The sequence below is a fragment of the Aquaspirillum sp. genome, from assembly GCF_055136605.1.
Genome location: NZ_JBSQVP010000009.1, coordinates 1 through 51,107 on the forward strand (window position 1 = coordinate 1; position 51,107 = coordinate 51,107).

42 protein-coding genes and 1 tRNA gene are annotated in these 51,107 nt (G+C 51.2%); 23 read left to right on the plus strand and 20 right to left on the minus strand.

Features of this window, described 5'->3' with window-relative positions:
- The 6 genes from ACTBZS_RS02830 to recG all read left to right on the plus strand — a co-directional run.
- The coding region (locus tag ACTBZS_RS02830) for an SPOR domain-containing protein (protein WP_463043206.1) at nt 1-371 on the plus strand (371 nt) is incomplete at its 5' end.
- A 23-nt stretch (nt 372-394) separates the two neighbouring features.
- Nucleotides 395-1,351, plus strand: a complete 957-nt coding sequence (locus ACTBZS_RS02835) for a molybdopterin-binding protein (protein WP_022653500.1) — start codon at nt 395-397, stop codon at nt 1,349-1,351.
- Nucleotides 1,352-1,355: 4 nt separating this feature from the next.
- Entirely contained in the window at nt 1,356-1,718 is a 363-nt protein-coding gene (locus ACTBZS_RS02840) for a 2Fe-2S iron-sulfur cluster-binding protein (protein WP_022653499.1), read from the plus strand.
- 13 nt (nt 1,719-1,731) lie between these two features.
- The gene (locus tag ACTBZS_RS02845) at nt 1,732-2,400 is read left to right on the plus strand and encodes a cytochrome b/b6 domain-containing protein (protein WP_245556756.1); all 669 of its coding nucleotides are present in this window, start codon (nt 1,732-1,734) and stop codon (nt 2,398-2,400) included.
- Between the two features lie 17 nt (nt 2,401-2,417).
- Nucleotides 2,418-3,275: a DMT family transporter gene (locus ACTBZS_RS02850; RefSeq protein ID WP_463043207.1), complete on the plus strand. Its 858-nt coding sequence runs from the start codon at nt 2,418-2,420 to the stop codon at nt 3,273-3,275.
- A gap of 15 nt (nt 3,276-3,290) precedes the next feature.
- Nucleotides 3,291-5,312, plus strand: a complete 2,022-nt coding sequence (gene recG / locus ACTBZS_RS02855) for an ATP-dependent DNA helicase RecG (RefSeq protein ID WP_463043208.1) — start codon at nt 3,291-3,293, stop codon at nt 5,310-5,312.
- On the opposite strand, the gene ACTBZS_RS02860 is transcribed toward recG, so the two are convergent.
- The 3 genes from ACTBZS_RS02860 to ACTBZS_RS02870 all read right to left on the minus strand — a co-directional run bounded on the left by ACTBZS_RS02860 (nt 5,309) and on the right by ACTBZS_RS02870 (nt 10,305).
- Nucleotides 5,309-7,984, minus strand: coding sequence for a hybrid sensor histidine kinase/response regulator (locus tag ACTBZS_RS02860; RefSeq protein WP_463043209.1), 2,676 nt, complete (start codon nt 7,982-7,984; stop codon nt 5,309-5,311). The two genes, recG and ACTBZS_RS02860, sit on opposite strands and share 4 nt — an antisense overlap.
- Complete coding sequence (locus ACTBZS_RS02865; protein WP_463043210.1) at nt 7,985-8,776, minus strand: response regulator transcription factor; 792 nt, start codon at nt 8,774-8,776, stop codon at nt 7,985-7,987.
- Nucleotides 8,777-9,201: 425 nt separating this feature from the next.
- Nucleotides 9,202-10,305: an alkene reductase gene (locus tag ACTBZS_RS02870; protein ID WP_460430499.1), complete on the minus strand. Its 1,104-nt coding sequence runs from the start codon at nt 10,303-10,305 to the stop codon at nt 9,202-9,204.
- Between the two features lie 137 nt (nt 10,306-10,442).
- Between ACTBZS_RS02870 and pgeF the strand changes: the two genes are divergently transcribed.
- From pgeF to ACTBZS_RS02885, 3 genes are all read left to right on the plus strand, one after another.
- Nucleotides 10,443-11,228, plus strand: a complete 786-nt coding sequence (pgeF, locus tag ACTBZS_RS02875) for a peptidoglycan editing factor PgeF (protein ID WP_460430500.1) — start codon at nt 10,443-10,445, stop codon at nt 11,226-11,228.
- Nucleotides 11,206-13,371 (plus strand): SulP family inorganic anion transporter, encoded by a 2,166-nt coding sequence (locus ACTBZS_RS02880; protein ID WP_463043211.1) that lies wholly within the window; start codon nt 11,206-11,208, stop codon nt 13,369-13,371. The genes pgeF and ACTBZS_RS02880 overlap by 23 nt, the downstream gene beginning before the upstream one ends.
- A gap of 108 nt (nt 13,372-13,479) precedes the next feature.
- Nucleotides 13,480-13,899, plus strand: a complete 420-nt coding sequence (locus ACTBZS_RS02885; protein WP_463043212.1) for a hypothetical protein — start codon at nt 13,480-13,482, stop codon at nt 13,897-13,899.
- Between the two features lie 246 nt (nt 13,900-14,145).
- Here the strand turns inward: ACTBZS_RS02885 and ACTBZS_RS02890 are convergent, their stop codons facing one another.
- Nucleotides 14,146-14,793 carry a LysE family translocator gene (locus ACTBZS_RS02890; RefSeq protein WP_463043213.1) on the minus strand — a complete coding sequence of 216 codons (648 nt, stop codon included), beginning with the start codon at nt 14,791-14,793 and terminating at the stop codon, nt 14,146-14,148.
- A 174-nt stretch (nt 14,794-14,967) separates the two neighbouring features.
- Between ACTBZS_RS02890 and aroC the strand changes: the two genes are divergently transcribed.
- Genes aroC through ACTBZS_RS02910 form a run of 4 tightly spaced genes read left to right on the plus strand, consistent with a single transcriptional unit; the run spans nt 14,968 to nt 19,735 of the window.
- Nucleotides 14,968-16,056, plus strand: a complete 1,089-nt coding sequence (aroC, locus tag ACTBZS_RS02895; RefSeq protein WP_460430504.1) for a chorismate synthase — start codon at nt 14,968-14,970, stop codon at nt 16,054-16,056.
- 12 nt (nt 16,057-16,068) lie between these two features.
- On the plus strand, nt 16,069-17,124 hold the full coding sequence (locus tag ACTBZS_RS02900; protein ID WP_463043231.1) for a microcin C ABC transporter permease YejB: 1,056 nt from the start codon (nt 16,069-16,071) through the stop codon (nt 17,122-17,124).
- Nucleotides 17,121-18,161, plus strand: coding sequence for an ABC transporter permease (locus ACTBZS_RS02905; protein ID WP_463043214.1), 1,041 nt, complete (start codon nt 17,121-17,123; stop codon nt 18,159-18,161). Before ACTBZS_RS02900 ends, ACTBZS_RS02905 begins: the two co-directional genes overlap by 4 nt.
- Nucleotides 18,158-19,735: an ABC transporter ATP-binding protein gene (locus ACTBZS_RS02910; RefSeq protein ID WP_460430506.1), complete on the plus strand. Its 1,578-nt coding sequence runs from the start codon at nt 18,158-18,160 to the stop codon at nt 19,733-19,735. Before ACTBZS_RS02905 ends, ACTBZS_RS02910 begins: the two co-directional genes overlap by 4 nt.
- Here ACTBZS_RS02910 and ACTBZS_RS02915 read toward each other — a convergent pair.
- On the minus strand, nt 19,712-20,962 hold the full coding sequence (locus ACTBZS_RS02915) for a YihY family inner membrane protein (protein ID WP_460430507.1): 1,251 nt from the start codon (nt 20,960-20,962) through the stop codon (nt 19,712-19,714). The genes ACTBZS_RS02910 and ACTBZS_RS02915 overlap by 24 nt on opposite strands.
- Nucleotides 20,963-20,991: 29 nt before the next feature.
- On the opposite strand from ACTBZS_RS02915, the gene wrbA reads away from it, so the two are divergent.
- Entirely contained in the window at nt 20,992-21,588 is a 597-nt protein-coding gene (wrbA, locus tag ACTBZS_RS02920; RefSeq protein WP_463043215.1) for an NAD(P)H:quinone oxidoreductase, read from the plus strand.
- 104 nt (nt 21,589-21,692) lie between these two features.
- Nucleotides 21,693-22,124 carry a DUF2147 domain-containing protein gene (locus tag ACTBZS_RS02925; protein WP_460430509.1) on the plus strand — a complete coding sequence of 144 codons (432 nt, stop codon included), beginning with the start codon at nt 21,693-21,695 and terminating at the stop codon, nt 22,122-22,124.
- 44 nt (nt 22,125-22,168) lie between these two features.
- Here the strand turns inward: ACTBZS_RS02925 and ACTBZS_RS02930 are convergent, their stop codons facing one another.
- The gene (locus ACTBZS_RS02930) at nt 22,169-22,477 is read right to left on the minus strand and encodes a PepSY domain-containing protein (protein WP_463043216.1); all 309 of its coding nucleotides are present in this window, start codon (nt 22,475-22,477) and stop codon (nt 22,169-22,171) included.
- A gap of 77 nt (nt 22,478-22,554) precedes the next feature.
- Between ACTBZS_RS02930 and ACTBZS_RS02935 the strand changes: the two genes are divergently transcribed.
- Nucleotides 22,555-22,890 carry a YkvA family protein gene (locus ACTBZS_RS02935; RefSeq protein WP_460430513.1) on the plus strand — a complete coding sequence of 112 codons (336 nt, stop codon included), beginning with the start codon at nt 22,555-22,557 and terminating at the stop codon, nt 22,888-22,890.
- Between the two features lie 253 nt (nt 22,891-23,143).
- On the opposite strand, the gene ACTBZS_RS02940 is transcribed toward ACTBZS_RS02935, so the two are convergent.
- The 12 genes from ACTBZS_RS02940 to ACTBZS_RS02995 all read right to left on the minus strand — a co-directional run bounded on the left by ACTBZS_RS02940 (nt 23,144) and on the right by ACTBZS_RS02995 (nt 40,607).
- On the minus strand, nt 23,144-27,277 hold the full coding sequence (locus ACTBZS_RS02940) for a P-loop NTPase (protein ID WP_463043217.1): 4,134 nt from the start codon (nt 27,275-27,277) through the stop codon (nt 23,144-23,146).
- Between the two features lie 312 nt (nt 27,278-27,589).
- Nucleotides 27,590-28,165 carry a dCTP deaminase gene (gene dcd / locus ACTBZS_RS02945; RefSeq protein WP_460430514.1) on the minus strand — a complete coding sequence of 192 codons (576 nt, stop codon included), beginning with the start codon at nt 28,163-28,165 and terminating at the stop codon, nt 27,590-27,592.
- A gap of 71 nt (nt 28,166-28,236) precedes the next feature.
- Complete coding sequence (locus tag ACTBZS_RS02950) at nt 28,237-29,763, minus strand: fumarate hydratase (protein ID WP_460430515.1); 1,527 nt, start codon at nt 29,761-29,763, stop codon at nt 28,237-28,239.
- Between the two features lie 114 nt (nt 29,764-29,877).
- Nucleotides 29,878-30,684 carry a bifunctional hydroxymethylpyrimidine kinase/phosphomethylpyrimidine kinase gene (thiD, locus tag ACTBZS_RS02955; protein ID WP_463043218.1) on the minus strand — a complete coding sequence of 269 codons (807 nt, stop codon included), beginning with the start codon at nt 30,682-30,684 and terminating at the stop codon, nt 29,878-29,880.
- Between the two features lie 13 nt (nt 30,685-30,697).
- Nucleotides 30,698-31,342: a thiamine phosphate synthase gene (gene thiE / locus ACTBZS_RS02960; RefSeq protein WP_460430517.1), complete on the minus strand. Its 645-nt coding sequence runs from the start codon at nt 31,340-31,342 to the stop codon at nt 30,698-30,700.
- 151 nt (nt 31,343-31,493) lie between these two features.
- Nucleotides 31,494-32,096: a hypothetical protein gene (locus ACTBZS_RS02965; protein ID WP_463043219.1), complete on the minus strand. Its 603-nt coding sequence runs from the start codon at nt 32,094-32,096 to the stop codon at nt 31,494-31,496.
- Nucleotides 32,097-32,161: 65 nt separating this feature from the next.
- Complete coding sequence (locus ACTBZS_RS02970) at nt 32,162-32,641, minus strand: Mov34/MPN/PAD-1 family protein (RefSeq protein ID WP_463043220.1); 480 nt, start codon at nt 32,639-32,641, stop codon at nt 32,162-32,164.
- Nucleotides 32,620-34,290 carry a ThiF family adenylyltransferase gene (locus ACTBZS_RS02975; RefSeq protein WP_463043221.1) on the minus strand — a complete coding sequence of 557 codons (1,671 nt, stop codon included), beginning with the start codon at nt 34,288-34,290 and terminating at the stop codon, nt 32,620-32,622. The genes ACTBZS_RS02970 and ACTBZS_RS02975 overlap by 22 nt, the downstream gene beginning before the upstream one ends.
- On the minus strand, nt 34,280-35,449 hold the full coding sequence (locus ACTBZS_RS02980; protein ID WP_463043222.1) for a CBASS cGAMP synthase: 1,170 nt from the start codon (nt 35,447-35,449) through the stop codon (nt 34,280-34,282). Before ACTBZS_RS02980 ends, ACTBZS_RS02975 begins: the two co-directional genes overlap by 11 nt.
- Before the next feature lie 9 nt (nt 35,450-35,458).
- Nucleotides 35,459-36,493, minus strand: a complete 1,035-nt coding sequence (locus ACTBZS_RS02985) for a CBASS cGAMP-activated phospholipase (protein WP_463043223.1) — start codon at nt 36,491-36,493, stop codon at nt 35,459-35,461.
- A 142-nt stretch (nt 36,494-36,635) separates the two neighbouring features.
- Nucleotides 36,636-37,700: a ribonucleotide-diphosphate reductase subunit beta gene (locus ACTBZS_RS02990; protein ID WP_460430521.1), complete on the minus strand. Its 1,065-nt coding sequence runs from the start codon at nt 37,698-37,700 to the stop codon at nt 36,636-36,638.
- A gap of 75 nt (nt 37,701-37,775) precedes the next feature.
- A complete protein-coding gene (locus tag ACTBZS_RS02995; protein ID WP_463043224.1) occupies nt 37,776-40,607 on the minus strand; it encodes a ribonucleoside-diphosphate reductase subunit alpha in 2,832 nt (943 codons plus the stop codon).
- A gap of 396 nt (nt 40,608-41,003) precedes the next feature.
- Between ACTBZS_RS02995 and ACTBZS_RS03000 the strand changes: the two genes are divergently transcribed.
- The 5 genes from ACTBZS_RS03000 to ACTBZS_RS03020 are packed head-to-tail and all read left to right on the plus strand — an operon-like array spanning nt 41,004 to nt 47,380.
- Nucleotides 41,004-44,189, plus strand: coding sequence for a response regulator (locus ACTBZS_RS03000; RefSeq protein WP_463043225.1), 3,186 nt, complete (start codon nt 41,004-41,006; stop codon nt 44,187-44,189).
- Nucleotides 44,190-44,232: 43 nt separating this feature from the next.
- Nucleotides 44,233-45,156, plus strand: a complete 924-nt coding sequence (locus ACTBZS_RS03005; protein WP_460430524.1) for a diguanylate cyclase — start codon at nt 44,233-44,235, stop codon at nt 45,154-45,156.
- A 50-nt stretch (nt 45,157-45,206) separates the two neighbouring features.
- Nucleotides 45,207-45,767: a DUF1415 domain-containing protein gene (locus ACTBZS_RS03010; protein ID WP_463043226.1), complete on the plus strand. Its 561-nt coding sequence runs from the start codon at nt 45,207-45,209 to the stop codon at nt 45,765-45,767.
- Nucleotides 45,764-46,663, plus strand: coding sequence for a class I SAM-dependent methyltransferase (locus tag ACTBZS_RS03015; protein WP_463043227.1), 900 nt, complete (start codon nt 45,764-45,766; stop codon nt 46,661-46,663). The genes ACTBZS_RS03010 and ACTBZS_RS03015 overlap by 4 nt, the downstream gene beginning before the upstream one ends.
- A gap of 9 nt (nt 46,664-46,672) precedes the next feature.
- Nucleotides 46,673-47,380, plus strand: coding sequence for a peptidoglycan DD-metalloendopeptidase family protein (locus ACTBZS_RS03020; protein ID WP_463043228.1), 708 nt, complete (start codon nt 46,673-46,675; stop codon nt 47,378-47,380).
- Here ACTBZS_RS03020 and ACTBZS_RS03025 read toward each other — a convergent pair.
- Both ACTBZS_RS03025 and ACTBZS_RS03030 read right to left on the minus strand, forming a co-directional pair.
- Nucleotides 47,361-48,569 carry a YbdK family carboxylate-amine ligase gene (locus tag ACTBZS_RS03025; protein WP_463043229.1) on the minus strand — a complete coding sequence of 403 codons (1,209 nt, stop codon included), beginning with the start codon at nt 48,567-48,569 and terminating at the stop codon, nt 47,361-47,363. The genes ACTBZS_RS03020 and ACTBZS_RS03025 overlap by 20 nt on opposite strands.
- A complete protein-coding gene (locus tag ACTBZS_RS03030; RefSeq protein ID WP_460430529.1) occupies nt 48,562-49,767 on the minus strand; it encodes a cation:proton antiporter in 1,206 nt (401 codons plus the stop codon). The genes ACTBZS_RS03025 and ACTBZS_RS03030 overlap by 8 nt, the downstream gene beginning before the upstream one ends.
- A 185-nt stretch (nt 49,768-49,952) precedes the next feature.
- Here ACTBZS_RS03030 and ACTBZS_RS03035 point away from each other — a divergent pair.
- Together ACTBZS_RS03035 and ACTBZS_RS03040 are read left to right on the plus strand one after the other, a co-directional pair.
- Nucleotides 49,953-50,028, plus strand: a tRNA-Asn gene (locus tag ACTBZS_RS03035).
- A gap of 132 nt (nt 50,029-50,160) precedes the next feature.
- Nucleotides 50,161-51,021: a tyrosine-type recombinase/integrase gene (locus ACTBZS_RS03040; RefSeq protein ID WP_463043230.1), complete on the plus strand. Its 861-nt coding sequence runs from the start codon at nt 50,161-50,163 to the stop codon at nt 51,019-51,021.
- Nucleotides 51,022-51,107 lie beyond the last annotated feature (86 nt).

A 51,107-nucleotide genomic window follows, 5' to 3' on the forward strand; every position in this document is an offset into this window, starting at 1 on the left:
CTAAAGCACCGCCACCTGCGCCGCCGCCTCAACCTGCATCCATCGTCCCCCCAATGGCGCCGCCTCCCGCAGCACAGAAACCAGCGGTTGCTGCACCTCCACCGCCGGTCTTTGCGCCGCCACCGCCTATTGCACCGGCCCCACCCCCCTCCCATGCTTCGGTGGGGTATCAGGTGCAACTGGGTTTATTTAGCAATCTGGATAATGCCGCCCGTTTGGTAGAAAAATTACAACGTCAAGGCATTACAGTAAAAACAGAAACGCGGGTACACGTTGGACCATTTCAAAGTCGTGCCGAGGCAGAAGAGGCCATGACAAAATTAAAAGAGTTGGGTTTATCGCCGTTATTAGCGCCGGCTGGCGCCCGTTAATGTTGTTATAACAAGGAGAAATGATGAGTGCGATTGCCGTAGAGACGTTAGCACATGCCCTAGAAAAATTATTGTCTGGTCTGACTGTTTTGACCGCACAAGAAGATGGGATTGAAGAACGGCCACTTAAAAATTGCCGTGGTAGCGTGTTGGCACAATCAGTGGCAATTGAGGCCGAATTGTTGTCCCAACTCGGTTTTTCGGCAGAACATCAGCTACCCGCTGGTTTGTGGCTAACGCCGGTGCATACTGGCTTGGCCGCCGCCCTCGGTTTACCGACTTTACCCGTGTGGCGGCCCTTAAAAGTCTCGGTTTTTTTCAGTGGTGAGGATTTAACCGAGCCCGGTGAAGTGTTACATGCTGATCGTCGCTATAACAGCCATCGCTATTGGTTGCGTGGCGCTTTGGTGGCGATGGGGTGCGAAGTGCGCGATTTGGGTGTGGTGCCCGAGAGCGTTGCCGCGACTCGTTTAGCGTTGTCGAATGCCGCAGAGAACAGTGATTTAATCATCACTTGTGGTGGCGTAGAAGAAGACTATGTGCAACAGGCGATCACCCGTGAAGGGGTATTGCAACAAGCGCAGATTGCCATGAGTGGTTTACCGGTGTTGAGCTGGGGTAAGGTTGCCAGTGCCGACTTTATTGGTCTACCGAATGCCATGTTGCCGGCGTATCTGTTGTTCTTGTTGGCGGTGGCGCCAGCACTACAGCGGATGCGTGGTTTGGATTGTGCCCGTTATGCCAGCCCATGTTACCGTTTACCCTTGACCACCGAATTGGCGGCACAGGAATATGAGCAGGTGTTACCAGTGCAGGTCATTAAAAATGAACAACAACAGGCTATCGCTGTCCAACTAAGCCCTGCGGCACCGCACCTGTGGTCGTGCTTACAGTCACACGGGCTGATTCGTGTACCGGCTGGGCAGGCTGTGGCTGCAGGTGAAACCGTCGCGTTTTATACTTTTGAGCGTCTGTTGTGATGGTATGCCAGCATTGAGTTTTGTGGGAGGGGCCTTAACACAGCCCCTCACTGTCGTCGCTACACCAGATGAACCCATTTTAGATTTGGTGCGCCGTTGTGATGATTTACCCCTGTCGTGGCGTTGTGGTCGTGGCACCTGTGGTACATGTGCTGTCCGCGTCAGTCATCAGCAACAACCACAACCGCTACTGATGTCACGTAAAGAGCGCAATGTGTTAGTGCGCCATCGCTACCTGCCGCAATCTGCTTTGCAACAAGACACCTTTATTGATTCGCCTGCGCTGTGGCGGCTTGCCTGTTATTTGACGGCTAACCAGCCGTTAGTCATCTCTCTCGACCCGCCCAGCAGCGAAGACGTGTCCTAAATAAAAAAGGAAAATGATGAAACAGAATGTCAGGGTATGGGATGCCCCAATCCGCTTATTTCATTGGGCTTTGCCCCCGCTAATTGGTTTTATGTGGTACTCGGGTGAACAAGGCGGTGAGTGGTTGTTGTGGCATATCCGTGTTGGTTATGTGGTTGCCACTTTATTGTTATTCCGCCTGATTTGGGGCCTGATTGGCAGCCAAACCGCACGATTTACCCAATTTATTCGCGGCCCCAAAGCGATCTTGGCCTATATGCGTGGGCAATTACCAGAAGATCAAATCCCCGGCCACAACCCATTAGGCGCGTTGATGGTGATGGCGTTGTTGGCTGCGCTGTTATTTCAGGTGGTGTCGGGGATGTTATCGAGTGATATTGACTCGTATATGTATGACGGCCCGTTAATTCATTTGGTCGGCAGCGAATGGTCAGAGCAAATCACCGTTTGGCACAAACAAGGCATTAACTATCTATTGGCGTTGATTGCTGTGCATGTTGGGGCGGTGTTGTTCTATCTGTGGGGTAAAAAAACCAATCTTATCCGCCCAATGGTGACCGGAATTAAACCGATTGACAGTGATGCCGAGTTAGACCGTGTGGAGTTTATTCCACCAATTATTGCCTTGGTCACACTGGTGGTGTCTGCTGGCGCGATTTATACCTTGGTAACGCGATTGTGAGCTCGGCACGTTTGCCTATGTTGTCACCATTATGGTCAATTCACCTTGCTGTGTTGTTGTTTGGTTTGGCTGGGTTATTTGGCAAAGCTGTGGCGCAACCGGCATGGGTGATTGTATTAGGACGGACGGTGTTTGCCGCGCTGGCGGTGGCTTTGTTGGTGGTGTGGCGACATCGTTTGTCTGTACTGTGGCAAGTCAAATCGTCGCAACGCTGGCGCTTATTGTTGGCCGGTGCAGTGTTGGCATTGCATTGGACAACCTTCTTTGCGGCGGTGCAATACAGTACGGTGGCGATTGCGCTGTTGGGGTTTGCCAGTTTTCCAGTGTTTGTCGCATTGTTAGAACCATACTGGTTTGCCGAGCGGATACAGCGGCAAGAGTGGGCGATGATTGCCTTAGTGACCATCGGTTTATTGTTAGTCGTCCCAGAATGGCGGTTTGAAGCCAGTGCAACACAGGGTTTGTTGCTAGCGGTATTGTCCGGCGCCTTATTTGCTGTATTGGCTTTATTAAATCGCAGTATCGGCGCGTTGTCGGTGTTATCCAGCACCTTTTGGCAAAATGCGGTGGCGGCTGGGGTATTGTTACCGCTGTGGTGGTGGTTGCCGCCGGTGGCCTTAACGCTACACGAATGGTCGGCCTTGCTTTTTTTGGGCGTGGTGTGTACTGCTTTGGCACATGGTTTGTTTATTGCCAGCTTGGGCGTGTTGCCGGCGCGGCAAGTAGCGGTGATTACAGGGTTAGAACCGGTGTATGGGATTGGTTTTGCTTGGTACGTCTTTCATGAACAACCAACTTGGCTGGCATTGGCGGGTGGCGCGTGTATTGTGGTGGCGACAGTTTGGGCTTCATTGGCTAAGCCAAAGCACGGTTAAACGGTGAGATTGACGATGGCGCTTGCCCCTGCAATTGAAAAAAAACTCAGCAAACTGGGTATTCAACAGCCCTCTGATTGGTTATTACACTTGCCGCTGCGCTACGAAGACGAAACGCAGTGTTTCGCTATTGCCCAAGCACCGTTGGCACAATCCGTCATGGTGGAAGGCATTGTGCAGCATTGTGAGGTGAAACAACGTGGTGGGCGGGGGCAACTGCGGGCAGTGATTGCTGATGCCAGCGGACAGCTGGTATTGCGTTTTATCCATTTTTATCCGAGCCAAATCAAACAATGTAGTGTTGGTCATCGTTTACGGGTGTTTGGTGAAATTCGCCAGAATTTTTTTGGTGAGGCGGAAATGGTGCACCCAAAATGCCGTGTGGTGGCCAGCAATACCCCGTTATCCACCCACCTTTCCCCTATCTATCCCGCCACCCAAGGGATTACCCAATCGCAACTACGTAAATGGATTGATGCTGCCCTTGAACAGATCCCACTCGATGACACTTTGCCCCCCGCGATGTTGCAAACATTGGGCTTGCCGAGTTTTTCCGAGGCGGTGTTGACCCTGCATCATCCTCCCGCTGGCAGTGAAGTTGCTGTATTGCAATCACCGCAGTTTCCGCCGTGGCAGCGGATTTATTTTGATGAGCTATTAGCACAACAGCTGTCGATGCGTTTGTCTTATCGGGCACGGCAGCGTAAATCAGCGCCGATTTTACAGGGTAATGGCCGGCTGACTTCGGCGTTGCTACAACAGCTGCCCTTTGCGCTAACCGCTGCACAGCAGCGAGTCTGGCAGGAAATCCAACAAGATTTACAAGGTGGACAGCCGATGCACCGCTTGTTACAGGGTGATGTTGGTGCGGGGAAAACCGTGATTGCGGCGCTATCGGCTTTAGATGCGATAGAAGCCGGTTATCAAGCTGCATTGATGGCCCCGACAGAAATTTTGGCTGAACAACATTACTTAAAACTGCGGCAATGGTGGGAAAGTTTGGGTTTAACCGTGGTGTGGTTATCGGGTAGCTTGAAAAAATCACAGCGCCAAGCCGCATTAAAACAGATTGCCAATGGAGAGGCTTGTTTGGCGGTGGGTACCCATGCGCTATTTCAAGAAGACGTTGCTTTTGCGCGGCTGGGTTTAACCATTGTGGATGAACAACATCGTTTTGGTGTTGCACAACGCTTGGCACTACAAGCTAAAGGTGGCGAAACCCATCAGCTTATGATGTCGGCCACACCGATTCCGCGTACCTTGGCCATGAGCTACTACGCTGATTTGGATGTATCAGTGATTGATGAATTACCCCCCGGACGGACGCCGATTCGTACTCGCTTGATTGCCGCAAAACGGCGGCCAGAGGTCATGGCGGCTATTGCGCGTGAAATAGAACAAGGTCGCCAAGCCTATTGGGTGTGTCCTCTGATTGAAGAATCAGAAACCTTGGAACTCCAAACGGCTGTTGCCACGCAACAAGAATTGATGCTGGCCTTGCCACAGCTCACGATTGGTTTAGTGCATGGCAAGATGAAGGCTGATGAGAAAGCAGCAGTGATGGCGGCATTTCTTGCCAATGAAATTCACCTATTGGTGGCGACGACCGTGATTGAAGTCGGTGTTGATGTCCCAAATGCGACCTTGATGATTATTGAACATGCCGAGCGTATGGGCTTGGCACAGTTACACCAACTGCGGGGGCGCGTTGGACGCGGACGACATGCCAGCAGTTGTGTGTTGTTATTTGAAGAACCGCTATCCGAGCTGGCGCGTGCGCGTTTACGGGTGATTTATGAACAGACCGATGGCTTTGAAATTGCGCGACAGGACTTGTTGATTCGCGGGCCGGGAGAGTTTCTCGGTGCTAAACAAAGCGGCACGCCGATGTTGCGGTTTGCCGACATCGAACGCGATGTGGCATTGCTAGAGGAAGCGCGACAATGGGCACCGCGTTTATTAAAACAATGGCCCGATGCCGCACGTGCCCATTTAGCCCGTTGGCTAGGCGGACGTGAACATTTCCTACACGCCTAGCGCCACTGAGCTAACCACTGCGACAAGCCGTTGATGTCTGCGCGTTCGGCGTAATTTTCTACGGTCTGTGCAAACTCAGCATACTCAGGGCTATGTTCCGCTAACTGTTGTGCCCAGTCGATTAAATCCGACATTGCGCCCATGTCCAACCACTGTTGCAGTTCTGCCCGTTGTGCCGCTGGTGGTGGCACACAAGCAATTGTGGTTTTTGCCGCGTGCGTGGGGTGGTTGTTTTGTAGCGGTAAATGCAGCAATTCTGCTAACACATGGCGTAATTGCGCTAAGTTAACCGGCTTTAACAAGGCAGCATGAAAGCGTTGTACGGTATGGACAGGCGGGGGGGCGGCAGACAGCAATATTACCGGCACCTGCGGCCATAGGGCGTTGACTGCTTCCAATACCTCTAAACCATTGCTTTCCGGCATGGAGAAATCGGTCACAATCAAATCTGGCATCGCCAGACTGCCATCGCTTAGTTCATCAATAAAATCGCGTCCCTCTGCCCACGCCTCTACCTCAAATCCAAGACCTTCCAATTCATCTTGCAACAGATTGCGCACATCTTTGGTGTCTTCCAACAGCACAAGGCGATACCCACTGCCATCTAGTTCTGGCAAGGCCAATTCCCCATCAGGTAAGCGATGGTGAGGAATGCTGTCCTCGTGGGCGGTGGCAAAGCTGACGTGCAAGGTAAAATGCGTGCCCTTTCCAAGCTGACTGCTGACCTCTAATCGACCTTGCATCCGCTGTACCCATTGCGCTGCAATCGCGAGGCCAAGGCCTAAGCCTTGTTGGCTGCGCCCATTATCTAAACGCACAAACGGATCGAAAATAGAGTCGATTTGTTCGGCAGCGATACCGATACCACTGTCAATCACATGAAAGCGCAGTTGGACAATACCGGTATTGGGCTGTTGGCTGACCATCTCCACCACAAAGCGGATTTCACCTTGTGAAGTAAATTTCGCCGCATTGGTCAACAGATTATCTAACACCTGTCGTAATCGTTTGCCGTCTACTTTAATCACCGGCGGTAGCTGACCAACAGTTTGGAACACAAAACGATTTTGTCGCCGCATCGCCACTTGTTCTGCATCACGGGTGATGCCTTCTAGTAAGGCATGGAAATACAGTGGTAAGGGCTGCATCCGTTCGGTTGGGCTGCCTCTGGCGTAATCAATTAAATCATCAATTAAACTCAATAAATGACTGGCGCTACGCCGAATAATTCGCCCGCGTTCTGCGTCTTCACGTCCTCCAGCTAAAATCAAATCAGCATAACCCGTGATTGAGGTGAGTGGCGTACGCAAATCGTGACTGACCCGCGCTAAAAAATCGCTCTTGGCGCGATTGGCCTCTTCGGCAGTGTGTAGGGCTGTTTTTAAGGCTTGTGTTCGTTCAGTAACAGCTTGTTCTAATTGCGAGTGTTTTAACTGTTGCGCTTCAATTAACGCTGTTTGTGCTGCCAGATGTTGTTGATGAAGGGTTTTATTGCGACTATATAGACCCATCACCATTAACAACAATAAATCCATATTTAATGCCCACACTAAAGCCTCTTCACTAATAAAGAGGCCTGTGGTGCGTAAACCATAAAAATCCATTAAGCGTAAAACATGAACGAACCAGAATAAGGCAGAGCAAATTGTAAACAGGGTGAGATTTGGTACACCACGTTTCCATGCCGTGATGACCGAAATTGGCCATACAAGATTCATTACAACTGAAAAAGCATTCAGAATTTGTGCGGCTATCAAATAGTCTGCAAATGCACAGCCCACTGCACACAACAACATGATGATCATCATTGTTTTATAAGCCAAATCCCAAAAAGGAAACTCTTTAGGGATTCGCAATAATAAACGCCATGCTAATAATGCAGAAAAATTGGTAACCGCTCCTATTGTGCCGGGGACTCTAACAATCCAATCCGCTCCAGCTGAAAGGAAGTGAAGATACAAATAGCCTTGAAAGCTGATTTCGTACAAAATGACACTACAAATAAAAAAGCTCAAATATAAAAATAGGCGATCATGTAGTGTCATTGCATGAATGATTGCATACAAAGCAATCGTAATCATTGACCCTAAGAAAATACCTAGCAATAATTTATATTCTGCTTCTGTTTCACGAAATTTAAGTGGCTGCCAAAGCTTAGGTTGAATATGAATGGCTGATCTAGATTCTATTCTAATCAAAAAACGGATAGTGTGATTATCACTTTTTAGTGGAAAGATGGGATTCAGTGCCACAACTGGACGGGCAGAAAGAGGGTGATTATTCCCCGCTAATATCGTCGATTGAATCGAGTTTTTTTCATCGAGTAAATAAAATTGCACCTTTTCCAATCGAGGTGGCGCGACTTCTAGCCAGTAGTCATTGAGTGAACTTGGCAATTCACCATAAAGCCAAATTGCACTGCGGCTATAACCGATATTCAGTGTTTTATGGCTGGCAGGTTGAAAGGCGGCTAATTGGAGAACTACCTGTTCTGCACTGAGCTGATGACTTTTATCTTCCCATTGGAGAAGGTGATCGACCAGTTTGACCGGTGGTGATGAGTGTGTCGGGTTTGCGAGTAATGCCACTACCCACCCTATCACCAGTGCGATAACCAGCCCAAGAATCATCTGTGAGCCTCGGCCGACCGAGGCGGGGGCGCTGACCTGCATTTACGCTTTACTGGGCTCGCCGTTTTGGCGGAAATTGCGTGGTGAAACCCCAAAGCGTTCACGGAAAGCGGTCGAGAAATTGGCTGCGCTGCTATAACCGAGTTGGCTGGCGATCAGCTGAATCTCAAGTGAGGTATCTGATAACAAGCGGCGCGCCTCTTTCAGACGTTCTTCACGCAGAAAATCAAACACAGTGACACCTGCACATTGCCGGAAAGCTTCGTTTAACCGGCGGCTGTTGGTGCCTACCGCCTTAGCGAGATCGGCAAGTTCAAGAGGATGTTCCAATTGTTGGGTAATCAACCGCCGTGCGGCGCGGAACAACACCTGATCGAGCCCCTGTCCTTCTTCTTGTGGTGTGGCAGCATCGGCTTGTAGATCTTGGCTTTGTGTATGTTGCGTTAATCCAAGATGCACCGCGACACGTAATCGCACTTCTTCAAAGTCAAATGGTTTGGTGACATAGTCCACCGCCCCTTCGCTGAGGCCGGCTACCCGCTCTTGTGGTGATGCAGCGGCGGTGAGAAAAATCACTGGAATATGGCGTGTGCGTTCGTCGGCTTTAAGCAGGCGACACCCCACAATCCCATCGGAATTTGGCATCCGAATGTCCATCAAAATCAAATCCGGCATCACAATGAGGGATTTGTCATATGCGTCACGACCATTTTCCCCGACATATAAACGGTAACCACGTTGGCGTAAAAAGTCTGCCAGCAATAAACGATCCTCGGTGACGTCATCGACAACAAGGATGCGCGGGGCACAGAAAAAAGGAGACGTCGCGGACATCGTGGAACGGGAAGAGAGCGTGCTGTTCATATCTTGGAAAAGGGTAGGGTTCAAGCACCCACAGGATAGTCGCTCTTAGGTCGATCTGCACTCGATAAAAAAAATAATTCCTGTGATCAAAACTTTCTTTACGTAAGTCAAAAGTTGAGTATTGCCGGTTCACAACACAGACTGCATCATGTGCTAGCATAAACATCAACGAAAAGAATTATGAAAAATTCTGATGTCATTGTTGATTGTGGCGTTTCGTGCAATCCTGTGGCACGCTTTGGTAATACAAGGAGGAAATATGAGTTTCTTGCGAAAAACAGCTCGTTCGGTGGCGCTGCGTTTGTATATGAAGCGGCGTATCTCGGCGCTACAGCTGGTCAGAATGCTGCACTTGTTAGAGCGCAGCACCCATTCTTAATCTGGCTTAACCCCGCTTAGCTGGGTTGCCAACAAGGATAATCGGTGTAGCCTACGGCTCCCCCACCATAAAAAGTATTCGCATCGGGGGCGTTCAGTGGTGCTTGATGAGCGAAGCGGTTTACCAAATCAGGATTGGCAATATAAGGCCGTCCAAAACCGACGGCATCAGCTAATCCTTTCTGGATCATCTCATCTGCGCGTTGGGCGTCGTAGCCACCTGTCCAGACCAAGCTACCGCTAAATTCATGGCGTAGGCTATCGCGGAAAGTATCGCTGAGAGTTGGGCCACCTGCCCAATCGGGTTCTGCGATATGGAGATAAGCAATTTCTCGTTCTTGGAATGCCCGCGCCAGATAAACCGCCATCGCTTCAGCTTCTCGGTCTTGCATATCATTGAACGTGCCAAAGGGTGATAAACGCACGCCAACGCGCTCTGGCCCCCACACTGCCACCACTGCATCCAAGACTTCTAATGGAAAACGGGCGCGGTTTTCAATATTTCCGCCGTAGTCATCCGTGCGCTGGTTGCTGCCGGTGCATAAAAACTGGTCGAGCAGATAACCATTGGCCATGTGAATTTCCACCCCATCAAACCCAGCGCGTTTGGCACGCGCAGCGGCAGCGGCATAATCCTGTGCAATCGCTGGTAATTCACTGCTATCAAGGGCACGCGGCGACGCGGTGGGAACATTGGCAGGTGTGCCATCTGGTTGGACGACAAAGCATTGTGCATTTGCAGTGATCGCACTTGGTGCAACAGGCGCGGCACCGTTTTCTTGTAACAGAGGATGGCTAATACGTCCGACATGCCACAGCTGTAGCACAATTTTGCCGCCTGCAGCATGAACTGCCTGCACCACGCGCTGCCAGCCTGCTTCTTGTTGTTCGGTATAGATGCCGGGGGTCCACGCATAGCCTTGCCCCTGCTGAGAAATCTGTGTGGCCTCACTGACGATTAAACCGGCGCTTGCACGTTGGGCATAATATTCGGCATTCAATTCACTTGGAACATCGCCGGGTTGTGCCGCCCGTGAACGCGTTAATGGCGCCATCCAAACGCGATTGTTCAAATGCAAGGCCCCGCAACGCATGGGGGACAACAAATGTGGGTAAGCCATAACACACCTCTCCTTTTGAACAAAACAAAAACATCAACAGCCCGTGTTTTGATACTGTGTTGATGATAAGCCCAAGCCAAATGAGGGCAACACCAGCTTTTGCTATCTTTTGTTTACATGAAACAGGAAATTCCAATATGTCATCTTTTGATCCATCATGGCTCGTTCCGAATTGGCCCGCCCCTGCTCATGTTCAGGCATGTTGTACCACTCGACTTGGGGGCGTCAGCCAAGCACCGTTTGCCAGTTTCAACCTCGGCGATCACGTTGGCGATGATCCGCTGGCGGTGGCCGAAAATCGCCGTTTACTCAGTCTTGCCTTACCCAATCCACCGCATTGGCTCACGCAAACCCATTCCACTCAGGTCAATATCATTACTACACCCACAGCAAATGCGGTGTTGCCTGCTGATGCCAGTGTGACGCAGATACCAGAGGCAGTGTGTGTGGTGATGACAGCAGATTGTTTGCCGTTGTTATTAACCGATCAACAGGGCACGGTGGTGGCAGCGGTGCATGCCGGTTGGCGGGGGTTATGTGATGGCATTATCGAACGCACAGTGGCAGCGATGGCTGTCCCTGCGACAACATTATTGGCGTGGTTAGGGCCGGCGATTGGGCCCAATGCGTTTGAGGTGGGGGCTGAGGTACGAGCAGCCTTTGTGGCTCAGGCAATAGAAGCAGAACAGGCGTTTATCCCACAACAAAACGGGAAATATCTGGCGGATATTTATCAGTTGGCACGACAACGTTTGCAGGCTGTCGGCGTGTCTAACATCAGTGGCGGCACCCATTGCACGGTGACTGACAGCGAGCGTTTTTTCTCTTATCGCCGTGATGGGCAAACAGGCCGGATGGCCAGTTGCATTTGGATTTCTGCAGGCACAACTGAGTTGAATCATGACCTTTCCACAGCAAGCTAAAGGCCCTTTTGCTGCCGTTTCCAGTGGGGTGATTGCGGGCATTTTGGCGGTCACGGTCGCGGCGGCGTATGCATCCTTGTTATATCGTGGTGTTGCTGCGGTGCATGTCGGCTTTGGTTTTAAGCTGATTTTATGCGCGTCGGCGTTGAGTGCAATATGGGTGACGTGTTACAGCCGCTTGCCCGGTTTAATTGCTGGGCCGGATGATTCTGCTGCAGTCGTATTGGCGGGATTGGCCGTCATTGTTGCGGGGCAGGTCGCAGCGGCACAGGGCAGCCCCGAGCGTGCCGCGCTCACGATTGCGGTATTGCTGGCACTGAGTAGCGCCGCCACCGCTTGTGTGTTCTATGCCGTTGGACATTTCCGACTCGGTAATATCATTCGTTATCTGCCCTCGCCGGTGATCAGTGGTTTTTTAGCCGGTGCAGGGGTGTTGCTTTTTATGAGCGGTCTGGGTTTGGCGGCGGTGGTGCCAGAATTGAGCCTAACGCATCTTAATGCTTGGCCATTACTATTCCAGCAAGGCGGCATGATCTGGCCCGCTCTCGCTGTTGCCTTGGCCCTGTGGTACGGCTTTCGCCACATTGAACATCCACTGTTTATGCCGTGTTTGTTGGCGGTGGCAGGTGGCGTGTTTTTTCTGTTGTTAGCTGTATGCGAGGTTTCCACTGCCACGGCGCGGCAATGGGGCTGGTTATTTGATTTACCGGCAGCAGGTGAGGGCTTGCCGTTGTCGGCGTGGTTAACTGGTTGGCAACAGGTGGATGTCGCGGCATTGTTGTCGGTGCTACCCGAGCTGTTATCTGTCTTGTTGGTGGTGCTGATTGCGATGTTGTTGCAAACCGGCAGCTTAGAAAATCTGTTGCAACAAGATATCGACGTCAATCAAGAGCTGAAACAAACCAGCGGTGCGAACTTTGTCGCTGCGTTGTCGGCAGGCCTGCCGGTGGTACCGTTTATTGGTGATACGTCTTTAAATTTACAGCTCGCAGGGCCAAACCGCATCGCAGGTTGGGTATTGGCAGCGGTGTGTGTGCTAGCAGCGATAGTGGGCTTAGAGCTGATTCAGTGGCTACCGACCTTTGTTTTAGCCGGTATTCTGTTGTTTTTTGGGCTGTCGCTACTGGAAAACAGTGTCTGGAAAGGCTGGCACACGCTGCGGCGCAGTGATTTTTTGCTGGTGTTATTGGTGGCGTTGACGATCAATATTGCTGGATTCAGCGTCGGTACTTTGCTCGGAGTGGTGCTGGCGGTGGTGATTTTTCTGCGTGATTACAGCCTCTTGCCGGTGGTACGGATTCAATTTAATGCTGCGAATGCCCCATCGCGTATTGATCGTGCTGCAGTTGAACGGGAACGGTTAACCCAACAACCGCAATGGTTGCTGGGCTTGGAGTTAGAAGGGTTTATCTTTTTTGGTTCTGCACATCGTGTTGATAAGCAGGTCATCACCGCTTTGCAGAGCGAGGCCAATATTTCCTACCTGATTTTGGATTTCAGACGGGTGCAAGGGATTGATGCGTCGGCGGCAGTGGTGTTTCGTAAAATCATTCGCCGTGTGCAACAACAGCAAGGCACGGTCTTTTTTGCGGGTCTATCGCCGGAAATACAACATACCTTAGCCAGTGCGCTTCCCGATTTTGAACACATTTACCTTGATTTAGACCACGCGCTCGAAGCTGCCGAAGACGGATATCTCCAGCAACATACCCCATTCATGTCCATCACTACATCGCAGCCGGTGGTTGCGCTTTCGGCGGCGCTGTTGCCTTACGGTGAACTGCGCGAAGTGGCGGCGGAGTCGGTGTTAATTGCCGAAGGGCAAGCGGCTTCGGGTTTGTATTTTATTGTGCGCGGCAGTGTATCGGTGCGCAGTCATGATCGGATGGGCAAACCGATTCGGCTACGACGGTTTACCGAAGGAACGGTGATTGGTGAGATGAGCCACTATTTGCAGCGTCCGACCAGTGCTGCAGTGGTGGCAGACAGTGCGCTAACGGTGTTGTGTTTGTCGCCACAGGCGATTGCTACCCTAGAACAAAACCAGCCTCAGTTGGCGATTCGTTTGCATCAGGCGGTGGCAACGGTGTTGGCACAGCGTTTGTTGGCAACCAATCAGAGTTTGCAAGCGGCGATTGCCTAAGGCCATGTGTTAGGAGGGCTTCGCTAGCGGCAATCTATGACAAAAAATGCCGCTATTTGGGGTGTTTTACGGGATTTTTTGCCGCTTTTATGCAAAAAAATACCTTAAATGGCTTGGCATATTGATTGCAATAGGCAGACTGTTTTTTTGTCTGAGATCAGGTCTATGAAAATTGAAAATCAGTCTGCGGTGAATTCAGCCGCAGCGTCACGCCGAACAGCTTCGGCACAAAGTGCAGCGACTTTTCAACAGGCGATGGCACAGGCGACAACACAGCGCGATACGCAATCGACGTCCTCATCGCAAAAAACTACATCAACTACACCAACCGCGCCAACAAAAAGCGCGCGTGATGAGTTGTTTGAGTTTTTAAAAAAATCGCCAGAGCAACGTTTGCGAGAAAAAATTTTGCGGGAAATGGGCCTCACTGAAGATCAGTTAGCGGCGCTACCGCCAGAGGAGAGAGAGAAAGTAGAAAAGGAAATTACTGAGCGAATTCGGCAGCAGTTGTTTGCAAATCAGGCTTGATTTGACTGGGATGGTCGCCAAAGTGCAACCATCCCATTTTTTGTGATGCTCAACATGGCTAAATCCCGCTGGCAACGGCTTTTAGCGGAAAATCCAGTTTGCTGTTCTTAACTGCGATAAATAAACGTAACCTATGTACTAGTAAGATAAGCTCTATTTATGTGCTCAATGTGTTGAGTTTGCTTGATCAAGCATTGTCTTACGTGGATGTTCTACGTTTTTCCATCCTCGTTGCTGCGAATAAAGTCAACGACTGATCGCCGACTTTACAATGGTGATACCGATGGTCCCCAAGATGGCGCCTGTTAGCTTATCAATATAAAAAGCCATTTTAGTAAAACGTGTTCTGATTTTGGGGGTCGATAATAACAATACAATCGCGGCATCCCACAAAAACACCACGCTGGTCATCCATACACCCAAAGAAATTTTAAAGCCAAGACTGACTTCATTTGTCAACACCACAGTAAATAAGCTCAGATAAAAAAGCAGATTTTTTGGGTTGAGAATGCCTGACATAAAACCAGTAGCCAGTTCAAAGGCAAAGGATTTGTTTTGTTGTGGCTCGTTTGACGCTTCGACTACTGCAATATTTTGATAACTCGACTTTCTGGCTTTGAGTGCTTGTATCGCCAAATAAATCAAAAACAGCCCACCAATTATTTTTAGTGCGATCATAATTGGTACTGAGCTGGCTAAAATAGAGCCGACACCAACTAAACACAGCACAATATAAACTGCATTAGCGATAGCAATACCCAGTGCTACACCGATTGCATTTTTCGTTTTGTTACTAATCGCACTTTTCACAATCAATAAAAAATCTGGCCCCGGACTTAATAAGGCCAGAAAGTGAGCGAGGGCAACGGTGATAAAAATACTGGTTAAACTCATGTCCATCTCACAACTCCAAAATTTTTCGTCGATGAATCCTAACACAGGCTGTCTGTTTTGCATTTGCTTCAGCCACCACCTGCACCCAACTCGAATCCACACCGGACTTTGCCCCGTTGTCGCGGTGGCTTTGTTAGAATCGGTCTTCTATCTCTGATTTCCGGAAAGTGCCCCATGTCTGGTAATACCTTTGGTTTATTGTTCACAGTCACCAGTTTTGGCGAATCGCATGGCCCTGCGATTGGTTGCGTTGTTGATGGTTGTCCTCCCGGCATGGCCTTGTCCGAAGCGGATATTCAACACGAACTCGACCGCCGCAAACCCGGCACCAGTCGCCACGTCACACAACGCCGTGAACCCGATACCGTAGAAATTTTATCCGGCGTGTACGAAGGAAAAACCACCGGCACCCCGATTGCCCTGCTGATTCGTAACACCGACCAACGCAGCAAAGACTATGGCAATATCGCTGATACCTTCCGCCCCGGACATGCTGATTACACCTACTGGCACAAATACGGCATTCGCGACCCACGCGGTGGTGGGCGGTCTTCGGCGCGGGAAACGGCGGTGCGAGTGGCGGCGGGGGCGATTGCGAAGAAATGGTTAGCTGAGCAATACGGTATCGTGATTCGTGGTCATATCACGCAAATCGGCGACATTGAGATTCCTTTTGTCTCGTGGGACGAGGTGAATAATCCTTTCTTTGCCGCTGACCAAAGCAAAGTCCCTGAGCTGGAAGCGTATATGGATAGCATCCGTAAATCGCAAGATTCTATTGGTGCGCGTTTACGGGTGGTGGCGGAAGGGGTGCCGGTGGGATGGGGTGAGCCAGTATTTGATCGTTTAGATGCTGATATTGCCTACGCCATGATGAGCATTAACGCTGTCAAAGGGGTGGAAATTGGCGCGGGGTTTGCCTCGGTGACCCAACGCGGTAGCGAACATGGCGACGAATTGACCCCCGATGGTTTTTTAAGTAACCACGCCGGCGGTATTTTGGGTGGCCTTTCCACTGGGCAGGCGATTGAAGTGTCGATGGCGATTAAACCTACTTCGAGTATTGCCCAACCTCGGCGCTCGATTGATAAACAAGGCAATCCGATTTTGATGGAAACACACGGCCGCCACGATCCTTGTGTTGGTTTGCGTGCAACACCGATTGCCGAGGCAATGCTGGCTTTGGTGTTAATCGATCATGCCTTGCGCCATCGTGCCCAATGTGGCGATGTGCAGGTTTCCACCCCACGCATTGCAGGATAACACCGCATGTCCTTGGGTCGGTATATCGCCAAACGGCTGCTGTTGATGATCCCCACGTTGTTGGGGATTTTATTGCTCAGCTTTGCCATTATCCAATTTGTCCCGGGTGGGCCAGTCGAACAACTGGCGCAAGAACTCAAAGGCGCCGCAGCAGGTGAAGCCAACAGTGGCGGCAGCGGCCTATATTCGGCGCGGGGGGGCTTGGATGAAGAAAAACTGGCGGCGTTGAAAGCCTTATACGGCTTTGACCAACCCGCCCCACAGCGTTTTTTGGATATGGTGTGGCGGTATCTGCAATTCGACCTTGGCGACAGCTTTTATCATCATCAATCGGTTTGGGAATTGATCGTTTCAAAATTGCCGGTGTCGATGAGTTTGGGGTTATGGTCGTTTTTTCTGACTTATCTTATTTCCATTCCTCTCGGCATCCGCAAAGCGGTACGCGATGGCTCGGCGTTTGATGTGGTCAGCAGCACGGTGATTTTGATTGGCTATGCCATCCCCGGGTTTGTGTTGGGTTTGGCATTATTGGTGTTGTTTGGTGGCGGCAGTTTTTGGCAGATTTTTCCGTTGCGTGGCTTGGTGTCCGACCATTGGGAGGAATTGAGCTGGGGCGGTAAAATTGTGGATTACCTATGGCACATGGTGTTACCGATTACGGCTTCAGTGGTGGGCAATTTGGCGGTGATGACCTTGTTGACCAAACACACTTTTCAGGAACAAATCCGCCGGCAATATGTGTTGACTGCCCGTGCCAAAGGCCTGACTGAAGATGCCATTCTTTATCGCCATGTCTTTCGCAATGCCATGATTCCATTGGTAACCGGCTTTCCAGCGGCCTTTTTAGGGGCATTTTTTACCGGCAGCTTATTGATTGAAACCCTGTTTTCACTCGATGGTTTAGGGCTGTTGTCTTATACCTCAGTGATTCGGCGTGATTATCCGGTGGTGCTGGGGTCGCTGTACTTATTTACCTTGATTGGTCTGGTGGCGCGGTTGTTATCTGATCTCTGTTATGTCTGGGTCGATCCGCGTGTGCAATTTGAACAGGTGGGGCATGGCCGATGAATGAATTGCCGCTTTCTGTTTCCCCTTCTCGCCGTGCTTGGCTGCGTTTTCGGCAACATAAACGTGGCTATTACAGCCTGTGGTTATTCATGCTGTTGTTTGTGGTCAGTCTAGGGGCTGAATGGCTGTCGAATGACCGGCCATTAGTGGTGTATTACCAACAACAATGGTATTTCCCACTGTGGCAAGACTATCCAGAAACCACCTTTGGCAGTGAATTTGCCACGCCCACCGACTATCACGATCCTTTTGTGCAACAACAGCTGCAGCAAGCTGATAATTGGGCGCTGTGGCCGCCGAATCGCTACCGTTTTGATTCGCTTGATTATTATGCTGAATACGCTAACCCTGCCGCGCCCGATGCCCGTCATTGGCTAGGGACGGATGATCGGGGGCGCGATATTGCAGCGCGCTTGTTATACGGTTTTCGGCTCAGTGTGGTGTTTGCCTTGGCATTAACTGTGGTTGGAACACTGTTAGGCATTGTGGCAGGCGCAATACAGGGTTATTTTGCTGGGCGTTTGGATTTATGGTTACAACGTCTGATTGAGATTTGGGGCTCGTTGCCAGAACTGTATTTACTGATTTTATTTGCTTCGCTGTTTACCCCTAGCCTGTGGTTGTTGTTTGTGTTGTTGTCCTTGTTTGGTTGGATGGGCTTGGCTGACTATGTGCGGGCAGAGTTTTTGAAAAACCGCCAGATGGAATATGTCCTTGCTGCCCGCGCCTTGGGTTTATCTCATCATCAAATTATCTGGCGCCATGTCTTACCCAATTCCTTAACGCCAGTGATTACCTTTTTGCCATTTCGGATTTCTGGTGCCATTTTGGCTTTAACATCATTGGATTTTTTGGGTTTGGGTGTGCCGCCTTCAACGCCGAGTTTGGGTGAATTACTGGCACAAGGCAAAGAAAACCTAGATGCGTGGTGGATTGCCTTACCCACTTTTGCGGTGTTGACGGTGACCTTGCTACTGCTGATTTTTATTGGCGAAGGACTGCGCGATGCGCTGGATACCCGAAAGGCGGCAGGATGAGTTTTGCTGAATTGCCGCTGCTGCGGATTGACAACCTATCGGTATTTTTTGGCCAACAGCAGGTGGTTAAAGCGGTCAATCTTTGTGTGTATGCGGGTGAAAAACTGGCCTTGGTTGGTGAGTCGGGATCTGGCAAAACCCAAACCGCACAAGCGATTCTCAAGCTACAACCGGATGCCCGTTACGAAGGCGAGATTTTTTTAAAAGATGAACCTTTGTTGCGCTACAACGAAGCGCAATTGCGGACAATTCGTGGCCGACGAGTGGCGATGGTGTTTCAAGAGCCGATGACGGCGCTCAATCCATTACATACCGTCGGCGAGCAAGTGTATGAAGTCTTGCGGATTCATCTCGGCTTATCCCCTCGCCAAGGATGGGCACAGGCGATTGAGCTATTAGAACGGGTGAAATTACCCGATCCCACCACCTTGGCACAACGCTACCCTCATCAGCTATCTGGTGGTCAACGGCAGCGGGTGATGATTGCCATGGCCTTGGCGGGTGAGCCGGAGTTGTTGATTGCGGATGAACCAACGACCGCGCTGGATGTCAGTATGCGCGGTGAAATCATGGCCTTGTTAAGTGAGTTGCAAGCCGAACGTGGGATGGCGGTATTGTTGATTACCCACGATCTATCACTGGTACAGCGTTTTGCAGATCGAGTTGCAGTGATGCAGCAGGGCGAGTTAATCGAAAGTGCCGCTTGTGAACATCTATTTCACTTTCCACATCATCCTTACACCAAAAATTTGTTGAATTGCACGCCGCAGCCGCTGGACGATGTGCCGCAGGCGAATGCCCCGATTTTATTGACGGCGAAACAGCTCACTGTCACCGTATCACGGCGGCAGCGTTGGTGGCGGCGGGAGACAGTGCCGATTTTGCAGGGTGTGGATTTTCAGTTACCACAAGGGGAAACCCTCGCCCTAATTGGTGAGTCGGGATCTGGCAAAACGACGTTGGGGTTGGCGGTATTGCAGCTGTTAGCCGCACAAGGCGAGGTGGTGATGCAGGGGCAAACGGTATCTGCGCTGTCAAAGCAGGCGCTACGGCAATGGCGGCGACATGCTCAAATTGTGTTTCAAGACCCCTACTCCAGCTTATCTCCACGCATGACGATGAGCGAGATTCTGCAAGAGGGTTTGCAACTGCACGAACCACAGTTGGATGAATCCCAACGCTTGGCGCGGATTGTGGCGATTTTGCAAGAAGTTGGCCTGACAGCAGACATGCTATCGCGTTATCCGCATGAGTTTTCCGGTGGTCAGCGACAGCGGTTGGCGATTGCGCGTGCCTTGGTGTTACAACCGCAACTGTTGTTGTTAGACGAACCGACTTCAGCCTTGGATATGTCGATTCAGGCACAAGTGTTGGCCTTGCTGCGACAGCTACAACAAAAATACCAGCTGGCCTACTTATTTATCAGCCACGATTTGCCGGTGGTGCGGGCAGTGGCACATCATGTGTTGGTGTTAAAACAGGGCCACATTGTCGAATATGGCCCTGCCCAACAGGTATTTCACACGCCGCAACATCCCTATACCCAAAGTTTATTGCGGGCGGCTGGTTTGTGAGCTCTCGCTGATAAAGTGCTGTAGGGACACAGCCAACGCTGCCCGCGCTTGGTTGAGACGGACACGCAGAGCTTGATCGTGGGCACAGGATTCTTTATGCAAAGTTGGCATCATAAACACATCATATAAAGCATCGAGCTGGATATGATCGGGTTGCCGCAACAAAACCCAGCCCTCGTTTTGTGTGCGTGTGATCAATTTAGCATGTTCTAAACAGTCGAGAATATGACCGATTTCGTCATAACCGGTGTGGAGGTGGGCGCGGAAATCCGCTTGCTTCAATTCATGGCCATGTTGTTGTGCATGGGCTAAACAGACCAGCGCATTGAGCGCATCTTGAAAGCGTTGTTGGTGTCCACCCGGACGTTGCCATGCGCGATGTTGCCAATAACCCAAACCAGCGGTCAATTCTGCGCCAAACAATACCAAGAGCCACATCAGCTGTAGCCACAATAACAAAATTGGGAAGCTGGCAAATGCGCCGTAAATCAGTTGGTAAGAACGTGCCATCTCGACATACAGGGCAAAACCAAGTTTGGCGAAGGTGAGTAAGATGGCGGTGGTGATTGCCCCAATCAGCGCATGTGGCCACGGCACAAAGCGATTGGGAATGAGGCCATACACAATCAGCAACACCACTGCAGATAACGAGGCCGACCCCGCTAAACTCAACCATTCATCAATCCAACGCCATTTGCCGGTAAACGGTGAACTGAGGCCATTGGTCAGCGATAAACCCAACCCCAACAGCAAGGGCCCAAGGGTTAACACAGTCCAATACAACAACATTTGTCGTGCCAATGGCCGCGATTTTTTCACACGCCAGATCGCATTAAAGGTGCGTTCAATGGTCAACATTAAACTAATGGCGGTGAGTGCCAGCATGGCCAAACCGGCAGCGGTTAATTTGCCGGCATTGTCGCTAAATTGCCGCATATAGACGGTAATAATGCGGGTGGCCGAGTCGGGTACCAGATTTTCCAATAAAAATTGCTTAAAGCTATCGCTATAGGCCGAGAACACCGGAAAAGCGGAGGCGACAATCAGCGTCAGCGTAATCAGTGGCACAAATGACAACAGCGTGGTAAAGGTCAGGCTAGCGGCCACTTCGATGCAGCGGTCGGCCAATAACCGCCGGCCAATAAAGCGTAAAAACCCGACGATCTCCAGCCATCGCAACCACAAGGCGAGGGGATAAGGTAGAAAAGAGTGGTTTGTCGTTATCATTAAGTTTTCTTGGTAAGAAGGAATGTTTGATGGCTGATATTTTAGTGTTGTATTACAGCCGCCACGGGGCGGTGCGTGAGCTGGCGCGGGCGATTGCTCGCGGTATCGACAGCGTGCCGGGGGCACAAGCGCGTTTGCGTACCGTCCCTGCGGTGTCCACCGTGTGTGAAGCCACCGCGCCAGCAGTGCCAGATGAGGGCGCGCCCTATGTCGAAGCCAGTGATTTGCAAGAGTGTATCGGTTTAGCCTTAGGTAGCCCAACTCGCTTTGGCAATATGGCGGCACCGATGAAATATTTTTTAGATTCCACCAGTGGCGATTGGATGCAAGGCAGTTTGATTGGTAAACCGGCCTGCGTCTTTACCAGTAGCAGCAGCCAACACGGTGGCCAAGAATCGACCCTATTAAGCATGATGTTGCCGTTGTTACATCACGGCATGGTGTTATGTGGTGTGCCGTATTCTGAACCCGATTTATCCACCACCCAAACCGGCGGTACGCCTTATGGGGTAAGCCATGTCGCGGGGCAAGAAAACAAACCCACCCTAAGCGAAGAAGAACGCCGCTTGGCGATGGCACAGGGCAAACGCTTGGCGTTGTTGGCGTTACAGCTTGTAAAGCCCTAGGGTAACGTGCAGGTGGCTTGACAGCCGATAGTGAAATTCTGCATCCTGTGTTGAATTCAAACCATCGTTTGAATGGAAAATAACAAACGAGTGAGGAACACATCATGCGTCACGCAATGAAAGCTATGGTTTTTGCTACAACGCTGTTATCGGCAGCCGTCTGGGCAGAGGCTTCGCCAGTTGGTACATGGAAAACCATTGATGATAAAACCGGTCAGGCAAAATCATTGGTGCAAATTGCCGAACAAGGCGGAGAATTTAGCGGCAAAGTGGTGAAGTTATTTCAAAACCCCGAAGCCACCTGCGACAAATGTGAGGGCGACCGCGCCAACAAACCCATTCAGGGCATGACTATCCTGTGGGGCGTGAAAAAATCGGGTGATAGCTACGAAGGGGGAAAAATTTTCGACCCGAAAGAAGGCAAAACTTATAGCGTGAAGTTTAAGCCGATTGAAGGCGGGAAAAAATTAGAAGTACGTGGTTTTCTCGGCGTGGCGTTGTTAGGCCGTACTCAAGTATGGGAACGGGCCGAATAAGCCGCATTCCCCTGCCGCCTTCTGAACGCCAGAAGGCGGGTTTATTACAGAATCTCTTTTTTAACGCTCAATACGTCGCCATTTTTGGCATCGACCTTAATATCCCACTGGTTGCCTTGGGCATCTAAAATCTCAAACTCATATTGCAGTCCATCGCGCAAAGGCCGTTTTTCCAAATCTGCCTCAGTAATCGCGCCCGGTTTGGCTTTCAGTGCTGCTTGCTTGGCTTTGTCTGGACTGACAATGCCGAGGGCCCGATAGTCAAGCGTGGTTAAATCGACATCGGCATGAGCGAACTGGCTGGCAAAGCCAAGACTGGATATTGCTGCTAATAACACCATATGCTTTCGCATGATTCCCTCCAAAAATAAAAACATCATCTAATGTCTCTAGGATACCGATTAACCCTTAATTGAAAATGAAGGATGTCATGAAATCGCACACATTTTCTGACGAAAAATTATGGGAGAAAGTGAAGCGTTTTGCAGCGGCGGCGGGTAAGGAAGCGATTGAAAAAGTGCTGTGGCTGTATTTTGCTTTGCAAAAACCTGATACTCCAAAATGGGCCAAGACGGTCATTGTTGGCGCATTGAGCTATTTTATTTTGCCGTTCGACAGTGTGCCCGATCTGTTGCCGGCGGTGGGGTATACCGATGATATTGGGGTGTTGGTGGCGGCATTGGCGACAGTGAGTGCTTACATTACCGATGACATCAAACAACACACCACCCAAAAATTGCGTACGTGGTTTCCCAGTTGGTACTAGCGCGTGTTTGTAATGGTCTGATACCAGTAGACCCTTCGATAGCGCATGATAGATCTTAACGAGGGAGAAAAGTGAATTCAAAACGTAGTCAATATGATGCGAGCTTCGAGCTCGAAGTAGCGAGGATGGTGGTTGACCAAGACCTGAGCGCCCATAGATTCAACTGGCTATCAATGACTGCTTCGTGTTGCAAAGGGGACATCATTCCAAATCCACATAAAGCGCAATTCGCTACTGCCATTGGCGGCGCCCACTACGCCGCAGTAGCTGGCAGTGCAAATGAAATTTTTCCATCCTCCCGAATTTGAATCACCTGAACTGCAAGCTGTTGACCAAGCGAATACTGTTTCGGAATATCAGTATCGGGCGGCAGCTGGCTGACATGAAGCAACCCACTATAAGCGCCGACTCGCAGAAATACGCCGTAATCTTTAAGGCCTGTTACGCAAGCATCGTAGACTCCCCCAGCAGCAGGTGCATGGCGCAACGCTGGCCCATTTTCTGCGCCGACGATGACGCGATCCTTTTCTGGTACCAGTTCCTGTACAAAAAAGGTACGCTCAAGCCCCTTTTTTCGCCGGATGCCATCGCGATCATTCGGCCAGATTGCTACTAGGCCGATGTCCAGTTCGACAATACAATTTTTGTCGCGGACGGCTTTTACTCTGCCATTAACCGGCAATCCTTCATCCCGACTACGCCGCGCCTCAGCCCATGCCGGCAATTCCCTGCGCGCATGCAAGGTTTGTAACCAGCCGCCAACTTCGGCAGGAAGTACGATATCGGCCGGTAAAGCGTTTACCAGCTTGGCTGTTTTGGACCAATGCGCATTGTTTGCGCAGGCTTTGATACGCGCCACCAGATCCCGCGCAAACTCAGTCGAAGCGGCATGCAGAGGCGCAGCAATAATGAATTTGGCTGCCAGCAAGGGCCATTCTGGCTTGGCGCCGGTGCGCTTCAGCCATGCGGCGGCCTGTTCGATGAAATTAAGCGCCTGAAATTGCTGATCCAGTAGTGCTTCGCAAACAAATCCCCACTCTTCGCTACTCTCGCGCCCGGCCAACCAGCCCGCCCCGAGCTGCAAAAGATCGCCGAGCGTTAAGTCTTCCGGCAGGGCTTCGCGCTGCGCCAGCAAATCTTGCCAGATATGCGCCCAGTCGGCCCGGTCTTCACGCCCGGCCAACCAGCCCGCCCCGAGCTGCAAAAGATCGCCGAGCGTCAGCCCTTCCGGCAGGGCTTCGTGCTGCGCCAGCAAGGCTCGCCAGACATAGTTCCACTCGGCCCGGTCTTCGCGACCGGCCAGCCAGCCCGCCCCGAGCTGCAAAAGATCGCCCAGCGCCAGCCCTTCCGGCAGTCCTTCGTGCTGCGCCAGCAAGTCTTGCCAGATATGCGCCCACTCGGCCCGGTTTTCGCGTCCGGCCAGCCATTGCGCGCCAAGGCGCAAGAGATCGCCGAGCGTCAGCCCTTCCGGCAGGGCATCGCGCTGCGCCAGCAAGGCTTGCCAGATATGCGCCCACTCGGCCCGGTCTTCGCGTCCGTCCAGCCATTGCGCGCCAAGGCGCAAGAGATCGCCCAGCGCCAGCCCTGCCGGCAGGCCTTCGTACTGCGCCAGCAAGGCTCGCCAGACGTGGCTCCACTCGGGCCGGTCTTCGCGTCCGTCCAGCCATTGCGCGCCAAGGCGCAAGAGATCGCCCAGCGCCAGCCCTTCCGGCAGGCCTTCGTGCTGCGCCAGCAAGGCTTGCCAGACGTGACTCCACTCGGCCCGGTTTTCGCGTCCGGCCAGCCATTGCGCGCCAAGGCGCAAGAGATCACCTAGCGCCAGCCCTTCCGGCAGTCCTGCGTGCTGCACCAGCAAGGCTCGCCAGACATGCGCCCACTCGGCCCGGTCTTCGCGTCCGTCCAGCCATTGCGCGCCAAGGCGCAAGAGATCGCCCAGCGCCAGCCCTTCCGGCAGTCCTTCGTGCTGCGCCAGCAAGGCTTGCCAGACATGGCTCCACTCGGCCCGGTCTTCGCGTCCGTCCAGCCAGGCTTGGGCCAAAGTCGCCAACTCGCCTGCCTGAGGGCAAGGAGGCGTCGCCAAGGCGTAAAGATCTTCAAAGACATAAGCCCAGTCGGGGCCATCGCTTTCCGCATGCAAACGGCGCAAGCCGAGAATCAGGACCGGGTCGTTTTTCCAGTCGGGAGCTTTGTCACCAGGCAGCAGTTTTTTCCAGACGATGTGCCAATCGGGGCGGCGCAAATGTCTCTGCAGCCAATCCAGCCCTGTGTCTCGCCACTCAGCGTGGCGGCGGGAATCATCTTGCAGGCAGCGTTCCCAAACAAAAGACCAAGTGGGGTGGGATATCTTTTTTGGATCAGCAAGATGCTCAGCAGCCCAGGCAAACAGCTCGCCATGCTTTGGGTAGCACTCGGCCAGGCGTCGCCAGCAACCTGGCCAGACCTTATTAGCTGAATCCAAGTAAGCCAGTGCATTGCCCAGCAGGTCATTTCCCAGCACGTTGACAATGCAGGGCATGGTCGTAGACCAGCAAGCCCAACTGGTGGCGGCATCCGCCAATCCATCGGCATCAAGCGCCAGTTGCGTATGCTCTCTGGCCCATATTTTTGCGCACTCCCGCGCAAGACGAGGACGATCCACGATACGCAGTCGTTCGCTCGCCAGCCCTTCGTCGAATGCAGAAAACACCCTCAACAACTGTGACACCAAGCCCGTATCGTGCTCGGCTAGCGCGCGCCGGAACACTGCCACCAGATCATTGGTGAACGCTTCGGGATTGGCAGGTTTGCGCAAGGCGCGGTAGAGGGCATCCGCCAGATGGGGATGAGTGAGGCGAACGATTTGCCCTTCCGCGCCGGCCTCCAGCAGGCTGAAATCCCCTTCGCCGTTAAGCGTGGCCAGCTTTTCGCGGTCTTTATCTGTCAGCCAGTCATAGGGGGCACGCAGATAGAGCCGGTTCAGCGCCAAAGGCAGACGTAGCGCTTCATCCAGGCCATCGATGAGGCGAACCCGGTTGCCAAAACGCTGTGCAAAAGCTTCCAGATTGCCGTGTGCCAGTTCGACCGCCAGCGAAACGAACAGGCCATTGTCTTCTTGCGATGCCTGGGAGAAAGCCGGGCCGCGTTGTGAACCTTTCCCCGTTCGCTGGTGATACCAAGCTTCGATTTCCTCGGCTTCATCGGCGGCAATGGTTTCGATGGTTTCCCGATGCAGATCAAAACCACGATAAGTGGCGTCTTCCCGGAAAGATTCGGCGAACTCGGCGGGTCCGCAAGTCAAAATCATCGGCCACACCTGATGGCCGCGCTCGTCGATGAATTCCCCCAACCGACCAAGGTCAATCTGGTTACGGGCATCGCGGTCGTAAAGATCATCAATGGCGATGAAATCTGGCCACCATTCGGTCGGCGCATCGGCGATCGCCCTGAGCGCAGGCTCCAGCAAACCAGCTTGCCCCTTCAGCCAGAGCACGCGCCAGCCATCACTCACCAGCCGCTCAACCGCTTGAAGCAAGAGTACGCTCTTGCCGACGCCGGAACGACCGCTTAACCAGAAAACTCGCGCCTCGCTTCGGAGGTCGCGCTGGCTGAGATCCTTGCGTTCAATCAGCTTGGGATACAGGGCACCCAGCCGATGGGGGCGGGGCATGTATTGCTGGTCACGCAGCCGCGCCAGCGTGACCTCACGCCCGATTTCCAGCGAGGCGCTGGGATGGGCTGCAAGCTGAAAGTCCGCAGGCGTCAGAAGCTGGCCGGGTAGATCAGGCGTCTGCCGAGCTTGGGCGAAGCGCTCGCAGATATCGTCACGAATGCGTTGTGCGTCTGCCGCTGTCGGCGCACGACTCAAGGCGCGCTCCAGCGCAAAGCGCAGGAAACCGTAGGGGTCTTTCAGCTGCTTCCAGGCAGCGACAATCGCGCGCCACCACGGGTCAGGCTCAATGCGAGGCGACAGAAGCCGCCCTTGCTGGATAAGCGCTTGAATCGTCAGAGAAGTCGGGTGCGCATCCGGTATATCGCTCCACTGCAACACAGCATCGCCTTTTGAGGCGACTAGCTTGAACTTCACTTCTGCACGCGAGCTTGGATAGTGATTTGCAAGGAACCTGTCGATTGCCACGACTTCGGCAGCGGCGTCTTTGAGCGTTTCACGCGTCAAAGTACGCTTGACCTGGATGCACACCAAAGAACCATCCTCGGTCTTGGCCAGATCTGAAAGCGCCTCCAGAAATACTCCGCCGGCCTCACCAAGGTCACATCCCTGTCCGGCAAGGGATTCGACCAACTCCGCTAAATAGAGACGCAATTGGTAGTCGAAGCCAGCGAGGGCATATATCCCCCCCAACGCTCGCCGATTTTCTTGCCCCTCATACTTCGAGAGGATTGATGTCATGTTATCCATGCAGAGAATGGTCGCAGAAATGCCAAAGAAATGCCACTGCCTGATAGCACTCCTAAGAGGATCATTGTAATGGTCAAATTTTTTGAGACACCAAGATCGGTGTTTTTGTTGTCCTGTTCCGCTCGTAAACTATTGGCTGTAGATTACCTCGAGCGGGGTGCGAGGTGATAGAGGGGGGAAGGGGATGTGGTGCGAGGCCATTGACCCGGCCTCGCCTGGGTATCCTGCTTTGGATGGCCGACATCATGCCGTTGTCTGTTTACAGCGAGATGAAGCCGAGTTAACAGCCGGTTGAAACTTGAGTTACGGCCGTGGGAGGGTGACGCCGCGTTGTCCCTGATATTTACCGCCACGGTCGCGATAAGACACCTCGCAGATATCATCTTCATCCGCTTCGAGAAATAACACCTGAGCCACGCCTTCATGCGCATAGATTTTGGCTGGCAGTGGTGTGGTATTCGAAAACTCTAGCGTGACATAGCCTTCCCACTCGGGTTCAAAGGGGGTGACATTGACGATGATGCCGCAACGGGCATAGGTCGATTTCCCCAAGCATACGGTCAACACATTACGCGGAATACGGAAATATTCCACCGTGCGTGCCAAGGCAAATGAGTTAGGCGGAATCAGACAAAAGCCTTTGCCAGACACTTCAACGAAAGACTGGGGATCGAAGTTTTTCGGGTCAACAATGGTGCTATTGATATTGGTAAACACCTTAAATTCATCAGCACAGCGAATATCATAGCCATAACTTGATGTACCAAAAGAAATGACTTTTTCGCCGTTGATTTCTTTCACTTGCTGGGGTTCAAAGGGTTCGATCATGCCGTGTTGTTCGGCCATTTTGCGAATCCAACGGTCGGATTTAATGCTCATTGCGGTTGTTCCATAAAAAATGCCCTCGGTGCGTTTTGTCACACCGAGGGACAAGGGGTCAGGGTAAGAAATTACGCGGTTTGAACCGGAATTTTACCGATTTTGACACGCCATTCTGCTGGGCCGGTATTGTGAACTGACGTACCACAGGAATCGACAGCAACAGTTACGGGCATGTCTTCCACTTCAAATTCATAAATCGCTTCCATGCCCAAATCACCAAAGGCCACCACTTTCGACGCTTTGATGGCTTTCGAGACCAAATAGGCTGAACCACCCACGGCCATGAGATAAACCGCTTTGTTGTCTTTGATGGCTTCGATTGCAGCAGGGCCGCGTTCGGCTTTACCCACCATACCCAACAAACCGGTTTGTTCTAACATTTGGCGGGTGAATTTATCCATACGGGTGGCGGTGGTGGGGCCGGCTGGGCCAACCACTTCGTCACGCACAGGATCGACTGGGCCAACGTAGTAGATAAAGCGATTGGTAAAATCGACCGGCAAGGTCTCGCCTTTATTGAGCATATCGACCATGCGCTTGTGCGCTGCATCGCGACCTGTCAACAATTTGCCGTTCAACAACAACACATCACCGGGTTTCCAGCTGGCAACTTCTTCTGGTGTGATGGTGTCGAGATTGACACGCTTGCCGCTGCTGCTGTCGTAGGTGATTTCTGGCCAATCTTCCAGTTTCGGGGTTTCCAACACCGCAGGGCCAGAACCATCAAGATGGAAATGGATGTGGCGGGTGGCGGCACAGTTTGGAATCATGGCAACGGGTAACGATGCGGCATGTGTTGGGTAGTCTAGGATTTTCACATCCAACACGGTGGTTAAACCGCCAAGACCTTGTGCACCAATCCCAAGCGCGTTGACCTTTTCGTACAACTCAAGACGCAATTCTTCGATACGGCTTAAGCTAGCACCGCTGGCGGCTTTGTCTTTCAGTTCATGGATATTGACGTGATCCATCAGCGATTCTTTGGCAAGCAACATCGCTTTTTCTGGGGTGCCGCCAATCCCAATCCCCAAAATGCCGGGTGGACACCAGCCAGCGCCCATTGTTGGGACGGTTTTTAATACCCAATCGACAATGCTGTCGGACGGGTTCAGCGCATAGAATTTCGATTTGTTTTCCGAACCACCGCCTTTTGCCGCACAGATGACTTCGACACCATCGCCATCAACAATTTCGTAATGCACGACGGCTGGGGTGTTGTCTTTGCTGTTTTGGCGTTTGCCAGCAGGGTCGAGTAAGACCGAGGCGCGCAAGGTGTTATCTGGATGCAGATAGGCGCGGCGCACGCCTTCGTTGATCATCTCTTGTACGCTTAAAGTCGCATCCCATTGCACCTTCATGCCCACTTTCAAGAACACCACGGCAATACCGGTGTCTTGACAGATTGGGCGGCGACCTTCGGCACACATGCGGCTGTTGATCAGAATTTGCGCCATGGCGTCTTTAGCCGCAGGGCTTTCTTCACGCAAATAGGCCTGATACAGCGCATCAATATAATCTTTGGGGTGATAACAACTGATGTATTGGAAGGCATCCGCAATGCTTTGGATGAAGTCTTCTTGACGAATCACGGTCATGGCGCAGCGTTCTCCATTGTTATTAAGCCAGTGAGGGCGGGGTGTGGCAGTCCCTTCTCGCCTCGAGAAGGCAACGACAACCGAAGAATTTTAACAGAATCGCCCTCATAAGCCCTAACCGAGCGGCCACCAACGGTGGAAATGGTGTACCGGCCCAATGCCATGACCAATCGCGAGGCAATCAGCTTGTGCCAAGGCACCGTTCAGATAAGACTTTGCCGCTGCAACGGTATTTACCCAATTATCCTGTTGTGGCCGCAAGGCGGCTAAGGCAGCAGACAAGGTGCAGCCGGTGCCGTGAGTGTGGTGGGTGGGCAAGCGCATCCCTGTAAAACAGTGCACGCCTTCGGGCTGAATTAAATAGTCTGGACTTTCTTGCCCACTTAAATGCCCGCCTTTCATTAACACCGCCTTCGCGCCTAAATCTAACAGCGCTTTTCCCTGTGCCATCATGTCATCAACGGTGGTTGCTGGCGCGGTATCGAGCAATGCGGCTGCTTCGGGTAGGTTGGGGGTCAGTAAATCGGCGAGGGGCAACAAGGTATCGCGCAAGGCAGAGACTGCTTCTGGTGCAAGTAAGTCGTGGCCGCTTTTCGAAATCATCACTGTGTCGAGTACCACATACGGCGGTTGCCAACGCTGTAGCGCAGCGGCACACGCATGAATGATCTCGGCGTTAGCCAGCATCCCGAGTTTGACCGCGTGGATGTTTAAGTCGCTGAAGACTGCATTGCATTGTGCGGTAATAAAGCTGGCCGGTGGGGTGTGAATGGCGCTGACGCCTTGGGTGTTTTGTGCGGTGAGCGCGGTAATCACGCTCGCCCCATAGACGCCTAAGGCTGAGAAGGTTTTTAAATCCGCCTGAATCCCCGCGCCGCCACTCGAATCGGAACCGGCAATGGTTAATACCTGATAGACCATAGTATGCCTCTTATTAGAACAAACGGATTTCAGGGAAAAAGGCGCGATTGAGTTGATGGCAGGCGTGAACGGGATCGGCTGCGCGGCATAGCGCCGATACCACCGCCAGCCCTGCTACGCCACTGTCTCGCAGTTGTTCGGCGTTTTCAACCGTAATTCCACCAATCGCCACCACTGGCCGTCGTGTCAGACCGAGGCACTGTTTTAAACCTTCCACGCCTAGCGGTGGGGCGGCGTCGCTTTTGGTGCTGGTGGCAAACACCGGCCCAACGCCGAGGTAGTCGGCAAGGAGCACATCATCGGCTTGGAAATGGGCGGGTTGGTTGGCGGATAGGCCTAAAATCGCTTTTTCACCCATCCACCGGCGCGCAACGGCCAGCGGTAGGTCGTGTTGTCCAACATGCAAACCATCGGCTTCGCAACCGAGGGCAATGTCAAGATGGTCGTTGATAATAAAGGGGATGTTGGCTTCTCGTGTGAGGGTTCGCATTTCTTGTGCGAGGGCCAAGAGTTCGCGTTTTTTCCAAGTTGGGGCGCGAAGTTGAACGACGCTGATGCCGTGTGGCAGGAGTTTGTGCAGTAAATTCACCGTCGCCCGCGCACCACCACATTGGTCGGGATCGACAACCCAATACAAGCTGAGGTCAACTGCATTCACAATCGTTACCTTTGTTTTGCTAAAGGGAAGGATTGTGCCATAGCTGGTTAGGTTGGGCGTGGTTGGGGGACATGCAAGGCTTCGTCAAGCTGACCGCGCTGGATCAAAATATCAGTTATCTTACCCTGCGTCACTGCGCCGAATTTTAGAATCACTCGTGAGCTCGAATATGTGTAGCAAGTGCTAAAGCGAGTTCCACATAAGACCGTGCATCACCCTCGCTAAGGTCGAGCTCTTGTGCGTGTGCTGCTTTGTTGCGCAGTTGCTGAAGCCGTTTAAACGATTCAAGCTGCTTCTGGTCAATTACTTTGCATTGAAGCAAATACTCCCCTAGATGAGGGAAGTTCCTGAAGGAATTATTGGGAGGCATACTCCAAAATGAGCTGGCCACTTCAATTGCTGCCGCTTCAACTTCAAGCCAGGCCTCCATGACCGGGACGCGTGTCGAGAAGCTCACCATACGTAGAAGATCGTCGCGCTTGGTTCTAAGTCTCTCAGTTAATAGTTTCGTCGCTTGCTGTCCGTCGTTATGGCTATCTGTTGGAAGTATAGGTTGTTCTGGCATAGAGAGGGATTTTGCTTTGAGATCTGCAATCTCGCGGGAGAACTCCATTTCTAATTCTTTATATTTCAATTTTCGGAGAAGTGGTATCAGTTCTCCAGTTGGCTTGCGGAGCATAAATACCAGCAACACGGAGGATGCTGGCCATGCCAGTGCTTTAATTGCTTCGGCAATGAATGTCAGTGTGTCCAAGTTGTTGTTTCCCCGAAATACCTAATGTAGAAGTTATGAGTGGCCAAGTGGAAAATTATTAATTATTATATTGAATTGTAAAGTAAGAATCGATGTCCTTTTTTGTTCGGGCCTTCTAGGTAAATATCAACCTTTCCAACAATAATAAATATTAAAGGGCGGGGTGAATTTCTCCTCAATTTGTCCCACTCTCTTCTGTCCGTTGATGAAGGGGTAGGGTGATCTTCTGGATGTGTATGCCAGTCTCCCAGATAGTCTACTGTACCACCACTTTTCATCCACTGCTGTCGGGCAACATCTTGGTGGTGCCAAGAGCTTCTGAAAAAACTGAACATACCACGTTTGTCATTTGGAGTGGGTTCAGTTGCAAGGATGACTTCAAAATCCATCTCTCCACGACGATATCCCAGTAGGATCCCACCAGCCTCATGATCAAAGGGTCCTAATTGGCGATAGTTGTGGAGAATGGTTTGAACAGGTGGAGTTAATAGTACCCAGCACTTGTGCTCCGACAGGTGAATTGCTAGATCCTGAAATTGGTACATGTCTGGCAATTTTTAGTTGGTGAAGTAATTACTCTTTCTTGGCAGTCAGGGTGTATATTCTCGCGGCTGGCATTTAATATCACCGTTCTCAGTTCACCATCTATCAGATGTCCATTTCGCCAATCAATTGCCATCTGTGCTATTAGTGCGGCTGCCATCATGGGAGCTGATACGGCATAAGGTGTTACGTATGAACAACCGATCATGCGTCCTTCTGGTGCCGTTTTAAGTACAGGCCATCGCTCAGTAACTGTCCCGTTCTCCCATACCTTTAAACAGTCGAAGCAGGCGCTGTATCGTTCACTCCAAAGTGCTTGAACGGCCTCGCCGTTACCTTTAACCCATCCATGGAGTAGTGGGGGTACAACTTGATTGTTAGAAAGTCTCTCCCTCATTTTTTCAGCTAGAACAGAAGAGAGCGGCTCTTCACCTGTGCTATCAATGACTAGATCCGCGTCGAAGATATTCTCCCAATCAACTGCGCTAGTTATGATTCCTTCAAATACCCCTGAAGGCAGTTGCTTCTTCAGGTATTCAGTCATTGCGTAAGCCTTGTGCTTCCCAGTATCTTCGTCACCAAGAATATGTCTACCGATATTTTCCTTCATCAAGAGATCGACGTCACAAATAACCAATTTGCCGTTACCCCCCGTTCCTGCACCGAGTTTGGCGATAGCGTTAGCGAGGTAGCCTCCTACCGCACCCGCCCCAACCAGGTGTATTCGCAGTCCACTTAGGTCTAGGTGTGACACTAGCGAGCGGTGATGAATGAAAGAGGGGCTTTCGTTTTGAATATGCATTCTTCGAATTGGATGCTTAGAAAACTTGCTATTCATTAATAATGTGGATAGGCGACCGAAGTTTCGCTGATATAGCCTCTGGAGAGGCAAGTCTTCGACCACTGCTCCACACCACAGCGCATCATGGTGGAACAAAAAAAGGCAGCGACGATCCTTGGCTACAGCCGGATTGGCAAATCGAGAGGTGAGGGTTGGTAATGATAGGGGAGAAATGGCATGTAGCCATTCCAGCAGTTCTCCAAGAGTGCTAGGAGGTCCCTGCCGATGAACTGTAGGTTCACACGACAGGGGTACGATGATGCAGGGGCAGGAGCGATTCCCTTGTTTCTTCGCTCCAACTTCTGTCGCAGCCAGATGCCAAACTGCAGTCGAAGAATCGTATTTAGCTATCAACCTGTTGAGGTGACGAGGGACATCCTGATAGAGGTACCCAAACTCGGCGGGACGCCAGTGGGCTTCGAATTCGGATGTTATTTCCCGGGTCTGATAGTCAGCATCGTCAAGTTTGGCCAAAATACTTTCGGCCAATTGCAGGCAAAGCTCGACAGTCTCCGCGGGGGTGTGTCTGTTTAGTACCCCTTGCCCTTTGGCTAAGTAGCAAACGATGTTACCTGGGTCAATGTGTGCCCAAGTGCCGGGCTCCAGATCGGGCACAATAATGGTCGGGTGCATAATGAAGTCCCAGTCTCGGATTTCAATTGTGGCCCGCCATCTTCTGTCCCCTGCGTGCAGTAAACCTTCCGCAAGTAACCATTCTGGTCTTTTCGAGTTGAGTTCGGTAAAGCCACGGCCACGGAGGGCGTGGCTTACCGCCCGCATTGCTGAGGAATGTCGTGGTTTAACCGGCATGCGTCTTATGTACTTGAGGGGCTGCGACCACTTTCGCCGGCTGTTGGCGAATGATTGCGACCTGTTGATTGCACTGCTCGATCTCGTTCGGAAGAAAGGGAAGACGTTCGCCAAATACAGTACGTAGCTCGAGGTTTGCTTGCTCCTTTTCATGGAGGTTCATTTGATCCATCACCATATTTAATGCATGAGAAAGCTTGGCAGCCAAAGACGATGCATGAACACGCTCTGGCTCCGACATTCGGTTCAGGTTCTCTCCATCGCCAATACGCCTTTCGCACACATTACCTCGTAGCTGCTGAGGGAGTTCGGCACAAACTGCTTTTAGCATGAGGTCATCACGGGAAGGCAGGTCGATGATATTTTCCAGTGTTTGGCAGGCGGACACCATCAGGAGGATGGAGGAGGGGCCGCCATTTTTCCAATGATGATCGCGCCATGCTTTAAGGTAACGGCAGACCCTGACTAGGCGTTCGTCTCCCAAGCGGGTTCTACACTGCCGGAACCAGCGGATGACTTCACGCGGGTCAGACTTACTCCATTCTCCGTTTTCGCAGGCCAACACGATAGAGTCGAGATTGTCCCACTCCTGCTCCGAGAAAGCGGATGCCAGAGAGATGCTCATTGATGCTCTTCTGGATTTGGCAACGGTCTCCGTAATGGTCTCGAAGTCCTTCAGCGGTGCGGCATAGAGAGGAAGGTCAATATGGGCCGAACTACCGTGGTTTAGGAGGACACGAACGCAGCGCTCTTTGCGCGAAAGTGTCCATCCCTTTTCTTTGGACAAGGGTTGCATGACCTCTTCGACCATCCGGAAGTAGGTTCTGGCCGCATGCTTAGGACTGCGGGTGTTTTCTTCCCAATGGTTTACAGGTAGGTAAATGCCAATATCGCGGTCCACTTCTTGAGGTGGAAAGTGGCAGGGTTCATTTGCGGTATTGTAGGCAAACGAGCCTTGTGTCATGAAGCGGGGAGTAACGTTAGCTTCGGCTTGAAGGTTATGTGCAAGCCAATCAGGAATCGTTTGGCGAAGATGCGCTTTGATAATCTTCGCAGCCTCCTGAATGACGTCCTTGCGATGAGAAGCAACTTCAAGATTATCGATGAAACGATCTGCTTTTTGACTATGGTTAAGCAAGCGGCTGACATTGAGGGCCATATTGATCTCCTAAGTGGCATCGACCGGTACGTGGTTGGCATTGGGGCCGTGGTAGAACGTCGGCCGAGTTGGAGTGTGAGATTTCAAGTTGCAAATGAGCTCTTCTGAAACCTGCTCCCGAATCGTTGCTCCGGCTGTAGCTAAAAGCACATCAGTCGATACCTTATTGGCAAGGTCGAGTGCCACATTTTCAGTGTTATGTGCGCTAACTGATAAGTTCAACCGGGTATATTTACTGCCGAGCCAATGAGTAAGCATGTCTGCAGACATACGCTCTTGGGCATTAATAGAGACATCAAATAAACTCGTTCCCCAGCCGATGAAGCCTGGGTTTTGCTTATTTTCGTCCAGCGCTGCCCCAGGTGACGCAGTGCCAATTCCGAGGACTTGGATATCCTCGAGCTTGACGGCGTTACCATTTTCTACGAATTGCATTGCCTCGTGGACTGCGTGAAGAGCTGGATCATTTGCGACAAGTCCACCATCGAGGTAACGCTCACCAGAAACCCGATGGGGTGGAAAGTAAGTCGGCGCTGCACTAGTAGCTAATGCAACGTCTACGATGGATAGCTTGAAATCTGTTTTTAGACGTTCGTGGTGAGGCGTTTTGAACATCCGTGTGCGACCCGTATTAGCATTGACGGCGGGAACTAATATACGATGCTCCAGATGACCAATAGTCTGCTCCCCAAAAATATCTACCAACAGATTTTGCAAAGCATCCACTTGGTATCGGGCTCCAAGAAGCCCTTTGCCAAATAACATTGTTCTGCGTATGGCACCACATATCCCAGTCGTTTGCTGGGTGATAGGTGCGGCAAAAATTCTCGACCCGTGGTCTATCAGCTTTTGCTTAATGGTACTGGCTGGGATTCGGTGAGCCAGAGCAAGGGCCATGATGCCACCGATGGACGTGCCTGCGAATAAATCGATATGGTCAGCTATGGGTGTACCTAGCCTGTTCTCGATATATTCAAGGATGTGTGCGGTGTAGAGCCCACGGTAACCTCCCCCTGAAAGAGAGAGGATCTGAAAAGTTGGCATCAAAAGTCCCCTTCAAGCATATAAAAAGGCCCTGTTTCTGTAGGGCCTTTTTTGGTGCCATGCAAGATTTCATGTTTTGGCTATCGGAAATTGCAAACTTTGACTACAAAATTTCAAACTTTCCGATTTCTGACATTTACCCTTAATCCCAGTTCAACGCACCACCGGTTTGATATTCCGTTACCCGTGTTTCAAAGAAATTCTTCTCTTTCTTCAAATCAATCATCTCGCTCATCCACGGGAAAGGATTGTTTGCGCCGGGGAATAGTTCTGGCAGCCCAATTTGCACCATCCGGCGGTTACAAATAAAGCGCAGATATTCTTTAAACATCGGCGCATTCAAACCCAAAATACCGCGTGGCATGGTGTCTTCAGCATAAGCATATTCCAATTCAACCGCCTGACCGAATAATTCAGTAATGTCTTGTTGAAAAGCCTCAGTCCATAAATGCGGGTTTTCCAGCTTAATTGAGTTGATCATATCAATACCAAAATTACAGTGCATGGACTCATCACGCAAAATATATTGATATTGTTCTGCCGCGCCGGTCATTTTGTTTTGTCGGCCCAATGCCAAAATCTGCACAAAGCCAACATAGAAGAATAAACCTTCCATAATGCAGGCGAATACAATCAGCGACTTTAACAGCGTTTGATCGTTTTCTAAGGTGCCGGTTTTGAATTCTGGATTAGTCAGGGCATCAATAAATGGAATTAAGAAATTATCTTTATTTCGAATCGATGGGATTTCGTGATAGGCATTAAATACCTCGCCTTCATCCAAACCCAAGGATTCAACAATATATTGATAAGCATGGGTATGAATCGCTTCGTCAAAGGCTTGGCGCAGTAAAAATTGCCGGCATTCTGGGGCAGTGATCTGGCGATAGGTGCCCAACACAATATTATTCGCGGCAAGGCTATCCGCTGTGACAAAAAAACCAAGGTTGCGTTTTACCACGCGCATTTCATCAGCAGACAGTTGACCAGATTTCCACTGCTCAATATCACGCTGCATATTCACTTCTTGCGGCATCCAGTGGTTAGCACACTGGGCAAGATATTTTTCCCACGCCCATTTATATTTAAATGGCACTAATTGATTAACGTCGGTTTTGCCATTGATAATCCGCTTATCGACGGCATTCACACGACCTTCGTTACTCGTTGGGCTGGCCACAGCCACATCATCAAAACTTAAACTCACAATCACTCTCCAATTTTTTTAAGAATTTGGCGCAGCTCACACCGCGCCAAATCCAAATGATTTTTTACGCTGCGTTTACTGGCACGACTCACAATCAGGGTTGTCGATGGAGCAGAATTTCATATCGGTTGCTGGTAATTCCGGCTCAGCCGCTGTTGGGGGGGCAGTGTAAGACGCTGCCGCAGGGACGGCGTTCAATTCACCGCCGCGACCCGTTGATTTCTCCGCCGCCGTTGCCGCCAACGTACGCAGGTAATAGGTGGTTTTCAAACCGCTCACCCAAGCATGTTTGTACAACTCATCCAATTTCTTACCCGACGCACCTGCCATATAAATGTTTAACGACTGTGCTTGGTCAATCCATTTTTGCCGGCGGCTGGCGGCATCAACCAGCCAGCGAGGATCAATTTCAAAGGCAGTGGCATACACAGCACGCAAATCGGCGGGGACACGGTCAATCGGGCCAAGGCTGCCATCAAAGTATTTCAAATCCGATACCATCACCTCATCCCACAACCCCCGCGCTTTCAAATCACGCACCAGATATTCGTTCACCACTGTGAATTCACCAGACAAGTTCGATTTCACAAACAAGTTTTGATAGGTCGGTTCAATCGAGGCGGAAACGCCAATAATGTTGGCAATGGTGGCGGTGGGGGCAATCGCCAAACAATTGGAATTACGCATCCCATGTTCGGCAATCCGCGACCGCAGTTCAGCCCAATCTAAGCGGCTTGAGCGATCCATCTGTAAATATTGCCCACGGGTGTCGGCCAATAAGCCAATCGAATCCTGCGGCAAAATGCCACGATCCCACAAACTGCCCGGATAGGACGCATAACGGCCCCGTTCCTGCGCCAGCTCTGTCGATGCCCAATACGCATGATAGGCCACCAACTCCATCGAACGGTCGGCAAAGTCAACCGCTTCATGGCTGGCATACGGCACACGTTTTAAGTGCAAACAATCTTGGAAACCCATAATGCCCAAACCGACAGGGCGGTGTTTCAAGTTGGCATTACGGGCTTTTTGCACCGGATAGAAATTGATGTCGATCACATTGTCCAACATCCGCATCGCGGTACGGATGGTGCGTTTGAGCTTCTCGCTATCGAGTTCGCCATCACGCATGTGGTTGACCAAATTTACCGAACCCAAATTACACACCGCAATTTCTTCTTCGTTGGTGTTCAGGGTGATTTCGGTACACAAGTTAGAACTATGCACCACGCCCATGTGTTGTTGTGGGCTACGCAGGTTGCAAGGGTCTTTGAAAGTCAGCCAAGGGTGGCCGGTTTCGAACAACATCGACAACATCTTGCGCCACAGCGTCACCGCTGGCAGTTTTTTGAACATCTTGATCTCACCACGTGCGGCTTTCGCTTCATAGGCAAGATAGGCTTGTTCAAATTCATTACCGTATTTGTCGTGTAAATCTGGGCATTCGCTTGGGGTGAACAACGTCCACTCGCCATTTTCCATCACTCGTTTCATAAACAAGTCGGGAATCCAGTTGGCGGTGTTCATATCATGCGTGCGGCGGCGGTCATCGCCGGTGTTCTTCCGCAGTTCTAAGAATTCTTCAATGTCTAAGTGCCATGTCTCTAAATAGGCACACACCGCACCACGGCGTTTACCGCCTTGGTTCACCGCCACCGCAGTGTCATTCACCACTTTTAAGAACGGCACCACGCCTTGCGATTTACCATTTGTGCCTTTGATATGGCTGCCTAATGCCCGTACCGCTGTCCAGTCATTGCCCAAGCCACCGGCAAATTTGGACAATAGCGCGTTTTCTTTAATTCCTTCGTAAATCCCATCGAGATCATCCGAAATCGTTGTCAGATAACAGCTAGACAACTGACTGCGGCGGGTGCCGGAGTTAAAGAGGGTGGGCGTCGATGACATAAAGTCAAACGAGGACAACACCTGATAGAACTCAATTGCGCGTGCATTCCGGTCGCTTTCATTCAGCGCCAGCCCCATCGCTACCCGCATAAAGAACGCCTGTGGCATTTCGATACGCTGACCGTCGATGTGTAAGAAATAGCGATCAAACAGGGTTTGTAGGCCGAGATAGCCAAATTGGTTGTCACGTTCTGGTTGTAATGCCTCGCCCAAGCGTGGCAAGTCATATTCGGCTAAGCGTTCATCTAACAGCTCGGCATCAATACCACGACGGATAAACGACACGAAATAATCGGGATAACGCACGGCCATGTCGCTTGGGCTGATGGTTTCACCCAAAATATCGAGGCGGATGGTGTTCAGCAATAAGCGGGCAGTGACTTTGTCATAGGCTGGATCTTGCTCAATCATGGCGCGCGCGGCCAAGATGGCGGATTTATTCACCTCATCCACTGACACCCCGTCATACAGGTTCTTCAGCGTTTCGCTGAGAATGTGTTCAGGTTGGGTTTCGGTTTCTAAGCCTTCACACGCCGCCGTAATCAGGGCGCGCAGTTGTGCCATATCCAATGGCTGGCTCTGCCCGTGACGATCCACCACATGCAACACCGGCACCTCGACGGGTTCGGCGGCTTGTGCTTTTTGTTGGGCGCGTTGACGTGAGCGTTCTTCACGATACAAAACATAGGCGCGTGCCACTTCGTGTTCTCCTGAACGCATCAGCGCCAATTCAACTTGGTCTTGAATTTCTTCAATGTGAATCGCGCCACCTTCTGGCTTACGACGCAAGAGTGCACTGACCACCTGCTCGGTTAACACAGCCACTTCATCCCGAATACGGGCACTGCTCAACCCACGTTGACCGCTGACGGCAAGAAAGGCCTTGCTCATGGCAACGGAAATTTTCGAAGGTTCAAAATCAACCACTGCGCCATTGCGACGAATGGTTTTGTAGTTGGCATACGATTGACGTGCGGAATCGGCAACAGACGTGGACATGCAGCGATCTCTCTGAAATAAAGGCGAAAAAGGGGAATTAAGCTGGAAAAAAACCGCAAAAATTCAGGTACAAGCGCAGTTTTTAATACGGCAGAACGCAACAAAAAAACACAACATATAGTTGTGTCGTTGTTTAATGGCACAAATTGTAGTGGGTTGCGCGGGACAACACAATCTTGACAGACAGCTCAAAATTCGCCATGTGCTGAAGTTGCCACAACCGATACCAACACGCTAAGCAAAGTGGGTTATGACGCTGCAGAAAAAGTTTTCTTTAGTCTGGCAAAACAATAAAACGGCATAATGAAAGTATCTCAAATTGTAAAAGCATGGCAGAAAGCACCATGATAATGGTAAATTGTCAGTCTACTTTTTCGATTTAAGCAGCGTATTAGCATGCTTGTTTCTCTACGAACTCTTTCCCTACGGCGTGGGCTTACATTAGCCACCATCGTGCTGACGCTATTTATCACCGTCCTCTATGGGCTGTGGCTTTACAGTAGCCGCCAGCGTGATATTGCCCAAGCCTATGCCGGTGCGACGAATCTTTCGCTCACCTATCAGGCCTTTATCGAACAATCATTCGATGGCCTCGACAGCGTGTTAGAAATCACCCAGCGCCATGTTCGCAATCAAGATGTGTTGCATGTCACTGAGGCCATTCGCACCGCGATTGATGTGCGGATACAACAAACCCCCTATCTACAACATATTGTCGTGATTGACCGCGATGGTTTTGCTCGCAATTCTGCCTTGGCAGAACAACAGCTCAATCTACAGCAACGCCCTTATTTTGTTTTTCACCAAAAAAATACGCTGTTTAAGCCCTATGTCAGTCCGGTCTTTGACTCTGCTTTACGACCTGGGGCTAAGGTGTTCACCATTAGCCGGCGCTTAGAAACCAGCGATGGTGAGTTTGCCGGCGTGGTGGTGGCGGCGATTGACATCATTAAATTGGCCTATCGTCTCGATCAATTACGCGGTTTACCCGATGCTGCTGTTGCCTTAGCGCATCACAATCGCACGTTAGTGACACGGACACCGCTGGTTTTGTCGCGTATTGGTACACCATTGATTGGCCCAGAAAGTTGGTTCCAACACCAAAGTGTGCAATTTGAAGTCGATCAGGGACTCGACGGTAAAGTTCGTTTAGCCCACATGCAGCGTATCCAGCGTTATCCGTTTTATATGTATGTCACCCGTGAAAAAGAGGTGATTTTGCAGAACTGGCAGCGCAATGCTTGGATTGTTGGCTTTGGTTGGTTGATTTTTATTTGTTCAATTTGGTTAGCGCACTATTTGTTGCAAAAACAATTATCACAGCGCGATGCACAAGAACGGGCACTTCGCAATAACGAAGCGGCACTCTTGCGTGCCAAAGAAGATGCCGAACGCGCCAGTCAAGCCAAGGGCGAGTTTTTAGCCAATATGAGCCATGAGATTCGCACGCCAATGAACGCGATTTTGGGGCTGGCGCAATTGATGGAAGATGGCGAATTGGGCCAGCGTGAGCGTGATTATCTCGACAAAATTCAACGCTCTGCCCGTTCGTTATTAGGTATTTTGAATGATATTTTGGATTTTTCGAAAATCGAGGCCGGCCGTCTGGAGTTAGAGGATGTGCCGTTTGCGATGGATGAGTTATTGCGTAATTTAAGCGCGATTATGTCCACCAATGCCCGCGATAAAGGCATTGAAACCATCTTTCAAATCGATCCTGATGTCCCTCGGCAGTTGGCCGGTGATGCCTTGCGCTTGCAGCAGGTGTTAATCAATTTAACCGGCAATGCGATTAAGTTCACCCACGCCGGAGAAGTGGTGCTCAGTATTCAATTACTGCGGCAAGAAATGGATCGGGTCGAATTGGGCTTTGTTGTCCGTGATACGGGTATCGGGATGAGTCCCGAGCAATTACGCAATCTGTTTAATGCTTTCAGTCAGGCCGATGCCTCCACCACCCGCCGCTTTGGCGGGACGGGTTTGGGATTGGTCATTAGTCAACGGCTGGTGCACATGATGGATGGCGAGATTTTGGTGGAAAGCCAGCTTGGTCAGGGCAGCACTTTCCGCTTTACTGCCCAATTCCGCCGCTTACCCGATAGCAGCACCATCAAACCAGCGCCAGTCCGCCATGAGATGCACGCGCTTAACGTGTTGATTGTCGATGACAACGAAACATCGCGTGTGGTGTTGCAACAGCTCTGCCGGTCGTTTGGTTGGGGCGCCGATTTGGCTGCTTCGGCAGAGGAAGGCTTGTCGTATCTCAATCAACCTCAGCAAAGCTACGATCTATTATTTTTAGATTGGCAAATGCCGGGGATGGATGGCCTAGAGATGATGCGGTATGCACAGCAGCATCACCCAAGCCAACTACCACCGGTGATTTTGATGCTGACTGCGGCCAACTTAGAAGAATTAGAACAAGCCGCCGGCGACTTAGAGCTCAATGGTCTGTTGTCCAAGCCGGTGACGCCATCAATGGTGTTCGATGCGGTGATTCGTGCGCGCAATCAAGGCCAACAACCGCGCTCGCCTGATACGCCTGCCAAAATCAGTCAGCTTGAAGGCCGCTTGCAGGGAATGCGTGTATTACTGGTGGAAGATAATGAAATCAACCAGTTAGTGGCCTGTCAGTTATTGGGGCGTGCCGGTGCGATGGTGGAAGTGGCAGAAAATGGCCGTGAAGCGGTGCAATGTTTGAAACGCAAGCCAACGGCGTTTGATGCAGTGTTAATGGATGTGCAAATGCCGGTGATGGATGGCTACACCGCCACCCGCGCCATTCGTCAAGGCTTAGGCTTGACCGAACTACCGATTATTGCCATGACAGCCAACGCGATGGTCAGTGATCGGCAAGAAGCCTTGGATGCCGGAATGAATGCCCATGTCAGTAAACCAGTAGAAGCGGATATTTTGTTCCAAACCCTATTGGAAACCACAGGCTACCAAGTGCAACCGTTGTTGCCTGCTGCCGTCGCGGTGACAAAAACCGAGTTCCGTTTACCCGATCAATTGGCTGGTATTGATGTCGCGGCTTCGCTGGCGCGGGTTGGTGATGCCCGCTTGTTAGCGCAATTACTGGTGCGTTTTGCCGAAACACAGCAAGACAGTATTGAAGATGCGTTACAGCATTGGGAAGCTGGCCGACAAGAACAAACAGTACAGATTTTGCACCGCCTACGCGGTGCAGCGGCAAACCTTGGCGCGGTGCATCTTGCCGATTGTGTCGCGCAAGCAGAATCGGCGGCGAAAGCTGCCGCGCCCTTCCCTCGGGCGCAAGAATGCTTCCGCTTACGCACTGCATTAGAAGAAGTGGTGCAATCGGCGCACTTAATTCAACAACAGCTTAAGAATGAGAACGCCTCTCATGCAAATGATGAGGTACATGCCACCTTCAATCACACAGAAATAAATGCCTTACGTGCTTTGTTACTGGAATATAATCTTGCCGCGCTGGAGATGATTCGCAACGATTTACCGCGCTGGGAAGCCACGTTAGGCAAAACAGCGGCGGCGGCTTTGCTTACTGCGGTGGAGTCACTCGACTTTGAAACCGCACTTAAGCAACTTCCCACCAGTTGAACATCATCTGTTGTTAACCTGACTTGCCGAGAGCCCTAATCTGATGCCAACTTCGTTTTCGACCGACCTGCCTTTACGCGGCCGTATTCTGATTGTGGATGACATGATGGAAAACGTGCTGGTATTGAACAATATTTTGAAGGAACAACACGAAGTGTTGTTTGCTTTGAAAGGGGATAAGGCAATTGAGTTGGCACAAACTCGAGCTCCTGATCTGATTTTATTGGATGCGGTGATGCCCGAGATGGACGGTTATACGGTCTGTTCTACACTCAAACACGACCCGTTGACGGCAGATATCCCGATTATCTTTATTACTGCGCTTACTGATGCCCAAGATGAAACACGGGCGCTTGATATTGGCGCGGTGGATTTCATCAGCAAACCGGTCAACCCCTCGATTGTGCAAGCACGGGTACGCACTCACTTAACCTTAAAACGGCAAACCGACTTGTTACGCCGCCTTACTTTGTCGGATGGTCTGACCTGTATCGGTAACCGCCGTTGTTTTGACGAGCAATATCAGCGGGAATGGCGTCGTTGTCAGCGTAACCAACGCCCTTTGAGCTTGATGTTGATTGATATTGATCACTTCAAACTCTACAACGACCACTATGGGCATCAAGCTGGTGATGAAGCCCTACGCCGCTTTGGTGGTTTGTTAAATCAAACCATTCAACGCAGCAGCGACCTTGCTGCACGCTATGGTGGCGAAGAATTTGCTGTGTTGCTATCTGAAACTGACAGCGAACATGCCCTTGTTGTGGCAAATAAAATCCATCAGGCGTTGGCAGAAATGGCCATGCCCCATCTGGCTTCTCCCACGGCTAACATCATCACTGCCAGTATCGGCTTGGCTTCACTGGCGCCTCATGCTGATTTGGCACCCGAGAGTTTGTTAGAGCGTGCCGATCAGGCCTTGTATCGTGCTAAACACTCTGGACGTAACCGGACTGAGATTGGCTAAATCCCTTGTGGCTGGTTGCGTTAAACTGGTGCTTTTGTCAGGAATTGCAGATGACTACGCCAGAAGACGTGATTGCCGCAACCAAAGTGTGGCTAGAGAAGGCGGTAATTGGGCTGAATTTGTGCCCATTTGCCAAAGCCGTGTATGTCAAAAACCAAATTCGCTTTGTGGTCAGCCAAGCGCAACATCTCGATCAGTTTTTAGAAGAACTGGACGATGAGTTAGCGCTGTTGGCGGCAACACCAGCCAGTGAAATCGACACCACCTTATTGATTCACCCGACTTTATTCCCTGATTTCTTAGAATTTAATGATGTGCTGCAAATCGCCGAAGCAGCGCCAGCCGATCAGGGCTTAGAAGGCGTGATCCAAGTGGCCAGCTTTCACCCTGATTTTCAGTTTGCTGATACTGAGCCAGACGACATCAGCAACTATACCAATCGTTCTCCCTATCCCACATTACACTTGATTCGCGAGGAGAGTATTGCGCGGGTGGTGAGTCAAATCGACAACCCCGATACTATTTTTGAACGCAATATCGCTACGATGGAAAAAATCGGTTTGGCAGGCTGGCAAGCACTCGACATTCCAACATGGAAGCCTTCGGTATGAGCGACAAAAAGAAGAAACATATCAGCTATCGGCCAACCGTGTTGCCGCCCGAAGTCCGCGAGGGCCAATCGGTTGAGTTATTAAAAGCGTTGCATATCCTGACCCGTGATGGACAGCTCAACCAAGACAGCCGCCGTAAACTGAAACAGGTTTATCATCTCTACCAATTTATCGAGCCTTTATTGCAGGAACTGGCAGACGCTGCTGCACCCTGTACCCTTGCCGATCATGGGGCAGGGAAGTCGTATCTTGGTTTTATCCTGTACGATTTGTTTTTCAAACAACGTGAGGTCGGCCATATTTTTGGGATTGAGACACGGCAAGAACTGGTACAGCGGTCGGAAGAATTGGCCGCTCATTTACAGTTCCCTCGGATGCGTTTTCTGAATCTCAGCGTCGAAGCGTCGATCACCTCGACAGACTTGCCCGCGCAAATCGACATGGTGACGGCGTTACATGCGTGCAATACGGCAACTGATGATGCCATCCGCTTTGCCTTGCATAAAAAAGCCCGTTTTATTGTCTTGGTGCCGTGTTGTCAGGCTGAGGTCGCTGCTGTGTTACGCCAACATAAAAATAAGATGTTGGGACAAACTCCATTGTCTGAAATGTGGCGGCATGCCATCCACACGCGTGAATTTGGTAGCCACCTCACCAATGTCTTGCGCTGTTTGGCGTTAGAAGCCTATGGCTATCAGGTGACGGTGACCGAATTAGTCGGGTGGGAACATTCGATGAAAAATGAGCTGATTATTGCCCGTTATACCGGTCAACGGCGTGGGAATGCACAGCAACGTTTGTTAGCCATTTTGCAAGAATTTGGATTGGAAGAACTGACCCCCCGCTTTTTGCCAGACATGCCCGTTGCCGCCCAAGGTGAGCAAGAAGCTGTATAATCGGTTTCCATGACTGCTGCTGATTTCCTCCGCCCCCTTGCCGTTGCCGCCTTAGCCTTGAGTGTGCTGTATGGATGTGCGTCTTCAACCACACCTTCCGCCGGTGTCGATGTCAATGCACCGGTTGAACCGGGCTATTATCGCGTTCAGGCTGGCGATACCTTATTTCGGATTGCAAAGCGTTGGGGGCAGAGTGTCAGTACCTTGGTGAAGTGGAACAATCTTGCCGACGCCAGCCAAATTGAAGTGGGACAGGTGTTGCGAGTGGCACCTCCCACTGTTGCGGCAAACCCAACCACGACGCCCCGTGCCCCAGTGTTACGCCCCACACCAAAAGACCCTGTTGTAACCCCTGCACAAGCGGGTATCCGCTTAGCCATGCCGGTGACCGGTGGCAAACTTGGGAATTTCAATACAACCACCAATGGGGTGGATATTGCTGGCGCAGTGGGGACTCCGATTTTAGCTGCTGCCCCCGGTAAGGTAGTGTATGCCGGCAGCGGGATTCGACAGTACGGTAATATGTTGATTATTAAACATAATAAAGACTATCTGACTGTCTATGCCCATAACAGCAAATTGTTAGCCCGCGATGGACAAACCATCAGCACCGGACAAACTATTGCCGAAATGGGCAGCCACGGCGGTAAACCCCTGCTGCATTTCGAGCTGCGTTATCGTGGCAAACCGATTGATCCTAGTGCCTACTTCCAATAACTCGTTCACGGCCATACATCCATCGTTCTGCCTGTCGCCGCACCACATCACTGAGTGAGTGGGTGCGGGCATAGGCTTGACGTAGCCAATCACTATCAGAATCTCGCGCTAAGGTGCGTTCGCGCAACGCAGCCAAAATACTGTCTTCCTCCACCGATTCGGATACCCTGCGCAGTTGGTCGAGGGTAACCAAAATATCCTCTAATACCGAGGTTTGTGTGCCTTCTAATGGCTTAACCAACACCCCTTCAAAGCCAAAGCGACAGGCTTGAAAACGGTTATAGGTATAGGTCAAATAGCTGTGGGCATCGGTGGGTTGCATGGGCTGGGCAAAACAGTGTTTGGCCAATAAGCGGATATAACCGGCCAATAACACAGCATTTTCAATACTCAGTGGCGTATCACAAATTCGCACTTCCACGGTGCCATATTCGGGTTTTGGCCGAATGTCCCAGTAAAAGTCTTTCATACTGGCAACAATCCCGAGTTTGGCCATGTTTTGAAAATATTGATTAAATCCTTCCCAATCGTTGACACACGGCATCGAGCCCGATAGCGGAAAAGCGTTCACACTGGTCAGGCGAGAGGTTTGAAAACGGGTATCCACGCCTTGATAAAAAGGCGAGGAAGCGCTCAAGGCGATAAAGTGGGGAATATAGCGCGATAAATAATGCGTTAAACGCACGGCCCAATCCCCATTTGGACAGCCGATGTGTACGTGTTGACCATATACCGTAAATTGTTTGGCCAGATAACCATACAACTCACCGACTAAACGATAACGCTCTTTTGGGTAAATCCGTTGGTCATCCCAATGTTGAAACGGGTGTGCACCACCACCAGCCAACGCCAAATTCAACCGTTCAGCGGCAGCCACCAACAGCGAGCGAATGGCGCGCAGCTCTGCTAATAAGTCATCAGTCGAAGTATGAATTGCCGAGCCAATCTCAATCATGCCCTCGGTGATCTCTGGCTTAATATCGTAGCCATGTGGCTTACGGTTAATTAAATGCAGCAAATCATCCGACCCTCGCGTCAAATTAAAGTCGCGGACATTAACAATCATCAGCTCCAATTCGACGCCCATCGTCAATGGCGACGAGGACTGAAAAAATAGCATCGGTTCAGGTGTGACGGTGGGGGCGGTGAGCGTGGGCAGTGTTTCTACAGTGTGGGTGAGATCAGTCACGGGTTTCTCCTGATGCGATTAAACCGACCCGTGCCACAATCGGGCCCAGTAAATCTGAACACAAAACCAAGGCCAACATCAGACCAGATAGTTGCGCACCAAAAGCAGGAAATAAGCTGCCAATGTGCAACATGAGTAACAAAGTGCTGCTAGACACCGGAAACAGGGTCAAACCCAAGCAACCACCGCGCCGCCACGACAAACCATTCCAACGCGAAAAAGCCACGCCACTGCCCATCAAAACTACCGCCCGTAGGCCAAGGAAAGCCAATGCGACCGGCCACATGGCAATAAAGTGTTCGGGGACTAACACCGCACCGGAATAGACAAAAAACACCAAGAATAAAATATGACCCAAGCCTTCTAAATTCGGCTCGATGATGTTGTATCCTCGGTCTAAGACACGGCTCAGACAGCCAAGCGCCAAGGCAGCGATTAAAGGTGATAACGAAAACTTAACGGATAGGCCGACGGTCAAGGCAATTAAGGCTAATAACAGGGCGTTTTGTGTAATGGCTTCGCGGCCCAGCCAGCGGCTTAATGGAATCGACAGTAAAGCCATCACTACTCCGAGGCCTAAGGAACCTGCCAACAGTCGTAGAAAATCGGTGAAAGCGGTGGTGGCAATGGCAAACTCGCCAGCCAGTTGTAAGGCAGAGATGCCGGCGGTGAACAATACCAAAGCAAATAAATTATTAACTGCCGTAAAAACCAAGGTGCGCTCACTGACTTGACCCTCGGCGCGCATTTCGCGAATTAGATGTAATAGGATGGGCGGTGAGCTGGCGCTGCCCATGGCGGCTGCCAAACTGGCCAAACCCGAAGGCAAGCCCAACCCCATCATCAGCCCGAGAAGGGCAATAAACACCAGTGTACTGGTTAAAATACTCGACCATAATAATCCGCGATCATGCACCAGCCACCGCACATCTAGGCGCCGTCCTAGCTCGAATAAAAACAATCCAAGGGCAAGATCGACAAATAGCTGAATATCACCCAACACCGTTCGTGATAATAGATTTAATCCAGCAGGGCCAAGCAATAAGCCCGTGAGCAAATAGCCGGTTAAGGCGGGAAGATGGAGTACCCGATGAACCAATTGCCCCCCGAGCACGCCAAGTGCTAACACCAAACCAAAGGCGCCCAAGGAATCCAAGGTCAACGCCCCAGCCCACCATGAGTGTTCTTCACTGAACATACGGTCTTTCTCCACTCATTGTTTGTGAGAGCCGCTAAGGCTGCCTGATCTGTATAACAGTAGTCAATAAAAAACTGTTATACCATTAACATTTATTAAGCTTTTTTCAAAAAAAGAAGACGAAAGATGTTGACAAACAGTAAGAGGATGTCTATTATGCCGACCTATCGATGCACTGCAACGATTCCTCGATAGCTCAGTCGGTAGAGCGCCGGACTGTTAATCCGTAGGTCCCTGGTTCGAGCCCAGGTCGAGGAGCCATAAGATTCAAGCACTTAGCCCGCTACCCAGCGGGCTTTTTGCTATCTGAAGGCTTTTTTGCTGCATTTTTGCTGCACTCTCCTGCGCGTGATTTGCTGCAGCAACGCTATACTGATTTTTCAGGAGTTAGCGATGGCAACGATCACCAAACGGGGTGACTACCAGTTCCAAGCAATCATTCGCCGCAAAGGCTATCCATCTCAAACCAAGACTTTCGAATCCCGGGCCGACGCTGAGCGCTGGGCACGGGAAGTCGAAGCCAACATCGATACCGGCTATTTCCGGGACCGGCGTGAAGTAGAACGCACTACCCTCGGTCAAGCCCTGCAGAAATACCTTGAGCAGATCACCCCCAAGAAACGGGGGCTGGTCGCCGAGCGCAATCGAATCCTGCAACTTCAGGTTCATCCGATATCGTTACGCCCTCTCGCCAGCCTGCGCGCCAAGGATTTCGTAGAGTATAGAGACGAGCGACTGAAACTGGTCAGCGCCAACACGGTCCGGCTCGAGCTAGCGTTGCTCTCTCATATGTATACCATTGCCATTAAAGAATGGTCAATGCCGCTGATGCACGAACTGCGTAATGTCCGCAAGCCTCAGGCGGGACCGGGGCGGGAGCGGCGTTTATCCGCTGAGGAAGAAAAGCGTCTGCGCAAAGCCATCTATCGTCCTCAGGCTCGTGGCGCCGAGGTTTGGCTTGAAGCATGCATTGATATCGCCCTCGAAACAGGAATGCGCGCTGGGGAAATCCTTTCGCTCGAATGGCGCCAGGTCAAACTCGATGCCGGCACGATCCGTCTGGATATGACAAAAAACGGTAGCGCTCGTACCGTGCCGCTCACCCTGAAGGCCGCCGAGACCCTGCGGCGCTTGCCCCGGGATATCAGTGGCAAGGTTATCCCGAACTTCCACGACACCTCCGGACTTGACCGTGCTTTCAAGCGCGTCTGCAAGGCAGCAAAAATCACTGACCTGCATTTTGTAATGGTCTAATACCCGTAGACACCTCGATAGGGCATGATAGATCTTAACGAGGGAGAAGAAATGAATTCAAAACGTAGTCAATATGATGCGAGCTT

Excerpts from the sequence above, each read along its gene's own strand:
- pgeF (WP_460430500.1), top strand. The coding sequence starts at position 10,443 with ATGTCATCTTTTGATCCATCATGGCTCGTTCCGAATTGGCCCGCCCCT.
- ACTBZS_RS02915 (WP_460430507.1), bottom strand. The coding sequence starts at position 20,962 with ATGATAACGACAAACCACTCTTTTCTACCTTATCCCCTCGCCTTGTGG.
- ACTBZS_RS02940 (WP_463043217.1), bottom strand. The coding sequence starts at position 27,277 with ATGACATCAATCCTCTCGAAGTATGAGGGGCAAGAAAATCGGCGAGCG.
- ACTBZS_RS02880 (WP_463043211.1), top strand. The coding sequence starts at position 11,206 with ATGACCTTTCCACAGCAAGCTAAAGGCCCTTTTGCTGCCGTTTCCAGT.
- ACTBZS_RS02850 (WP_463043207.1), top strand. The coding sequence starts at position 2,418 with ATGTTGTCACCATTATGGTCAATTCACCTTGCTGTGTTGTTGTTTGGT.
- dcd (WP_460430514.1), bottom strand. The coding sequence starts at position 28,165 with ATGAGCATTAAATCCGACCGTTGGATTCGCAAAATGGCCGAACAACAC.
- ACTBZS_RS03020 (WP_463043228.1), top strand. The coding sequence starts at position 46,673 with ATGACTGCTGCTGATTTCCTCCGCCCCCTTGCCGTTGCCGCCTTAGCC.
- ACTBZS_RS02925 (WP_460430509.1), top strand. The coding sequence starts at position 21,693 with ATGCGTCACGCAATGAAAGCTATGGTTTTTGCTACAACGCTGTTATCG.
- ACTBZS_RS03010 (WP_463043226.1), top strand. The coding sequence starts at position 45,207 with ATGACTACGCCAGAAGACGTGATTGCCGCAACCAAAGTGTGGCTAGAG.
- ACTBZS_RS02845 (WP_245556756.1), top strand. The coding sequence starts at position 1,732 with ATGATGAAACAGAATGTCAGGGTATGGGATGCCCCAATCCGCTTATTT.
- recG (WP_463043208.1), top strand. The coding sequence starts at position 3,291 with ATGGCGCTTGCCCCTGCAATTGAAAAAAAACTCAGCAAACTGGGTATT.
- wrbA (WP_463043215.1), top strand. The coding sequence starts at position 20,992 with ATGGCTGATATTTTAGTGTTGTATTACAGCCGCCACGGGGCGGTGCGT.
- ACTBZS_RS03015 (WP_463043227.1), top strand. The coding sequence starts at position 45,764 with ATGAGCGACAAAAAGAAGAAACATATCAGCTATCGGCCAACCGTGTTG.
- aroC (WP_460430504.1), top strand. The coding sequence starts at position 14,968 with ATGTCTGGTAATACCTTTGGTTTATTGTTCACAGTCACCAGTTTTGGC.
- ACTBZS_RS02995 (WP_463043224.1), bottom strand. The coding sequence starts at position 40,607 with ATGTCCACGTCTGTTGCCGATTCCGCACGTCAATCGTATGCCAACTAC.
- ACTBZS_RS03030 (WP_460430529.1), bottom strand. The coding sequence starts at position 49,767 with ATGTTCAGTGAAGAACACTCATGGTGGGCTGGGGCGTTGACCTTGGAT.
- ACTBZS_RS02930 (WP_463043216.1), bottom strand. The coding sequence starts at position 22,477 with ATGCGAAAGCATATGGTGTTATTAGCAGCAATATCCAGTCTTGGCTTT.
- ACTBZS_RS03005 (WP_460430524.1), top strand. The coding sequence starts at position 44,233 with ATGCCAACTTCGTTTTCGACCGACCTGCCTTTACGCGGCCGTATTCTG.
- ACTBZS_RS02870 (WP_460430499.1), bottom strand. The coding sequence starts at position 10,305 with ATGGCTTACCCACATTTGTTGTCCCCCATGCGTTGCGGGGCCTTGCAT.
- ACTBZS_RS02985 (WP_463043223.1), bottom strand. The coding sequence starts at position 36,493 with ATGCCAACTTTTCAGATCCTCTCTCTTTCAGGGGGAGGTTACCGTGGG.
- ACTBZS_RS02980 (WP_463043222.1), bottom strand. The coding sequence starts at position 35,449 with ATGGCCCTCAATGTCAGCCGCTTGCTTAACCATAGTCAAAAAGCAGAT.
- ACTBZS_RS02950 (WP_460430515.1), bottom strand. The coding sequence starts at position 29,763 with ATGACCGTGATTCGTCAAGAAGACTTCATCCAAAGCATTGCGGATGCC.
- ACTBZS_RS02840 (WP_022653499.1), top strand. The coding sequence starts at position 1,356 with ATGCCAGCATTGAGTTTTGTGGGAGGGGCCTTAACACAGCCCCTCACT.
- ACTBZS_RS02910 (WP_460430506.1), top strand. The coding sequence starts at position 18,158 with ATGAGTTTTGCTGAATTGCCGCTGCTGCGGATTGACAACCTATCGGTA.
- ACTBZS_RS02890 (WP_463043213.1), bottom strand. The coding sequence starts at position 14,793 with ATGAGTTTAACCAGTATTTTTATCACCGTTGCCCTCGCTCACTTTCTG.
- ACTBZS_RS02935 (WP_460430513.1), top strand. The coding sequence starts at position 22,555 with ATGAAATCGCACACATTTTCTGACGAAAAATTATGGGAGAAAGTGAAG.
- thiD (WP_463043218.1), bottom strand. The coding sequence starts at position 30,684 with ATGGTCTATCAGGTATTAACCATTGCCGGTTCCGATTCGAGTGGCGGC.
- ACTBZS_RS02865 (WP_463043210.1), bottom strand. The coding sequence starts at position 8,776 with ATGTCCGCGACGTCTCCTTTTTTCTGTGCCCCGCGCATCCTTGTTGTC.
- ACTBZS_RS02975 (WP_463043221.1), bottom strand. The coding sequence starts at position 34,290 with ATGCCGGTTAAACCACGACATTCCTCAGCAATGCGGGCGGTAAGCCAC.
- ACTBZS_RS02905 (WP_463043214.1), top strand. The coding sequence starts at position 17,121 with ATGAATGAATTGCCGCTTTCTGTTTCCCCTTCTCGCCGTGCTTGGCTG.
- ACTBZS_RS03000 (WP_463043225.1), top strand. The coding sequence starts at position 41,004 with ATGCTTGTTTCTCTACGAACTCTTTCCCTACGGCGTGGGCTTACATTA.
- ACTBZS_RS03040 (WP_463043230.1), top strand. The coding sequence starts at position 50,161 with ATGGCAACGATCACCAAACGGGGTGACTACCAGTTCCAAGCAATCATT.
- ACTBZS_RS02860 (WP_463043209.1), bottom strand. The coding sequence starts at position 7,984 with ATGCAGGTCAGCGCCCCCGCCTCGGTCGGCCGAGGCTCACAGATGATT.
- ACTBZS_RS02835 (WP_022653500.1), top strand. The coding sequence starts at position 395 with ATGAGTGCGATTGCCGTAGAGACGTTAGCACATGCCCTAGAAAAATTA.
- ACTBZS_RS02885 (WP_463043212.1), top strand. The coding sequence starts at position 13,480 with ATGGCTTGGCATATTGATTGCAATAGGCAGACTGTTTTTTTGTCTGAG.
- ACTBZS_RS02970 (WP_463043220.1), bottom strand. The coding sequence starts at position 32,641 with ATGTACCAATTTCAGGATCTAGCAATTCACCTGTCGGAGCACAAGTGC.